The organism is Nocardia jiangsuensis, assembly GCF_042650385.1.
GTDB lineage: Bacteria > Actinomycetota > Actinomycetes > Mycobacteriales > Mycobacteriaceae > Nocardia > Nocardia jiangsuensis.
The window spans coordinates 1-56532 of sequence record NZ_JBHSAX010000016.1; the positions used below are offsets into that span (position 1 = coordinate 1).

The window sequence follows — 56532 nt, forward strand, 5'->3', positions numbered from 1 at the left end:
CACCGGCACCACCGTTACCCACTCGGTGCTCACCGCCGCATTCCCGACCCCGGAGCCGAAGAACCATGCGTGATGTCGTCATCTGCGAACCCGTCCGCACCCCCGTGGGCCGCTACGGCGGCGCGCTCGCCTCCCTCACCGCCACCGAGCTCGGCGTGGTCGCACTGCGCGGACTCCTCGATCGCACCGGTGTGGCGCCGGAGCTGATCGAGGACGTGATCCTGGGCAACTGCAATCCGAACAGCGAGGCACCCGCGCTCGGCCGGGTGGTCGCCCTGGACGCCGGGCTGCCGGTGACGGTCGGCGGCATGCAGCTGGACCGGCGCTGCGGTTCCGGGCTGCAGTCGGTGATCCAGGCGGTGCTGCAGGTGGGCAGCGGCGCCAACGAGGTGGTGGTCGCGGGCGGCGCGGAGAGCATGAGCAATGTCCCGTTCTACTCCACCGACATTCGGTGGGGCGCCGCCCGCAGCGGCGTCACCATGCACGACGGGCTGGTCCGGGCGCGGGAGACCGCGGGCGGCAAGCACCATCCGGTGCCCGGCGGGATGCTGGAGACCGCGGAGAACCTGCGCCGCAAGTACGCCATTCCACGTGCAGAGCAGGACGCGCTGGCGCTGCGCTCGCACCGCAATGCCGTCGCCGCCATCGAGTCCGGCGCAGCCGCCGAGCAGATCGTGCCGACCCCGATCCGCACTCGCTCCGGCGAGGCGTTCGTCGACACCGACGAGCATCCGCGCGCCGACACCACCCTGGAGGCGCTGGCGAAGCTGAAGCCGGTGCGGGCGAAGATCGACCCGGACTCCACGGTGACCGCGGGCAATTCGAGCGGCCAGAACGACGCCGCCGCGGTCTGCCTGGTCACCACCCGCGCCGCCGCCGACCGGCTGGGGCTGACCCCGCTGGTGCGGCTCGCCGCCTGGGCGGTGGCCGGGGTGGAGCCGAGCCTCATGGGCATCGGCCCGGTGCCTGCCACCGGCGCCGCGCTCGCGCAGCTGGGCCTCACCCTGACCGATATCGACCTGATCGAGCTGAACGAGGCCTTCGCCGCCCAGGCGCTGGCGGTGCTGCGCGAGTGGGAGTTCGGCGCGACCGACCTGGAGCGGGTCAACGTGCACGGCTCCGGCATCTCGCTCGGGCACCCGGTCGGCGCCACCGGCACCCGCATGCTGGCCACCCTGGCCCGCGAACTGCACCGCCGCGACCTGCGGTACGGGCTGGAGACCATGTGCATCGGCGGCGGGCAGGGGCTCGCCGCCGTCTTCGAGAAAGTGGCCTGACATGCGGGTTTTTCGTTCGCTCGACACGCTGCGCGGCGCCGTCGGGACGGTCATCGGCCCCGGCGAGTGGCTGACCGTCGACCAGGACCGGATCGACACCTTCGCCGCCGCCACCGGCGACGACCAGTGGATCCACGTCGACCCCGTCCGCGCGGCCACCGGCCCCTACGGCGGCACCATCGCGCACGGGTACCTCACGCTCTCGCTGCTGCCGCTGCTCGGGCGCGACCTGTTCTCGCTGCAATTCGGCAGTGCGCGCATCAATTACGGCAGCAACAGCGTCCGCTTCCCGGCGCCGGTGCGGGCGGGCACCCGCATCCGGGCGTCGGCGGTCGTCACCGAGGTCGAGGCCGGGGAGGGACGGGTGATGCTCACCCTCCGCTGGACGGTCGAGAACGAGGGCAACGCCAAACCGGCCTGCGTCGCGGAGACCCGAACCCTGGTGCTGCTGTGAGCGGTGGCGCACCACGGGACGGCGACGGGGTTGCCGCGGCCCCGCTGTCGGGGCTGCGGATCGTGGAGATCTCCAGCTTCGTCGCGGCCCCGCTGGCCGGGCTCACCCTGGCCCAGCTCGGTGCCGAGGTGATCCGGATCGACCCGCTCGGCGGCGGCCCCGACTACCGGCGCTGGCCGCGCACCGACGCAGGCGAGAGCCTGTACTGGACCGGGCTGAACAAGGGCAAGCGCTCGGTCACCGTCGACCTGCGCGCACCGGAGGGCCGGGCCGCGGTGCTCGGGCTGATCACCGCGGGCAGCGGCATCGTGCTCACCAACGCCGCCCGGCCCTGGCACGGCTACGACGCGCTCCGGGCGCAGCGCGCGGATCTGATCCACCTGGAGATCACCGGCCGGGCCGACGGTGGCACCGCCGTCGACTACACCGTCAATGCGGCCACCGGCTTCCCGCTCGTCACCGGTCCGGTGGAGCACAGCGGACCGGTCAACCACGTCCTGCCCGCCTGGGATGTCGCCTGCGGGCTCTACGCAGCGCTGGCCATCACCGCCGCAGTGCGCCACCGCGATGCCACCGGCGAAGGCAGCCGGATCGTGCTCCCCCTGGAGAACGTGGCGCTGGCGATCGCCGGACACCTCGGCTTCCTCGCCGAGGCGGCGGTGAACCGCACCGACCGCCCGCGCATCGGCAACGCCCTCTTCGGCCAGTACGGCGCCCCGTTCACCGCCGCCGACGGCACCACCTTCATGGTCGTCGCGCTCACCGCCAGGCACTTCACCGACCTCGTCACCCTCACCGGCACCGAAGCCCCCATCGACGCGCTGGCGAAAGCACTGGAAGCCGACTTCGCCGATGAAGGCGACCGCTACCGCCACCGAGCCGTACTGACCGGGCTCTTCACCCCCTGGTTCCGCGAGCGCACCGGTCCCGAGGTCGAGGCGGAGCTGAGCGGCACCTCGCTGCTGTGGGACCGCTATCGCAGCTTCCTCGAACTGGTGGACAGCCCGCGGGTCACCGGCAATCCGCTCTTCACCACCGTCCACCAGCCCGGCATCGGCGACCTGCCCGCCCCCGGCACGCCCATGCTCATCGACGGTGCCCACGCTCCGGCCCGCGCCGCACCGCTCCTCGGCGCCGACAACGGCGACCTGCTGCCCCGCGCCGCCCCGAGCACGGAACCGCGCGCCGAGTTCGCCCCCGACCATCGAACGGAATCCTCGTGAAACTCGCGCAGACCCACGGCCTGACCGATATCCAGACCGATATCCTCGCCACCGTCCGCACCTTCGTGGACAAGGAGATCATCCCGGTCGCCCAGGAACTCGAGCACACCGACACCTACCCGCAGGCCATCGTGGACCGCATGGCCGAGCTCGGGCTGTTCGGGCTCATGATCCCGGAGGAGTACGGCGGGCTCGGCGAATCGCTGCTCACCTACGCCCTGTGCGTGGAGGAGCTGGCCAGGGGCTGGATGAGCGTCTCCGGGGTGATCAATACCCACTTCATCGTCGCCTACCTGCTGCAGCGGCACGGGACGGAGGCGCAGAAGCAGCGCTTCCTGCCCCGGATGGCGACCGGCGAGGTGCGCGGCGCCTTCTCCATGTCCGAGCCCGAACTGGGCTCCGACGTGGCGGCAATCCGCACCAGGGCCGTGCGCGACGCCGACGGCGACTACACCCTGGACGGCCGCAAGATGTGGCTCACCAACGGCTCCACCGCCACCCTGGTCGCCGTGCTGGTGCGTACCGACGAGGGCGCCGAGCGCCCGCACGACAACCTCACCGCGTTCCTCATCGAGAAGCCGGCCGGGCTCGGCGAGATCGCGCCCGGGCTGACCATTCCCGGCCGCATCCACAAGATGGGCTACAAGGGCATCGACACCACCGAACTACTGCTCGACGGCTACCGCGCCGCCGCCGACACCGTACTCGGCGAGGCGCCGGGGTACGGCTTCCGGCAGATGATGGACGGTATCGAGGTGGGGCGGGTCAATGTGGCCGCCCGCGCCTGCGGGATCGCCATTCGCGCCTTCGAGCTCGGGGCGCGCTATGCGCAGCAGCGCTCGGCCTTCGGCAAGCCCATCGTGCAGCACCAGGCCATCGAGTTCTCCCTGGCCGAGATGGCGACCAAGGTGGAGGCCGCGCACCTGATGATGGTGAACGCGGCCCGGCTCAAGGACTCCGGGGAGCGCAGCGATGTGGCCGCCGGAATGGCGAAGTACCTCGCCAGCGAGTTCTGCAACGAGGTGACGCAGGCGGGGTTCCGCATTCACGGGGGGTACGGCTACTCCAGCGAGTACGAGATCGAGCGGCTCATGCGGGAGGCGCCGTTCCTGCTCATCGGTGAGGGGACGAGCGAGATCCAGAAGCGGATCATCGCCCGCGGGGTGCTCGCCGACTACCGGCTCTGAGCCGCGGGGAGCCGGCCGGGCAGCGCGGACGTCCGCCGCGAGGGCGCTTCCCGCGCCGCCGGATCAGCTACCGGTGGTGACGGGGTCCGGCCGGTCCTCCGTGGCGGCGGCCGGAGCGGGGCCTGCGGTTCCGCCGCCGGTGCCGGGGCGGCGGCGGCCACGCACGGCGAGGTAGGCGGCGAGCAGGACCAGCAGCCCGCCGACGACCGCGATGCCGATCGGTACGTAGACGAAGACCAGCCGGAGCGAGTCCCGCCCGTCCTGCGCGGAGCGCGCCAGCGCGGTCACCGTCTCCGGGGTGAACCGCAGCTCGCCCGCGTACACCACGACCTGGTTCGGGTCACCGGGGGCGGCGGCGAAGTACGAGGTGGGCTGGACGACGGTGTCCAGGACGCTGCCGGTCTCCGGCTCCACCCACATGTCCTGCACCAGCGTGTAGTACAGGTTCATGGTGAGCACCTCGTCGCCGGCCAGCCCCCACTTGGCGGCGGGCAGCGGGAGCCGGGCGGGCTGGCTGTTCGCGGGCGAGCCCGCCATGTCGTAGTCGCGCACCTCGAAGCGGAAGTGCAGCACCTGCTGCCCCTCGATCTCCCGGTCGGCATCGAGGTACCTGGCGGTCACCGGGGTCAGGGTGGCGGTGTCGAAGTACGGGAGGTCGGCGCGCGCGGTGTCGGCGGGGAAGGTCCAGTAGGTCCCGGTACGCGCGGGCGTCGGCTTGGCGGTGGCGGCCGCGGGGGCCTGCATGGTGGATTCCGGTGCGGCCACGGCGATCCGGGTGCCCGGGTCGACGGTCACGACATCGATGGCGCTGTGGAACTCGGTGCCCGCACCGGTGACGCCCTTGGCCTCGGTGCGCACCACCAGATCGTCGGCCTCGGTGCGCGATTCGGCCGCGGTGGTGGTATCGATCCGGATCTCGGTTCCCTGCTCCACCTTCAGCGGCCCCGGCACCATCACACTGGACCGGTCGAGCAGGCTGGCGGTTCCCGCCAAGACGGTCTCCTGCGTGAAATCACCGGGCACCCGGACGGCGGAGTCCCGTAGTTGCCCGGGCGCGAGCACGGCGGCGGCCACGAGTAGGACACCGAGAACGGCGAGAGCGGAAACGAGAATCTTGCGTGTCACAGAACGACACTCCCTATTTCGACAATGACGAGCGCTACGACCGTAGTCACATCTGTCGCGCTCCCGGCCGGAAACGAAGTACTTTCCGCCGCCGGTATTTTCGATTGCCGGATCAGGGCAGGTAGACGCGGCTGGCGAGCCGGCGGCCGTCGACCAGCTGCATCGTCATGGCCACCCGGCTGCGGTCCACCCTCGGATCCTGGGCGGCGGCATTGGTCACCGTCTGGTCGATGAAGAGCAGCACCTCGACCTCGGTGTCGGTCGCCGATTTCACCGCGGCGTCGAGCACGGTGCCCTGCCCGGTCGCCTTGTTGTCGACCAGCAGCTGGCGGAGCTGGCCGCTGGAGCGGGAGTACATGTCCTTGAACTCGCCGGTCGAGCCGTCCAGGACGGCGGCGAAGCCCTGGTCGAGGTTGTTGGAGTCCACGCTGGTCAGCGTGGTGCCGTAGGCGCGGGCGGCATCCAGGGCCGCGGCGGAGGCACTGTCGACGTCGCGCTGCTGCTGCAGCTGCCAGGCCAGGATCACGACCGCCACCAGCGCGGCGACGGCCACCGCCGCGACGATCGGCAGGGCGAAGCGGCGCACCGTCGCCACCAGCACGATCAGCACGAGCTTCGCCTTGCTCGGCAGTACGAACTCCGGTGTCGCGGGCTCGGGCGTCACACCGGGCTCAGGCGTCATACCGGTCTCGGGCGCGACCTCGGCCTCGGGCACCACCTTGGGCTCGGGCGCAACGCCGGTCTCGGGCACGACCTTGGGCTCGGGCATCACGCCGGTCCCGGCGGGGTCGGCGGCACTGGTGTTCTTCGACATCGGTACTCCTCGGTGGTCGGTACTCAGCGGGGCGGCTGCAGGGTGGTGCGGGTGTCGTCGATCGGCAGCGGGATCGTCCACGGCCCGATCGGGGCCGGACCGGTGGTGGCGTTCGGATCGGCGCCCGGTGGGGCGAGCCCGGGAATCGCCGCGCCCGGCGGGCGCGGGGCATTGTTCGCGCCGCGCACCAGGATCGAGGGGTCGTTCGCCGGGCACCCGGTGTAGAGGTAGGGCTCGGGGTAGTCGGGCACCGACGGCGCGTGCCGCGGCACCTGGTAGTCGCAGGAGTAGCGGGGATAGAGGTTCACCAAACCCCAGATCCCGCCGTCCCGGATCACCATCGACAGCGCGTCCAGCGCGGACCCCGCCCGCTGGGTCGGGAAGAAGAACTCCTGCAGCGCGGGCACCCGGGGGTTGGTCATCTCGGCGAGCGTGGACAACCCGGTGAGCAGCTCGACGATCGAGCCCCCGTTGTCGCTCAGCACCGAGTCCACCGCGGCCAGCGTGCCCGGCGCGGTGTCGAGCAACCGGACATAGCCGCCGGTCTTGGCCTCGACTCCGCGCAGCATCTGCGCGCTGTCGGCCGCGAGCGCGCGCAGCTCGTCGGTGCCGCCCGCCACCGTGGACGAGACAACGGCCGAGCGCACGGCAGTCACTATACAGTGACTCTTACCGTTGACATAACTATAACCTGTTTCAGCCGCTCGGGCGTCCCGATCGCCGATCCGGTCCGGGGCAGATCGCTCCACGGTAACCTGTACCGTTGCTGTTACAGTTTTGCCCTGGAGGATGACCATGACCGCACGAGAGCTCCGCACGGACGACCTCGCGATACCGCTCGGACCGGACGGGCTCACCCCGGAGTGGCTCGCCGCCGCGCTCTCCGGCCCGGTGCCCGCCGCCGTCGACAGCGTCGCCGTGACCCCGATCGGCACCGGTCAGACCGGTGCGACCTATCGGCTCACCGTCGGCTACGCGGCGCCGTGCGACCGGCCGCGCAGCTTCGTGGCGAAGCTGCCCGCCCAGGACGGGTCGGTGCGCGCCGGAGTCACGCTCGGCTACCTGGCCGAGGTCGAGTTCTACTCCGCCGTGGCGCACCGGACCAGCGTGCCGGTGCCGCGCTGTCACTACAGCGCGATCAACGAGGACGGCTCCGAGTACGTGTTGCTGCTCGACGACCTCGACCCCGCGATCCAGGGCGACCAGCTGGCCGGCTGCGACGAGGAGACCGCGCGCCGGGCCGTGACCGCCCTCGCCGGGCTGCACGCCCCGTCCTGGTGCGATTCGTCCTGGCTCGAACTGCCCGTCGGCTCCATGCCGAAGCCGGGCGACTCGGCGGCGGCGGGCGGGCTCGGGCAGGTCGTCGAGATGGTCGCCCCCGCGATCCTGGAGCGCTTCGGCCCCTTCCTGGACGACACCGACCGGGATACCCTGCGGCTCGCGCTCGAGCTCATGGGGCCGTGGCTGCTCACCGACACCGGCCGCTACGCGCTGATGCACGGCGACTACCGGCTGGACAACCTGCTGCTCGACGCCGACCGGCTCTTCGTCGTGGACTGGCAGACCCTCGGCGTCGGACTACCCGCGCGCGACCTCGCCTACTTCATCGGCACCTGCCTCGACCCCGAGCTGCGCGCCGACGCCGAGCAGCGCCTGGTCGCGGCCTACCATGCCGAGCTGCTCCGGCACGGCGTGCCCGGCTACGACCTGAAGACCTGCCTGGCCGACTACCGCCTCGGCATGCTGCAGGGGCCGTTGATCATCGCGCTCGGCGCCGCCTTCGCGACGACCACCGACCGCGGCGACGACCTGTTCCGGGTGATGCTGCGCCGCAGCTGCCGCGCGATCCGCGAACTCGGCACCCTCGAACTCATCCGAGCCGCCGCCGCTCCGGCCTGACCCCCGCGTAACCGATATTCTTACTGTTAGCCTTACGGTAATGGCCGCGCCCGGTTCGTCGGGCGGGCGGTACCGATCGGAGAAGCCGAGCGTGGACCTGGGATTCGAGAACGCGACCGCGGTCGTGGTCGGCGGCAGCCGCGGCATGGGGCTCGCCACCGCGCAGTGCCTGGCCGACGAGGGCGCCCGGGTCGCGGTGGTCGGCCGGACCGCCGCGGACGTGGCGGCTGCGGCACATGATCTGGCCGAGCGCGGCAGCCCGGACGCGGTCGGGATCGCCGCCGACGCCTGCGACCCCGCCGCCGTGCGCCGGGTCTTCGACGAGCTGGGCGAGCGGTGGGACGGCGGCCTCAACGCCCTGGTCAATACCGCGGGCCCGAATGTGCAGGGCCGCTTCGAAGCGCTGACCGTGCAGAGCTGGCGCGAGGCCGTCGACCACGGCGCGATGTCGATGGTGCACTGCGTGCAGGCCGCGCTGCCGCTGCTGCGCCGGGCCGAGTGGGCGCGCATCGTCAACTTCTCCGCGCACTCCACCCAGCGCCAGAGCGTGAACCTGGTGGCCTACACCGCCGCCAAGGCCATGGTCACCAGCATCTCCAAGAATCTCTCGCTGCTGCTGGCGCCGGAGGAGATCCTGGTCAACGTGGTCTCCCCCGGCACCTTCGTGACCCCGGCGCTGCTGGAGTGGGCGCGCTCGGCCGGTGTGCACACCGACGATCCGTACGAACTCATGCGGGCGATCGGCGAGCACTTCGGCCACCCCGCGCACATGCCGCGCGCCGGGCGGCCCGAGGAGATCGCCCCGGTCGCCACCTTCCTCGCCTCGCGGCGCAATTCCTACACCACCGGCGCCGACGTGAACGTCGACGGCGGTTCCGACTTCACCTGACCTTCCCGGAGTGCACCATGACCCGCATCCTCGACGAACTCGGCTACTACCTCCTGCCGGGGGCGGGCGGCGCCGGCCCCGCCGGTGTCCTCGACGAAGCGAAGCGCGGTGAGGAGCTCGGCTTCGGCACAGCGTTCGTCTCCGAGCGCTGGAACATCAAGGAGGCGGCCACGCTCAGCACCGCCGCCTGCGCGGCCACCACGCGACTCCGCGTCGCCACCGCCGCGACCAACCACAACACCAGGCACCCGCTGATCACCGCCTCCTGGGCGACCACCCTGCACCGGCTCTCCGGCGGGCGGTTCACGCTCGGGATCGGCCGCGGGGTGCCCGGGCTGTACGACCTGTTCGGCATTCCGTCGGTGACCACCGCGCAGATGGAGGAGTTCGCGCGGGTCATGCGCACGCTCTGGAGCGGCGGGGTGATCAGCGACTACGACGGTCCCCTCGGGCAATACCGGACGCTCTACCTGGACGGCAACTTCCGGGAGGAGATCCCGCTCGGGCTGGTCGCCTTCGGCCCGAAGAGCCTGGCGCTGGGCGGGCGGGCCTTCGATGATGTCGTGCTGCACACCTATTTCGGGCCCGGGACACTGCGCCGGTGTTCGGACACGGTGAAGCGCGCGGCCGTCGACGCCGACCGCGACCCCGACCAGGTCCGGGTGTGGTCGTGCCTGGCGACCATCGGCGACCACCTCCCCGAGGAGGTGCGGCGTGCGCGGCTGGTCGGGCGGCTCGCCACCTACCTGCAGGGCTACGGCGACCTCATGGTCCGCACCAACGACTGGGACCCGGCCGTCCTGAAGCGATTCCGCGAGGACTCGGTCGTGCAGTCGATTCCCGGCGCGATCGACCGCGTCGCCACCGACGAGCAGCTGCGGCACATCGAGGAGCTGTTCCCCGCGTCCTGGACCGAGAACGCCGCCACCGGCACCCCCGAGGAGTGCGCCGCCCGCATCCGCGCCGAGTTCGAGCACGGCGCGGACCGGGTCATCCTGCACGGTGCGACCGCCGACGAGCTCGCCCCGATCGTCGCGGCCTACCGGGCGGGTGACCCCGCCACGGTCGCCGGCGCCGAGACCGCTGCCGAAAGGACCGACGCCCCGTCGCGATAGCCGCGGACCCGTAGCCCGGTGCGGCGGATCCGGCCATGCCCCGGATCCGCCGCACCGGAGCCGGGCCGGTCGCCGCTCACCCCTCGGACTCGGGCCTGCGCACGTTCCACTCTCCGGTGAACACCGGATCCCGCTTCTCCCGGAAGGCCGCGTACGCCTCCGGCACGTCCGCGGTGGCGAAGGCGACGGACTGTGCCCGCGCCTCCCCGGCCAGCGCCTCCCGCATGCTCCGATCGGCCCCCTCGTTGAGCAGCCCCTTGATCTGCGCCAGCGCCACCGGCGGCCCGGCGGCCAGCCGCGCGGCCGTGGCGTCGGTGAAGTCGTCGATCTCGTCCTCCGGCGTGAGCCAGGTGACCAGCCCGAGGGCATGAGCCTCCGCGGCATCGACGGTATCCGCCAGTAGCGCCAGCCGCTTGGCCTGTTGCAGCCCGACGAGTTTGGGCAGCAGCCAGGAGCCACCGCAATCGAGGGAGAGCCCGCGCTTGGCGAAGATCTGCGCGAAGCGCGCCTCCGGGGTGGCGATGACGAAATCGCAGCCGAGCGCGAGATTCCAGCCCGCGCCGACCGCGGCGCCGCGCACCTTGGCGAGGGCCGGGATGGGCAGCTCGTGCAGGTGCTGGGCCACGTCGGTGATCGCCCGCAACTTCTCGAACGGCGCCGCGTACGGGTCGCTGTTCACCACATCGGCGCCCGCGCAGAAGGCGCCGCCGGACCCGGTCAGCACCAGCGCGCGCACCGTGCGGTCCCGCGCGACCTCCCGGAGCGCGTCGGCCAGCGCCGCCCACAGCTCCGGGTTCAGGGCATTGCGCCGCTCCGGCCGGTTCAGGGTGAGCGTGCGCACCCCGTCCCGGTCGGAGCGCAGCAGCACGCTCACAGGAACATGTCCGCGGTGAGCGGGCCGCCGCCGGGGGTGACCCGATAGCGATCCAGGTCGGTGACCCCGTGCGCGCGCAGCACCTCCTCGTCGAGGAAGAAGTTGCCGGTGGTGGTCGCCGGGGCGGTGAGCACCAGGTAGGCGGCGTCCGCGCAGATCTCGGGGGTGCGCGAGGCGGCGAACCGCTGCTCGCCCCCCGGCCGGTTGCGGATGGCCGCGGTGCCGATCGTGGTGCGCGGCCACAGCGAGTTCACCCCGATCCCGTCGCCGCGCAGCTCCTCCGCCAGGCCGAGCGTCGTCAGCGACATCCCGTACTTGGCGATGGTGTAGGCGAGACACGAACCCGCCCAGCGCGGATCGAGGTTCAGCGGCGGCGACAGCGTGAGTACCTGCGGATCACGCCCGGCGGCGGCGGACTTCCGCAGCGCCGGAATCGCGAGCTTGGACAGCAGGAAGGTGCCCCGGCAGTTGATGTCCTGCATGAGGTCGTACCGCTTCATCGGCACCTCCTCGGTCCCCGCGAGGTCGATGGCGGAGGCATTGTTCACCACCAGATCGATCCCGCCGAACCGCTCGACCGTCTGCTCGACCGCCACGGCAACGGTGTCGTCGTCGCGGATGTCACCGACGACCTTCAGCACCGCCCCACCCGCCCGCTCGATCTCGGCCCCCGCGGTGTGGATGGTGCCAGGCAGCTTGGGATGTGGCTCGTCGGTCTTGGCGATGAGCGTGATGTTCGCGCCGTCGGCAGCCGCACGCAGCGCGATCGCCAGCCCGATCCCGCGGCTGCCGCCGGACATGATCAATGTCCGGCCCGCGAGTGACCCCATCAGGTGGTGACGATCGTCGCGCCTGCGGTGCCCGGCGCACCGTAGAGCAGGGCGAACCCCGCCTTGGGCGCGCCGGCGACCTGCCGCTCCCCCGCCGTCCCGCGCAGTTGGTGCACCAGCTCGTGCAGCTGCCGCATCCCGGAGGCGCCGATCGGCTCGCCGTTGGCGATGAGCCCGCCGTCGGTGTTCACCGGCAGCGAGCCGGTGATCTCGGTGGCGCCCTCGGCGATGAGCTTCTCCTGGTCGCCGTGCGCGCAGAGCCCGGCCTCGGCCATGTGGATGACCTCCGCGCCCGCGTCGGTGTCCTGCAGCTGGGCGACGTCGATGTCGGCCGGGGAGATCCCGGCGGCCTCGAAGGCCGCGCGCGCGGCGTGCACCGACGGCGCGGCCTCCTCCTGGACCGGCGCGTAGGTGGTGTTCACCTCGTAGGCACCGTAGGCGCGGGTGCGGATCTCGACGGCGCGCACGTACACCGGCTTGCGCGCGGAGAAGCGGTGCGCGATGTCGGCCCGGCACATGATCACCGCGGCGGCGCCCTCGTCCGGGGCGCAGAACATGTAGTGCGTGAGCGGGTAGTTGAGCATGGGTGCCGCCAGGATGTCGTCCTCGGCGACCGGCTTGCGGCGGAACGCGTTCGGGTTCAGCGCGCCGTTGCGGTAGTTCTTCGCGGCCACCTTGGCCAGGGTGCGCTGCGAGATGCCGTGGTCGTGCAGGTAGCGGTTGGCCTTCATGCCGAAGAACTGGGTGGTCAGGTACTGGCCGTTCTCGCCGTACCACTTCGGCATCCCGACCAGGGTCGGGTCGACGGTGAAGGCGCCGCGCGGGTGCTTGTCCATGCCGATCGCGATGCCGACGTCGTACTTGCCGAGCCGGATGGCATCGGCAACGGCCTCGGTGGCGCTCGCGGAGGTCGCGCAGGCGTTGAAGACATTGGTGAACGGGAGGCCGGTGAGCCCCATCATGCCGACGATGGCGTCCGGGTTCGCGACCTCCCAGCTGCCGCCGACGGCGAACTGCATGTCCTTCCACTCCAGCCCGGCGTCGGCCAGCGCGGCCCGGATCGCGTCGGTGCCCATCTGCATGGCCGACTTGCCCTCGAAGCGGCCGAACGGGTGCATCCCGACGCCGATGATCGCTACCTCGTTGGTCATCAGGACTCCTTGCTCGACAGCGGCTCGAAGGCGAAGGTGAGCACCTCGTCACCGGCGGTGTCGGTGCCGAGGTGGACGGCGGTCAGCGCGACCGGCATCCCGAAGGTGAGCTTCTTCGGGTCGTTCTCGGTGAGCCTGCCCTCGACCCGGATGACGTCGCCGAGCTGGACCAGCCCGACGCCGAACGGGACGAAGGTCTGCTGCGTCTCGTCGCCGAGGTACGGGGCGCCCGGCAGGAAGCCCTGCGTGGTCCAGGCCACCAGGGTCCCGGTGCGCGGCAGGGTGATCCGCTCGACCGCGGGCTTGCTGCAGCGCGGGCACAGCTCCTGCAGTGGGAAGACGGTCGCCGCGCAGTCGGCGCAGGCCCCGCCGACGAGCTGGTAGTCCTCCTCCGGCCAGGTCGAGATATCCGGTGCGATCATTCTCGGCATCGTGTGATTCCTTTCAGGAGACTTTCTGCGGGGCGGCGGCGGCGCGCAGCACCGCGATGGCGGCGAGCGCGACGATGCTCACCCCGACGATCCACAGCACCGGACCGGCCACCGAACCGGTGGCGAGCAGCAGCGCGCCGCAGACCAGCGGCGCGGTGCCGCCGCCGAGCACGGTGCCGATGTTCTGGCCGAGATTGGCGCCGGTGTAGCGCACCGGCGCGGGGAAGAGCCCGGCGATCAGGCCGAAGCCGGGCGCCATCACCGCGTTGGTGAGGGTCAGGTAGACCGTCATCCCCGCGGCGAGCAGCACCGGGCTCTCGGTGCTCGACAGCAGCGCGAAGACCGGCCCGGCGAGCAGGATGAAGCCGCACAGGATCGCGGTCAGCAACTCGCGCTGGCCGACCCGGTCGGCGAGCCTGCCCCACAGCGGGGTCCAGAGCGCGCCGAGCACCATGGCCGTCGCGTACGCGGCCAGCACCGACTCCGCGGGCAGGTCGCGGTTGCCTGCCAGGTAGACGCCGAACCACTGGGCCACGCCCGCCGCGCCGTTCACCCCGATCGCGATCGCGCCCGCGATCAGCACCTCGCGCCGGTAGCCGGCCAGCACCACGCGCAGCGGAGACTTCACGATGCGGTCCTCGCGGACCAGGCGGGCGAACTCCGGCGAGTCCTCCACCCGGCGCCGGATGATCAGCGCCACCAGGGTCAGCGGCGCCGCGACCAGGAAGGGGATCCGCCAACCGTGGTCGGCCATGAAGTCGCCGGAGGCGAAGATCCCGAGCAGCGCGGCGAGCACCGCGCCGCTCGACCCGCCGAGCCCGGCGCCGTAGGGGGTGAGCGAGGCCAGGAAGGTGCGCCGCGAGGCGGGCGCCGACTCGAGCGCGAAGGTCACCGAGCCGAGCATCTCCGCACCGGCCGAGAGGCCCTGGCCGATGCGCAGGGCCACCAGCATGATCGGGGCGAGAATGCCGACGGTGGCGTAGGTCGGCAGCAGCCCGATCACGGTCGAGCAGGTGCCCATCAGCACGACGGTCGCCAGCAGCGCGGTGCGCCGACCGCGGCGGTCGCCGACCCGGCCGAACAGGATGCCGCCGATCGGGCGGGCGACGAAGCCCGCGCCGAAGACCGCGAGGCCGAGGAGCAGCGAGACCGCGTCGTTGTCGGCGGGGAAGAACAGCGGCGCGAAGTAGACGGCGAGCACGCCGTAGAGCGCGAAGTCGTAGTACTCCACGAAGGTTCCGACGAAGCCGGCCACGGCCGCGCGACGGGCGTGCGGCGGGATCCGTTCCGCGCGGATCTTCGTCATTTTCCCGACCTCCTCGCCCCTGCCGCCTTCCCGGTGATGGTACCTTACGGTAAGGTCAACGGTAATTGCTACGAGGTGGAGCCATGAACTCGAGAATTCCCTCCGGGCTGGAGGACCTTCTGCACCGCCCGATAGTCGGCGTCCTCGCCACCGTCGCCCCGGACGGGACGCCGGATCAATCGCCCATGCGGTTCACCTGGGACGGCGCGCACCTGCGCATGAGCCACACCATCCCGCGCCGCAAATTCACCAGCTTGCAGGCCAATCCGAACTATTCGTTCGTCATCACCGACCCGGAAGCGCCCGCCCGGGTGCTGGAGACCCGCGGGTGGCTCGTCACCGTCGAGGGCGACCAGGACGGCAAGTTCTACGCCGAACTGGCCGAGCGCTACGGCGACACCGGCGGCGGGCCGCCCGACGACATCGACGACCGGGTCGTACTGATCCTGGACACCACGCGCTTCGTCGCGAAATAGCCGCCCGAAGGAGGGCCTGTGACACATCCCGCGGAGATTCCGATCTTCGACGCCGACGCGCACATGTACGAGACCGCGGACGCGCTGACCAAATTTCTGCCCGAGCAGTACCGCCAAGCCGTGCAGTACGTGCAGATCGGACGGCACACCCGGCTCGCGATCAACGGCCGGATCACCGACTTCATCCCGAATCCGACCTTCGACCGGGTGGCCGCGCCCGGCGCGCACGAGAAGTTCTTCGCCGGCGAGAACACCGACGGCCTCACCCTGCGCGAGATGCAGGGCGCTGCCATCGACGCCCCCGCCGCCACCCGCAACCCCGAGGACCGGATCGCCGAGCTGGACCGCCAGGGGGTGCGCGAGACGCTGAACTACCCCACGCTGGCCAGCCTGGTCGAGCACTCCGCCGCCGACGATCCGCAGCTGACGCTGGCGATCATCCACGCGCTCAACCGCTGGATGCTCGAGCACTGGACCTACGCCTACCGGGACCGCGTCTTCAGCACGCCGATCATCAACTGCGCCGAGGTGGACGGCGCGCGCCGCGAGCTCGAGTACATCCTGGAGCACGGCGCGAAGGTGGCGCTGATCAAGCCCGCGCCGGTCAAGGGCGTCAACGGCTGGCGCTCGCCCGCGCTGCCGGAGTTCGACCCGTTCTGGCGCGACGTGGAGAGCGCGAACCTGCCGATCGTGCTGCACGCCAGCCAGCCCCCGCTCGACGAGTACGTCAACAAGTGGGAGCCGCCCGCCACCAAGAACTTCATGGCGATGAGCTCGTTCCGCTGGCTCGCCCTCGGGCACCGCGAGATCTCCGACATGATCGGCAGCCTGATCTGCCACGGCACGCTGACCCGGTTCCCGAAGCTGCGCATCGCCAGCGTGGAGAACGGCAGCTCCTGGATCCACCCGCTCTTCCACGACCTGCGCGATCTCACCAAGAAGATGCCGCAGAACTTCCCGGAGGACCCGCTCGAGGTGTTCCGCCGCAATATCTGGGTGAGCCCGTTCTGGGAGGGCTCGGTCGCCGACGTGGTCGAGACCGTCGGCTGGGACCGGGTGATGTTCGGCTCGGACTACCCGCACCCGGAGGGGCTGCCGGAGCCGAAGGGCTACTGGAAGTACGCCGAGGGCATGGACACCCGGCGGACCTGGGACTTCATGGGCGACAACGCCCGCAGGTTCATGGGGCTGCCGATCGAGAACCCCGATCCGACGGCGCGGCAGGCGCCCGCCGCCGCCACTGTGTGAAGGAGCAACCGTGGACAAGAACGACATGATCCTGGTCAGTGTCGACGACCACATCATCGAACCACCCGACATGTTCGCCAACCACCTGCCGGCGAAGTACGCCGACGACGCACCCCGGCTGGTGCACATGGACAACGGCGCGGACATGTGGAAGTTCCGCGATCGCGTCATCCCGAACGTGGCGCTCAACGCGGTGGCCGGCCGTCCCAAGGAGGAGTACGGCTTGGAGCCCGAGGGCCTCGACGAGATCCGCCCCGGCTGCTACAACGTGGACGAGCGGGTCAAGGACATGAACGCCGGCGGCGTGCTGGCGCAGATGAACTTCCCCTCCTTCCCCGGCTTCGCCGCGCGGCTCTTCGCCACCGAGGACTCCGACTTCTCGCTGGCCCTGGTCCAGGCGTACAACGACTGGCACATCGACGAGTGGTGCGGCGCCTACCCCGGCCGCTTCATCCCGATGGCGCTGCCGGTGATCTGGGACGCCGAGCTGTGCGCCGCCGAGGTGCGCCGGGTGGCGAAGAAGGGCGTGCACTCGCTCACCTTCACCGAGAACCCGGCGGCGCTGGGCTACCCGAGCTTCCACCACGAGCATTGGAAGCCGCTGTGGGAGGCGCTGGTCGACACCGACACGGTGCTCAATGTGCACATCGGCTCGTCGGGCAGGCTCTCCATCCCGGCCTCGGACTCCCCGCCGGACGTCATGATCACCCTGCAGCCGCTCAATATCGTCTCCGCGGCCGCCGATCTGCTGTGGTCGCGCCCGATCAAGGACTACAAGGACCTCAAGATCGGGCTCTCCGAGGGCGGCACCGGCTGGATTCCGTACTTCCTCGAGCGCATCGACCGCACCTACGACATGCACTCCACCTGGACCGAACAGAACTTCGGCGGCAAGCTGCCCAGCGAGGTCTTCCGTGACCACTTCCTGACCTGCTTCATCAGCGACCCGATCGGGGTCAGGCTGCGGCACGAGATCGGCATCGACAACATCGCGTGGGAGATGGACTACCCGCACAGCGACTCCATGTGGCCGGGCGCCCCGGAGGAGCTGAACGGAGTCTTCGCGGCGGAGAACGTCACCGACGACGAGATCGACAAGATGACGCACCTGAACGCCATGAAGTGGTACTCCTTCGACCCGTTCAAGCACGTCCCGCGGGAGAAGGCCACGGTCGGCGCGCTGCGCGCCGCCGCGGCCGGGCACGATGTCAGCATCAAGGCGCGCAGCCATCACCAGACCTCCTCGTCGGAGAAGCTGGCGGCCTTCCAGGCGCAGATCGCCGCCGCCACCGCGCACACCGCGAGCGAGTAGTCCCCGGACCGCGCGAGCCCGGACGCCGAGCGTGTCCGGGCTCGCGCGATCTCCGGCACCGCTGCGGCGGTTACCGGGCTCGCGCGATCTCCGGCACCGCTGCGGCGCCGCCGGGTTACCGCTCGGCACTCGCGGCGGCCGGCGCGAGCACTCGGCTCAGGAATAGCGCCTGGTGCTCGCGGATGGTGTCGTGGCGCTGCTTGCCGGGGTAGACGTCGAAGTGATCGCAGGGATAGTGCCGGACCTGTGCGCGGGCCCGCGACGCCGCCTTCGCCGCCGCCGACGGCGGCGCGTAGCGGTCATAGTCGGCGATCTGGACCAGCACCGGGCAGCGCACCTCGGCCGCGGCGCGCAGCGGCGCACGGCGAATCGCATCGAGCGCGATACTCGCGGCCACCTCGTTGCGCCAGGTGGGTCCCGCGATGGAGGCGTAGTCGGCGGTGGCGCCGGGCAGCGTGAGCAGCGCCAGCTCACCCGGCTCGCCCACCGCGGGCAGCGTGATCCGCTCGCGCCCGGCCGCGGCGGCACGGCGGTCGCGGGCGGCGGCGAGCAGCAGCCGCGCGGTCGTGCCCGCCCGGTGCCAGCCCGGCTCCGCAGCGGGGACCGGACCGGCGGCCAGCGGTGCCGGCCGCTCGACCGCGGCGCCGGACACCAGCGGCGTCAGCGCGATCACCGCGGCGATGTCGTCCCGTCCGGCCGCCGCCTCCAGCACGGTGCCACCGGCCATGGAGACACCCCACAGCACCAGCCGGTCCGGATCGACCTCGGGAAGCCGGGCGGCCGCGTCGAGCGCCGCGCGGTAGTCCGCCAGCTGCCCCGACGGCGAGATCACCTGTCGCGGTGCGCCTTCGCTGGCGCCGAAGCCGCGGTAGTCGAAGGCCAGTACCTCGGCGCCCGCGGCGGCCAGGTGCCGGGCGAACGATTCCAGACCGGAGTCCTTGGTACCGGCGAAGCCGTGCGCCATGACGACGGCCGGGCGCCCGGCCGGACCAGCCAGCCGCGCGTCGGCGGCCCGGAAATGCCAGGCGTGGCAGCGCACCCCGGCCGATTCGAAGGTCGTGTTCTCCATCAGGCCACCAGCTCCCGCGCCCGCGCGGCCGCCTGCGCGCGGCGCCTGCCCTCCGGCAGCTCCTCGAGACGCAGCTGCCGCTCGTAGGGGAAGAACTCGACCTGCTGGGTGTGGCGCGGCCGGTCCAGTACGTGCCCGAGGTAGCGCTGCTCGTCCGCGGTGATGATCCGCTCCATCTCGGGCGCGGGCGGTGGCAGGTACTCGCCGGCCGCGTAGGCGGCGATCAGCCGGGCCTGGCACTCCACGAAGGGGAACAGCGTCGGCACCGACTGCGCCAGCCCGGCGAAGGCCAGGTCAGGGGTGCCGGGCTGCAGGATCCGCTTGTAGAGCCGGATACGATTGCCCGGCGCGCTGAGGAACTCCGGGTCGAAGAACGGGAAGCTGATGTTGTACCCCGTGGCGTAGATGATCACGTCGATCTCGGCGCTGCTGCCGTCCTCGAAGCAGACCCGCGCGCCGTCCAGCCCGCTGATGTTCGGTTTCGGCGAGACATCGCCGGAGCCGAGCCGCAGCGGCAGCTCGACCGACTGGGTGCCGTGCGCGTCCAGGAACCGGTGCTCCGGGCGCGGCAGCCCCCAGCGCTCGGGGTTGCCGGAGATGAACTCCGCGAAGGCGTTCACCGCCGCGCGGTAGACCGGCCGGGGGACGAAGGGCAGCGCCGCGCCGTACTTGTCGACCGGCCGCCCTGCCATGTACTTGGGCACGATCCACGAGCCGGAGCGGGTGGAAAGGTGCACGGTATTACCCAGGGAGCGGGACGACAGCTCGACGGTGATGTCGGCGGCGCTGTTGCCGAGGCCGACCACCAGGATGCGCTTGTCGCGCAGGTCGAGCGGGTGCGCCGGGTCGATGTAGGCGTGTGAGTGGATCACCTCGCCGTCGAAGTGCCCGGGGAAGTCCGGGAAGCGCGGGTCCCAGTGGTGCCCGTTGGCGACGACCAGGAATTCGGCGTCGTGCCGTTCGCCGTTGCCGAGGTGCAGCGTCCAGCCGCCCTGGTCGTGGTGCTCGGCGCGGACCACCGCGGTGTCGAAGGCGATGCGGTCGAGCAGGTCGAACGATGTGGCGTAGTCGTCGAGGTACCGCTTGATCAGGCTGTGGTGCGGGAAGTCCGGATACGTTTCGGGGATCGGGAAGTCGCGAAACGACAACTGGTACTTCGAGGTGTCGATGTGCAGCGACCGATAGGCGCTGGAACTCCCGTTCGGATTCCCGAACGCCCAGTTGCCGCCGATGCGGTCGGAGGCCTCGAAGCAGGTGTACGGGACTCCGTAGTCACTCAGCATCTTTCCCGCGGTCAGCCCGGCGATGCCCGCGCCGATGATCGCCGTCGACGACGGCTGGAACAGTCCCATGTTGTCGAACTTTCTGTTGGTATTTCGGTAAGTCGCATAGTATGGCAATCCGCAGAAGCTGGACAGCAAATCGGAGGTACCGTGGGCAACAATCGGACTGCCGTCGTGATCGGCGGCGCATCGGGGCTCGGCGCCGCGACGGCGCGGGCGCTGGCGGCCACCGGCACCCGGATCGTCGTCGCCGACCGGGACGGCGCGGGCGCGGGTGCGGTGGCGAAGGAGATCGACGGCATCGCCAGGGAAGTCGAGATCACCGACGAGGCCGCGGTGCAGCGGCTCTTCACCGAGGCGGCGGCCGCCGGTGCCGTGCACACCGTCGTCAATACCGTTGGCACCAGCACCTGGGGCCCGATCGTCGACCACGACGCCGCCGAGTGGCGGCGGGTGCTCGACATCAACCTGGCCGGCGCCTTCCTGGTCCTCAAGCATGCCGCGCGGGTGCTCACCGACGGCGGCTCGATCACCTCGCTGACCTCGCTCAACGGTAGACAGCCCGGCGAGGGCCTCTCCGCCTACTGCGCGTCGAAGGCCGGGCTGTCGATGCTCACCCAGGTCGCGGCGCTGGAGCTGGCGCCGCGCGGCATCCGGGTCAATGCCATCGCACCGGGCCTGGTCATCACCCCGCTCACCGCCGGGATCGACGGTATTCCCGGCATCCGGGAGGACTACCTGGAGAACACCCCGCTGGGCCGACCGGGGAAGCCGGAGGAGGTGGCCGCCGCCGCGGTCTTCCTGAGCTCGGACGAGGCGAGCTGGATCACCGGCGAGGTGCTCGACATCAACGGCGGCGCACACCTCATGCGGTACCCGAACCTGCGCAAGCACCTGGCGGCGCTGACATGACCGAGCCGTACGGCGGCCGATTCACCGGGCGTTCCGCCCTCGTCACCGGCGGCGGCTCCGGCATCGGCGCCGCACTCACCCGTGCGCTCGTGGCGGCCGGTGCGCGAGTGCACTGCGCCGACATCGACGCGGCGGCCGCCGCCCGGGTGGCGGCCGCCGCCACCGGCCCGGGCAGTGCCGTCGGCGTCGAACTCGACGTCACCGACGCGGTCGCCGTTGCGGCGGCGGTCGCCGCGGCAACGGCTCCGACCGGCCGGCTCGACCTGCTCTTCAACAACGCCGGGATCGTCATCGGCGGCCCCACCGAGGAGCTGACCCTCGAGCAGTGGAACCGCATCATCGACATCAACCTGCGCGGTGTCGTGCACGGCGTCCAGGCCGCCTATCCGCGGATGATCGCGGCGGGCACCGGCCACATCGTCAATACCGCCTCGGCGGCGGGGCTGATGGCATCCGGGCTGCTGACCAGCTACTGCGCCACCAAGTTCGCGGTGGTCGGGCTGTCCGAGGCGCTGCGGACCGAAGCCGTGCACCACGGCGTCGGGGTGACGGTGGTGTGCCCGTCGGCGGTCGAGACACCCATTCTCGACAGCACCGACAGCAGCGGGTTCGCCGGTCGCGCGTTCTTCCTCGGCGCCGAGAACACCGAGCGGGCGTACTCCCCGGAGCGGCTGGCCGCCGATGTGCTGGCCGCGGTCGCCCGCGATCGCGCCCGGGTGGTGGTACCGGGGCGCACCCGGGTGGGGTGGCTGGTCGGCCGCGCCGCGCCCGGCTTCCTGGCCCGCCGGACCGCGCGCTACGTCGGCACCCGGCTGCCGCGAGCCGTCACCGGCCCGACGGCGAGCTGACCGAAACCCGGGCCCGCTTCACCGATCAGCGTCGGTGAACGTGATGACCCCTCGGATATTGCGGCCCTCCAGCATGTCCCGGTAGCCGTCGTTGACGTCCTCCAGCCGGTACCGACGCGTCACCATGTCGTCGAGGTTGAGCTTCCCCGCCCGGTAGAGCGCCAGCAGCCGGGGAATATCGTGCTGCGGGTTGCCCGCACCGAAGATCGTGCCCTGCACGTTCTTCTGGAACAGGGTCAGCATGGTGAGGTTCAGCGTCGTCTCGGCGTCGAGCACGCCGCCCATGGCCACGACGACGCAGGTGCCCGCCTTCGCCGTCAGCGCCAGGTACATGTCGAGGTCCCGGCCGTCCATGCGGCCGACGGTGACGATCACCTTCGCCGCCATTCCGCCCGCTGTCACCTCGGGAACGGCGGCCAGCGCGGCGGCGATGTCGGGGTAGACGTGGGTCGCGCCGAAGTGCACGGCCTGCTCGCGCTTCCAGGCGACCGGATCGATCGCGAAAACGTAGCGGGCCCCGGCCAGCACCGCGGCCTGCAGGGCTGCCGCCCCGAGCCCGCCGATCCCGATCACCGCGACATCCTCGCCCGGCCGCACATCCGCCGACCGCGCCACCGCGCCGAACCCGGTGGTGACCCCGCAGCTCAGCAGCGCCGCGACCGCGAAGGGGATCTCCGAATCGATCTTCACCACGGAGCTGCGGTGCACCACCAGGTACGGCGCGAAGGTGCCGAGCAGCGACATCGGATACACGTCCCGCCCGCGCGCCCGCACCCGGAACGACCCGTCGGAGACCGAGGCCCCCGCCAGCAGCCCGGCACCGAGATCACAGAGGTTCGTCCGGCCCGCCCGGCAGGACGGGCACCGGCCGCAGGCCGGGATGAACGACAGCGCGACGTGGTCACCGACCGCGATGTCGTCCACTCCCGCGCCGACCTCGACGACGACGCCGGCACCCTCGTGCCCGCCGAGGATCGGGAAGGACGCCATCGGAATGTCGCCGGTCACGAGGTGGTGATCGGAGTGGCAGAGCCCGGCGGCCTCCATCCGGATCTTCACCTCGCCGCCGCGCGGCTCCCCGATCTCGATCTCCTCGATCGACCACGGCTGGTGGAAATCCCAGATCAGCGCACCCTTGGTCTTCATCGAGCGCACGGCCGTTCGCCGCGCTCGAGCCGAGGCGGACGCCCCGTCACCACAGCAGCCCGTTGAGCACCGCCGTCTGCGGAATGTCCTCGACCGACACCAGCCCGGCGGGAGCGTCGCAGACCCAGTCGATCGCGTTGACCACCCGGGCCGCGGTGGAGATGCAGCCCGCGTCGGTCGGATCGAGGACCGGGTGGGAGACGTGGGTGTTGATCTCGATCCGCGGATCACCCTCGACCACGACCCGGTGCACACCGGAGTGCCCGTCCGGCGGGAAGTCCCAGTCCGGTGCCGCGGCCGAGGTGAGCCGGTTGACGTGCTCCATCGTGATGACCACCTTGCCGTTCAGCACCCCCTCGGTGGCGAACCGGACCGCCGCCATCTCCCCGGGCTGCACCGTCATCATGGTGCAGTCGATGCGCTCCGGGGTGAACCACCGTTCGGTGCGCTGCGTGACCTCGTCCAGGGTGATCCCGAGCGCCGCGGCCAGGCTGCGCACCTGCCCGCCCCACATGGAGGCCACCACGCCGGGCAGGTACAGCGGCGGCAGCTCCGCGTCCTCGGCCACCCCGAATCCCATGGCCGCGCCGGTGAATTCGGCGTCGTCGTAGTTGCCGTAGTCGAAGATCTCCTGCACCGCGACCGACTCCGCCCTGGTCACCAGCCCCAGTGCGGTGTGTACCAGCGTGTCGCCGGAGTAGCCCGGGTCGATGCCGTTGATGTACAGCGAGGAGCCGCCCGCCGCGCACGCCTTCTCCAGCGGTTCGCGCACCCAGTCCTCGGCGTGCCGGGGGGCGACCATCCACACCAGCGACGACCCCACCACATTGATGCCTGCCGCGAGGATCGCCGACAGCTGCTCGATCGCCTCCACCGGCCTGGTCTCGGCGAGCGCGGTGTACACCACGCAGTCCGGTTTCAGCGCGAGCAGCGCCTCGACGTCGTCGGTGGCGAGCACACCGGTGGGCTCGCCCCAGTCGCACAGCTCGGCGGCGTCGCGCCCGATCTTGGCCGGGCTCGCGGCGTGCACCCCGGCCAGCTCGAGGTCGGGGCGGCCGATGATCGCCCGCAGCGAATGCCGTCCGACATTGCCGGTGGAGAACTGAACTACTCTGCGCATGGTCTCGCCTGTCTCGTAGGTGGAGTGGATGGAACTGTTTCTCCCGCGGGGCGCACGCTGATCGGAACGCCGGTCAGCCGGGACATCCCCGCCAATGCCTCGATATCACCGGGCTCGCTCGACATCAGCAGGTTGACGTTCACCCCGCCGACCTGGTTGGCGAGCCGCCATCCCCCGGTACCCCGGTGCCCGTAGCCGTGTGGGATGGCGACCGCGCCCCGCACGATATCGCCGGTCAGCTCGACCGGGAGCTCGATCGAGCCGGTCGCCGAACTCACCCGCACCGCGGCGCCGTCGGCGATCCCGAGCCCGGCGGCGTCGTCATGGTGCATGAGCGCGCGGTGCGGCCGGTGCGCACCGCGCCGGAGCAGCGGCGAGTTGTGCATCCAGGAGTTCTCCGAGCGCGGCTCGCGCATGCCGATCAGCCGAAGCGGATAGCGGGCGGTGCCGGTCTCCCCGGCCAGCGCCGCGATCTCGGCGGCGATCTCCGGGTGCCGCAGGTGCACGCGCCGGTCGCCGTAGGCCAGCACCTCGCCGAGCACGCCGGTCGCGATCTCCGGAGCCACGACGACGCCGTGCGGGTGTGCGCCGGTGAGCCGGTCGAAGGTCAGCCCGGTGCGCCCGGCCCCGGCGCCGCCCGCGGACAACCGGATGATCAGATCGGCCAGCGGGCGCGGGTGGAAGCGGCGTCCGAGGCGCCGCAGGGCGGCCCGGAGGAGGGCGAGTGCCGCGAAGACCGGAGTGCGTTTCGACATCCGCCGCATCAGGTCGTCGATGATCTCCCACTCCGTACGCGCCCGGCCGGGTGGCCGCACGACGGCTTCGGTGGCCTGCCGGAACGGCGTCGCCTGGAACTGCTGGAAGGTGAGCGCGAAGTCGTCGCGCTCGTACATCGTGGTCACCGGCAGTAGATAATCGCAGTGCGCCGCGGTCTCGGTGCGGTAGAAGTCCAGCCCGACCATCAGGTCGAGGTGCTCGGTCGCCGCCTCCAGTTCGTCGCCGTTGGGGACCGAGAGCACCGGGTTGCCCGCGCTCACGAAGAGCGCGCGGATCCGGCGCGGCCCCGGCGTGGTGATCTGCTTGGCCATGAGTGCGGCGGGTTCCGCGCCGATGACCGGGCCGAAGCCGCCGATGCGGCCCCGATCGCGCCGGTAGGCCCGGCGCAGCAGCGCCCCCATGACCACCATCGCCCAGCGCTGCCCGCGGATGCCGAGGGTGCTGAAGACGCTGCCGCCCGGGATGTCGAGGTTGCCCGCCACCAGGTTCACGGCATCGATGAGGTAGTTCGTCAGGGTGCCGTGCCGCCCGACGCAGGTGCCGAACCGGCCGTAGACGGCGGCCCGCGGGGTCCCGGCGAGCGCGCGGGCCAGCTCGCGCACCTGCTCCGGGGCGATCCCCGTCGAGCCCGCCGTGGACTCGGGGGTGAACGGCGCGGCCTGCGCGCGCAGCCACCCCAGGTCGCGAACCCGCGCACCCGGCCTGGCGAGGTCCTCGGCGAAAAGCACTTGGAGCAGCGAGAGCAGCAGGAAGGCATCGGTGTCGGGAACGATCCCGAGCCATTCGTGCGCGGCGGCGGTCTCGGTCCGGCGGGGATCGATCACGACGACCCGGCCGCGGCCGCTGATCTCGCGCAGCCGGTCCTTGATCCGGGGCGCGGTGAGGAAACTGCCGTGCGAGACCAGCGGATTCGCGCCCATGACCACCAGCAGGTCCGTGCGGTTGAGGTCGGGGATGGGAACCGAGAGCGGGGAGCCGTAGAGGAACTGGCTCGCCAGCAGCCTGCTGCTGGTGTCCTGGGTGGAGGCGGTGAAGTAGTGCGAGTGCCTGCCGATGCCCTTGATGAAGGCGATGACCCCCATCAGGTGCGAGTAGCTGAACGCGGCCGGGTTGCCCATGTACCAGCCGACCGCCCCCGACCCGTGCGCGCGCAGCACCCGGGTGAGCCGCGCCGCGATATCGGCCATGGCCTCGTCCCAGCCGACCTCCTCGAAGCCGTCCGGGCCCCGGCGCAGTGGCGTGGTGACCCGGTCGGGGTCGTTGACGACCTCGGTGAAGGCGACGCCCTTCCGGCAGGCGAAGCCGCTGGACAGCGGCTGCTCGCGATCCGGGCGCAGCGAGGTCAGCCGCCCGTCCTCGACGGTCGCGATCATGCCGCAGAGCGGTTCGCAGATGCGGCAGAAGGTCACCACGGTCTCGGTCATCGCCTATCTCCCGGCGAGATTGGCCGTCATCGGCGGCAGGTCGGCGTAGGTGACGATGCCCGGCGCCGCCGCCACCACCGCCGGGATGGCGTTGATCGCGGGCGAGGCGGTGAGCACGGTGCCCATCATCGCCATGCCCTCGGCGGTGAGCTGCTCGAGATCCGCCGGGAGGAAGTCGACCCGCATGATCACCCGCGGATCGGCGTTCACCTCGACGGTGTAGCCCATGTCGGTGGTCCAGGCGGGCTCGATCTTCGTGCCGAGCGTCCAGCGGGCGACCAGTTCGATCACCGCGGCCCCGCCGACGATGCCGGACCAGGTGATCTCGATACCAGCCACGGTCCCGGCGGTGACGGTGCGCGCGGCGACCTTCAGATCCGCGGTGGCGTGCGCGAATTCGACGTCGTAGCGGATCTCGTCCAGCTCGACGCCGAGCACCCGGGCCGCCACCTCCACGGCATCACGGAATTCCGCGACGCCGACGGCGACGTCGTCGGCATGGCCGGGGTCGCCGGCAGGTCGGCCCCAGCCGAAATCGTCCTGGTTGCCGTCGGCGGAGAGGACCATCAGGTCGAACTGCTCGATCACGCGCAGCGACCGCAGATTGCGCGTCACCCCGGAGGCTGCCGCGGCCAGGTACTCGATCCACCCCGGATTCACGCCGCTGCCGAACAGGCTGGCGCCACCGGCCGCCGCGGCCCGCTCCAGCCGGGCCCTGGCCTCGGCGCCCAGCGCGGCGCCGGTCATGAACTCCGCGGTGGTGACGATATTGATCCCGGCCTCGAGCAGCCTGGACAGGTGCTCGACGTCGGGGAACAGCGGCATGTAGGAGACGCAGTCCGGCCGCAGCGCGATGATCGCGTCGATGTCGTCGGTGGCCGCGACGCCGAGGGTGCGGCCGAGCCGAGCCAGGTCACCGGCGTCCCGCCCCACCTTGTCGGCGCTGAAGGCGTACAACCCGACCAGCTCCATGTCGTCGCGTTCGACGATCGACCCCAGTGCCGCCCGCCCGACGTTTCCGGTGGTCCATTGCACGATCCGCAGTGTCACAGCGGGTTCCTCTCCTCGACGGACGGTGGATTCGCGGTGCGCCGACGCGATGTCACGCGCGAACCGCGTGCGAGCAGCGTCGTGTAGGAGACGCCGAGCAGGCGCGGGAGCGCGGCCGCGATGCGGCCGTCGGGGCCGACGAGAATCCGCGCCTTCCCCCGGTCGACGCCGCGCAGAATCGTGCGCGCGGTGCGCTCCGGCGTGGTCAGCGCGGCCTTGTCGAACAGCGTCCTGGCCACCTCGGCGTCCTCGGCGCTGGTGCGCATGTTCTTGCCGAAATTGGTCTTCACCACGCCGGGGTGCACACAGTGCACGGTCACCGGGCGGTCGTTCATGATCATCTCCTGGCGCAGCGTCTCGGTCAGCCCGCGCACCGCGAACTTCGAGGCGCAGTACGCGCCCTGCGCGGGGACGGCGATCAGTCCGAAGGCGCTGGACAGGTTGATCAGCCGGGCCGGGCGATCCGCGCTCCCGGCCTCGATGAGCTGCGGCAGGAAGGCCGTGGTGCCGTTCACCACGCCGCCGAAATTGATGCCGAACAGCCAGTCCAGATCCGCGGGCTCCATGCTCTCGATCTCGGCCATCAGGTCGACACCGGCATTGTTGAACAGCATCGACGCCGGCCCCAGGTCGGCGCGGACCTGCTCGGCGTGCGCGCGGACCGCGGCGCGGTCGGCGACGTCGAGGTGGTAGGTGGCGACACTGCCCGGCGCGCAGGCCGCGCTGGTCGCCGCGAGCCCGGCCGCGTCGATGTCCGAGGCCGCCACCCGGGCGCCATCGGCGGCCAGCGCGATGGTCAGCGCCCGCCCGATGCCGGAGCCCGCGCCGGTGACGACCGCGACCCGGTTGCGATATTTCACGGATGTTCCCCCGTTCGCCGGCGCGCGGCGCCGGATTCGATGATGGCTCCGATGCGCGCGACCGAGGTCTCCAGGTTCTGCCGCAGGTCGGCCCGGCGATCCCGGACCAGCAGGAACAGCCACTCGAAGGCGAGAATCGAGGTGGGCAGCGCCACGCACATCCGGAATTCCTCGGTCAGCCGCGTGCTGTCGCCGCCCGGCTCCAGCCGGTACGTCCACTGCGTCCAATCCCCGCCCATGGCCTGGACCACGAACGAGAATCGTTCGCCCGGAATCGATTCGACGATCGTCGCGTCCGTGCGCCAGACACCGAGCCGCCGCCGGTTCCAGGAGCGGAACCCGGCCGGGCCCAGCCGCCGCACGCGCACGGTCTCCGGGCTCCACTCGGGTATCCGGGTGACGTCGGAGACCAGCGCGTACACCGCGTCGGCCGGGGCGGCGATCTCGATCGAGGCGCTCAGGACCTCGCCCGCCTGGATTCGGCCCACGTCAATCCGCCGGCTTCGGATGGACGACCCCGGGCAACCGGAGCAGCCCGAGCTCGAGATGGCCGAGCGGCCCCGGCGCGGCCGCGCACACCGCGGGGATGGCGTTGACCGCGGCCATGGCGGTCCAGGTGTAGCCGAGGTAGACGGGGTTACCGTCCGGCCCGGCGCCCGCGCGCAGCACCAGCTCGGTCGGCGGGTCGCCGTCGATCACCAGCAGGTGGTGGCTGTGGCCGTAGTTCCACGCGGGCTCGATGTCGTCGTCGCCCATCGTGTACTTGGCATGGAAGGTGATCAGCGGAGTCCCGCCCGACCACGCCGTCCACCGGTGGTGCTGACCGGCGACCGTCCCGGCGGGCACGACACCGTGCACGCCGGGGATGTCGCTGGTCTCGGTCCCGGTGTAGTGGATGTCCGCGGTGGCGGTGGCGATCTCGATCTCGGCGACGGTGACCTCGTCGATGGTCCGGCCCAGTCCATCGGCGATCACCGCCATGGACTGCGCGAAGTACGGCACCGAGGCGCCGAGCAGCGCGGGCTCCGCCCGGAACTGCTCGGGCGTCTTGCCCATGCCGGTCCACTCGATGTACTTCGACGGTTCCTGCCGGAAGTTCACCACCTCGTGCACGTGGATGTGGTCCACCCGGCTGGCGAGCCGGGCCAGGGTCAGCGGCAGCAGGTCGCCGGCGTAGCCGGGGTGGATGCCGCCGCCGTGGAACGAGGTACCGCCCTCGGCGCAGGCCTGTTCGATGCGCGCGAAATCATCCCTGGCGATCTCGGTCGGGTAGTACGGCCCGGTCGAGGTGACGACGTTCTTGCCGCTGCGCAGCAGCCGGCAGACGGTGTCGGTGTCCGGCCACAGCGGCGAATAGAACACGCAGTCGGCGTCGAGCGCGAGAATCTGCTCCACGTCGTCGGTGGCGGCCAGCCCGATGGGGCCGATGCCGGCGATCTCGCCGGCGTCCCTTCCCGCCTTCTCCGCGGCGAAGACCAGCACGCCGACCAGCTCGTACACCGGGCTCTGCGCGAAGTGCCTGAGCGCCGCCTTGCCGACGCTGCCGGTGGCCCACTGCACGACCCGGTACGGCCGCTCCGCTTCGGTAGCCAATGTCCACACCCTTTCTAGCGGCCCGGCAGGGAGAAGATGCCGCTGGTGTCGATCGGCGCGACATCGGTCGGGTTGCCGTCTTCGTCCAGCGTGCCGAGCAAGGCCTCGTCCGAGCAGATATTGGCGACCACCGGAATGGGCTTGCTGCCGCACTGGAAGGTGCCGCCCGCGGAGAGCGTCAGCGGCGCGGGCTGCGGCATGGCGCCCAGCCGCGCGTTCACCGACTGCCTGCTGAGCTCATCGGGCATGCCGTCCAGCGCGGAGCGCAGGCCGAGCAGGGTACGGAACACCGAGGCGGCCTTCTTCGGATCCTTGGCACCCGAGCCGTCGACCACCGCGTCGAACAGTTTCGTGTCCGGCTGGGCGGGGTCGAAGACGGTATTGACGATGATCTTCACGCCCTCGTAGCCGCCGGGTATCTGCGCGGCGGTGTCGGCGTCGCCGACACACTGGGTCACCGCCATGACCGGCTGCGTGGTGTTCAGCGTCCGCATGGCCTTGATCGCCGCGGTGCAGAACGAGACGTCGCCGAGCAGGTGGAACATTTCGGGCTGCTCGGCCAGCGCGGCCTGGATCTGCGGGGTCATGTCCGCGGTGCCGAGCGGCACCGGCACCACGTCGACCTGCGCGCCCGCATTGCCGAAGGCGAAGGGGCCGAGCTGCTTCAGCGGGTCGATGGCGGTCGGCGAGTCGACCGCCAGGATGGCGACCTTCTTGAAGTTCTGCTGCTTGGCGTAGGCCGCGGGCACGCCCGCGAGCGAGTTGAGCGCGTTGATCAGCACGTAGGTGTTCGGCAGCAGCAGCGACTGCTGGCCGCCCGCGGCGGTGAGGTAGGGCATCGCCGATGGCGAGGTGATCGAGGCGACGGTGTCGGCGTTGTTGGCCTCGCCGCTGACCACCGCGACCGCGTCGGACTGGACGAACTTGTTGGCGCAGTTGCGCGCCAGGCTCACCTGGAGTTCGTCCTCGCAGGTGATCAGCTCGATCGGGCGGCCGTTGATGCCGCCGAGGTAGTCGTTGATGTAGGTGGCGGTCGCCTTGGCCACCTCCAGTTCCTCGGTGTACACCGGCGCCTTGGGGCCGGTGGTGATCAGGCCGATCCGCACCGGGGCGCCGGTCGCCTTGTTCTCCTGGCCGAGCACCGACTTGTCGGCCGGGCTCGACGCGGAGCCGTCGTCGCTGGAACAGCTGGTGGCGAGGAGCGCGGCCGAGACGGCGAGACACGGCAGCACCGCCCATCGGGTACGGGTGAAGAGGGACATGACGATCTCCTGGGGACGGTGGTCGGCGCCGTTGCGCGACCGGGGTGGATCAAACGGTGGCTGTGGGGGTTTCGCCACCGAGGTAGGCGGCTTCGAGACGCTCGGGCGCCCGCTGCAGTTCCGCGGCGGTGCCGCGCAGGGTCACGTCGCCGTGCACGAGCACGACGGCGTCGTCGGCGACCGCGAGGGCCAGCCGCACGTGTTGTTCGACCAGGACGACCGCCGCCCCGGCGTGGTCGGCGATGTGCCGGACGGCCGGGAGCAGGTCCTCCACGATGACCGGCGCCAGCCCCATGCTCATCTCGTCGATGAGCAGCACCTCGGGGCCCTGGATGAGCGCGCGCCCGACCGCGAGCATCTGCTGCTCGCCGCCGGAGAGTGCGCCCGCCGCCACCTTCCGGCGCGGCCGCAGCGCGGGCATCAGGTCGAAGATGTCGTCGAGCGGGCGGCCGGTGCGGCGCCGGGCGATCGCGAGGTTCTCGGTGACGGTCAGGCCGGTGAAGAGCGCACGATTGTCCGGGACCAGCACCACCCCGGCCCGGTTGGCGCGCGCGGGGCGGCCCGTCGGCAGCGGGGTGCCGCCGACGGCGATCTCCCCGCCGAGGGCCGGAAGCAGCCCGGCCACGGTCAGCATCAGGGTCGTCTTCCCGGCGCCGTTCGGCCCGAGCAGCGCGGTCACCGTCCCCGAGCGGACCTCGAGGTCCAGGTCGCGGACGATGGCGAGCTTGCCGTACCCGGCGGTGATTCCGTTCAGCCGCAGACTCATCCGACGACCTCCTCGGCGAACATGGTGCCGAGGTAGGCCTCGGCGACCTTGGGATCGGTGCGGATCTGCTCGGGTGTGCCCGAGGCGAGCGTGCGGCCGAAGTTCAGCACCTGAACTTGATCGCAGACGCTGAGCACCAGGCTCATGTCGTGCTCGATCAGCAGGATCGTCACCCCGCTGGCCCGGATCGCCAGCAGCCGCTCGCCGAGCCAGCGGCTCTCGGCGGTGTCGAGGCCGCCCGCGGGTTCGTCGAGCAGCAGCACCGCGGGCTTCCCCGCGAGCGCCCGCGCGATCGAGACCAGTTGCCGCTGCCCCTGGGACAGCTCGCCCGCCGGGGTGTCGCAGACCTCGACCAGTCCGAGCAGGGCGAATATCTCGTCGAGCTCGGCGGCGCTGCCCGCCTGTTCGGCCCGGCTCCGGCCGGAGAGCCCGACCAGCACGTTCTCCCGGACGCTGAGGTCCTCGTACAGCTCGATGGCCTGGAATGTCCGGCCGAGCCCGGCGTGGATCCGGCGGTGCACGCTCATCCCGCCGAGCTGCACGCCCGCCAGCGTCACGGTTCCGCCTGCGGGGACCGCCCCGCTGATCGCGTCGATCAGGGTGGTCTTGCCCGCCCCGTTGGGACCGATCAACCCGACGATCGCGGCCTCCGGCACCGCGAAGCTCACGTCGTCCACGGCGAGAACGCCGCCGTAGTGCACCGTCACCCCGTCCAGCTCCAGCAGCGGAGCGCCCGGCACCGAGTCCGGGCGCGGGAGGGGCACCTGTGCGGTACCCGGCACCGAACCCGCTCGCGGCGCCGTCTTCTTCCCGGTTCTGGCCAGGGCCCGCTGCGCCGGGGCGACGATGCCCTCCGGATTCGTCAGCACGGTGATCAGCAACCCGATTCCGACGAACACCTGGTACCAGGATCCCGCGGCGTCACCGAGGTTGCCGAGCAGCAGGAACGCCACTCCCCCCGCGCCGAGCACACCGCTGAGCAGGCCGCCCGCGATCGAGGTCGTCCCGGCGAGATAGACGATGGCGAACAGACTGAGCCCGGCCAGCGCGGTGAAGGACTGGAACGACACATTGGTCTGCTGGTAGGCGAGCAGGCTGCCGCCGATCCCGGCGATGAACGCGCCGATCGCGAACGCCGCCAGCTTGGTGCGGACCACGTCGACGCCGGATGCCGCCGCCGAGCGCTCGTTGGCGCGCACCGCGAGCATCCGGGTGCCGAGCCGGCTGCGGCGCAGGTAGGCAACGCCCGCCCCGACGACGGCCAGCACCGCCAGGCACAGCAGCCCGAATTCGAGGCGCGGGAAGTTCTCGCCGCGGCCGATGCCGAGGCTGTGGCCGAAGATCACCGGGTCCGGGATGTCGATGCCGCTCGACGGGACGAGGTCGAGATTGCGGAACCAGACCGCCTCCACCGCGTAGGCCAGGGCCAGGGTGACGACCGCGACCGTCAGGCCGCGGATGCGAAGCGCGGGCAGCCCGACGACGACACCGAGCACGGTCGCCAGCGCCGCGGCCAGCAGCGGCGCGAACGGGAACGGGATGCCCCAGTCCGCGGCGATCGGCCCGAGCAGGTGCGCCGCGGCGCCCGCCAGCGCGAGCTGCGCCAGCGATACCTGCCCCGCGTACCCGGTCACCACGACCTGGGAGAGGCCGATGATGGCAAGGATCAGCGTCGTGATGATCGCGACCCGCAGGTCGCCGCCGGACAGGATCAGCGCGGCACCCGCGGCCAGCACGCCGATTCCGGTACACAGCAGGACTTTTCGCGGATAGGGCGCGGTGCCGAGCTCGGTCACGATGACCGCGCCGCGCGAGGGAAGCGGCCTGGCCCTGATCACCAGCACGACCAGGATGACGATCAGCGGCACCAGCTCCACCAGCCCGCTCGAGGGCAGCCACTCGTAGGTGCGCGACAGGTAGGTGGCGTCGGATTGCAGCATGCCGATCACCAGCCCGGCCGCGACCGCGGCGACGACCGAGGAGAACCGGCCGATGATCGCCGCGGCCAGCGCGGGCACGATGAACAGCGAGTAGCCGGTCGGGCTGAGCGGGACGATCGGCGAGATGAGGATGCCCGCCGCGCCCGCGACCGCCGACCCGATCATCCAGTTGCCCGCGGCGATCCGATCCGGGGAGAGCCCGCTGACGTAGGCGCCCTCCTCGCTCTCGGCGGTGGCGCGGGTGGCCAGCCCGAAGCGGGTGAACCGGTACAGCGCCGCCAGCGCGAGCGCCAGCACCACGATGCTGATCCCGAAGTAGATCCGGTCCTGGGGGATGCGCAGCTCACCGACGGTCCAGATGTCGACCGGGAAGATCGCCTTGACGCCGACGGAGTTCGTTCCCACCTGCTTGGCGGCGACGGCCACCAGCAGGATCATCAGCGCCAGCGAGGCGACGGCGCGAGCGATCGGCGGCGCCTTGCGCAGCGGGCGGAAGACGACGACGTAGAGGAGCAGCCCGAAGAGCGCGGACAGCGTTACCGCGACCGCGGCCGCCACCGCGAAGCCGGGGTCGCCGCCGATGTCGACCGATTTCGGCAGGCCGGGCAGAAGGATCACGAACTCGCCCTTGCGTAGGAACGCGTAGATGTAGGCGCCGTTCAGCGCGATCGCTCCGGTCGCGAAGTTGAGGACCCCCGAACTCCGGTAGACCAGGACCAGCGCGATGGCGAGTGCGCCGAAGACTCCCCCGCTGCCGATCCCCAGCAGCAGGAACTGCAGATGCTCGGTCATGCCCGTCGCCCCGCTGCCGTGCGCGGCGCCCCCACACCGGTATCCCCCGCGACTGTGTTCCCGGTCGAATCCGAGATGGTCGAACGCATCGCGTACCTAACTGTCAGATGGGCCGCCGGTGTGGCGCAGGTAACACTACGGTAGCTACTACCGTAAGCACAATAGTCAACCATTCGGCAATTTCCGCGACGGAAAACCCCAGGCCATGGCGGTGAAAGGCGGCCGGCGCGCGGCCTGGATCAGGACATGAAAAAGCCCGGGTGCGAATCGATGTCGCACCCGGACCCGTCGGTGGCGCCGGTCAGCCCGGCAGCGCTTCGAGCGCTCGATCCGCGTGGATGTTCATGTTCAGTTCGCTGTGCACGGCCGCCAGCACCCGCAGGTCGGTGCCGATGACGAAGGTCGCCCGCTTGGCGGGCAGCCCCGGAAGCCTGCGCTTCAACCCGTAGGCCTTCGCCACCTCGCCGCCGTCGTCCGCGAGGAGGGGGTAGCCGAGCCGGTGCGCCTCGTCGAACCGCCGCTGCTTGGCGACGTCGTCGGCGCTGATACCGACGATCCGGGCGCCGCGGGCCGCGAACTCGGCGACGATGTCGCGGAAGTGGCAGGCCTCCCTCGTGCATCCGGGGCTCAGCGCGGCGGGGTAGAAGAACAGCACGACCGGCCCGGCGCTCGCGAGCGCGGAGAGCCGGACGGGTTCGCCGCGCTGGTCGGACAATTCGAAGTCGGGTGCTTGGTCGCCGACATTCGGCATGAGATCCTCCTCGACAGCTCGGTCGCCCGACCCTCGCGTCCGCCTCGTGCGAGTTGCCGACGCTGCGTGCGGGGCGATGACCTAAGCTGTTCTCCTCGTGAACACCGAGGTCGCCCCGGTCGGCGGCCAATTAATGCACCATCATGGTGCATCAAATGGGTGAGGTTGGCAATGGGTGCAGCGTCTCCGGCTCGGGGCCGCCGCCGCGACCCGTCGATCGACGCGCGCGTGCTCGCCGCCGCCGTCGACGAGCTCGCCGAACGCGGGATAGCCGGCTTCGCCACCAACAGCGTCGCCGCCCGCGCCGGTGTCGACAAACGCGGCATCTACAGCCGGTGGCCCGATCGCGACCGGCTGATCACCGACGCGCTCGGCACCCTCGCCGCGGGGCTCACGGTGCCGGGAACCGGGTCGCTGCGCACCGACCTCCTCGCGATCACGCCCGCCGTGGCCGCGGTGTTCACGAGCCCGCGGGTCGAGATCCTGCAGCGGTGCGTGCAGGAGGCCCAGCAGTTCCCGGCCATCTACGCCGCCTTCCGGCGCGACTCGATCGACCACTGCATGGCGGTCGTCGAGGAGGTCTTCCGCGCCGCGGCCAGGCGCGGCGAGATCGCCGGTGATCCGGTGCTCGCCGCCGAGGCCTTCACCGGCATCCTGCTCACCCGGACCAGCTTCGGCGGCCGGGCCGCCGCCCTCGGGCCCGAGCAGGAGCGCACCATCGTCGAGTTCATCGTGCGCACCTTCACCTCGGACGAGCCGAGGGAACAGCGCTGAGGTCGCGCCCGCTACCTCACCCGGCGGGCATACGTGTCGCATTCGGATCCGACGCCGGTCCCATCCTCGAACCGATCTCCGCCACCGCACGTCTGGCTGACCTGAGTAGACGAGCAAGGAGGGGTGATGGAATCCATCAAGGCAGGCATCGCGGCGCTGGGGCGCGCCAACACGCCGCTGTCGCTGCGGCTCACCGTCGCCGAGGTGCGCCCGCTCTCGCCCGGGTCGTGCTCGAAGGGGCCGCGCTCGCGCAGTACCGCGCGCCGCGCCCGGCGGACGCGTTCGAACTCGAGCTGTCCGCCGACGACACCGGGCGGCCGCTCCTGCGCGCCTGCACCGTGCGCGCGTTCGACGCGGACGCCGAGCGCCTGACGCTGGACATCGCCCGCCACGAGCGCGGGGTCGCCGTGAACCGGCTCGCCACCGTGAGCCGGGGCGACGCGGTGACGCTCGCCGGGATGCGCCCGGAATGGGTTGTCGCGGAGGGTTTTCGCGACCACATCCTGGTCGGCGACGACACCGCCGTCCCGGCGATCGCGGCGATCGTCGACAGCCTCGGGCCCGAGCATCGGATCCGGGTGTACGCGGCGCTCACCGACCCGGCCGACCGCGCCCCGCTCCCCGCGCACCCGAACCTCGAGCTGCGGCTCATCACCACCGTCACCGAGCTCGAAAGTCATGTCCCCGACGTGGTTTCCGAGCACCGCACCCAGGTGTGGGTGGCCCCCGAGGCCGCTGCCGTCCGACGCGTCCGCGCCCACGTGCTCGGCTCCTGGGGCATCGCCCGCGCCGACCTCCTCGCGCGGGCCTACTGGAAGCGCAGCCTGACCAACACCGACACCGACGCGGCCAGCCTGCTCGGCTACCGGGAAGCGGTGCTCGCCGGGGGTGACATCCACGATCCGGCGCTCGCCGAGCGCATCGATCTCGGCTCCGAGTAGCGCTGTCGCCACCGGCGCGCGATGGGCTCCCGTTTCCGGTCGACCTGCACCTCCGAGGTCGGGCAGAATGCCCGTCGCAGCGCATCGTCCGACAGGGAAGGCTGGAAATGATCTGGACCATCGACGCACCGGAGTACGACGAGACCGGGGGTGTCCGGATGGAATGGGAAGCCGGCTTCTCGATCCTCGTGCAGAACCACGGTCCGGAGATCCTGATCCAGGCGAACCGCGCCGGGCTGATCAGCCTCGCCCGGATCCTGCTGACCCTGGCAGGCACGACCACCCCGGCGGGTGCGCACGTGCACCTGACGGGCGGCCAGGAGATCGACACCGATCTCGGCCTTGTCGTGGACAGGCTCGAGGACTGACGCGACGGGCCTGGCGGGCGTTGCCCGCCATCTCGCCCACGATTCCCGAGCAGACGGCACCGAGCCGGGTGTGGTCCTCTTCGACGGCGCGACAGTAGCGAGTCCGCAACACAATGTCTACCCTCCGCACTACAGATTTTTCCCACGGTCACCCATCGACATAACCGGTGCCGAGCCGGGTATCGACCACTCGTAGCGCGGGGTGACGGGAGGCAGGGCAGGTGTCGGCGAAGGATTCGACGGGCGGCGGGCTGGGTGACACCACCGCGGCCGAGCAGATCGTGGCCGCGTTCGCCCGGATGGCGGGGATGTTCCTGACCCACCGGACGGTGGACGAGGCGCTGGCGACCATCACCGAGCTCGCGGTGCAGACGGTGCCGGGCACCGCGGGCGCGGGGCTCACGCTCTTCGACAGCGCGGGCGAGCGCGGAACCACGGCGGCGACCAGCGACCTGGTCGAGCGCGCCGACGCGCTGCAGTACGAGCTGGGCGACGGCCCGTGCCTCACCGCGTCGGTGGAGCGGATCGTGGTCCGCGTCGACGACGTCGGCACCGATCCCCGCTGGCCGCGCTGGGGTCCGCGCGCCGCTGCGCTCGGGCTGGTCTCGACGCTGAGCGCTCCCCTCGTCGCCGGTGAGCGCGGGCTCGGCGCGATGAAGGTCTACGGCACCGGCGCCTACGGCCCCCGCGAGGAGCACGTGCTCACGCTGTTCGCCGCGCAGGCATCGCTGCTGGTGGCGCAGGTGGTCGGCGCCGCAGAGGCGGAGACGGTGAGCGGCCGGATCACCGACAAGCTGCGCGGCCGGGAGGTGATCGCGCGGGCCACCGGCTTCCTCATGGGCCGGGACGGGGTCGGCGAGCACGCGGCGTTCCTGAGCCTCGCGCACACCGCGCGCGAGCAACGCACCTCGATGCGCCGGGTCGCCGAGCAGCTCACCGCCGCGCGGGAGGACGAGCAGTGGTGACCGGTTCCCGCGAATCCTCCGGCCGGGATCGCGCCGGGGAGCAGCAGCGCAGCTTCGCCGCGGCGTTCGAGAGCGCCGGGCTCGACGTCGAGGAGTTGTGGACCGAGTACTTCGGCATCGGCGGCGATGCCGGGTTCCTCGAGGTCGACGCCTACGTGCACGGCATGACGACGCTGTCCGCGCGGGACCGCGACATGCTCGCGCACGTCGTCAACGAATATCTCGACCAGCGCGCCGAGACCGGGCGCGCCACCTTCAGCCGCCCCTTCCGCAATCCGCGCCCGACCACCCCGCCGCTGTCCGCGCTGGTCGAACTGGTCGACGGCGTCCACCTCGCCGCACCGGACCGGCTGCCGGTGATCGCGCGCGCCGCGGGCACCGCGCTCGGCGTCGAGCTCACCGTGCACCTCGTCGACTACGAACAGCGCGCACTGCGCCCGGCCACCGGAACCGGCGCACCCCCGCTCGACCTCGACACCACCACCGCGGGCCGGGCCTTCCGCGAGCTGGAGGCCCAGACCTCGTCGACCGACCGGGCGCAGACCCTGTGGATGCCGCTGCTCGACGGCATCGAGCGGCTCGGCGTGCTCGAGATCGGCGTCCCCGATGCCGAGGACCTGCGCGACCCCGGCCTGCGCGCGCACTGCCGGTGGGTGGCGCGGCTGCTCGGCCACCTCGTCACCATCACCACCCACTACGGCGACGGACTCGACCGCGCCCGCCGCACCCGGACCCGCACCCCGGACGCCGAACTCCTCTGGTCGCTGCTGCCCCCGCGCACCGCCGGGGTGGGCGACATCGTGGTCAGCGCCGCCGTCGAGCCGCGCTACGACCTGCGCGGCGACGTCTTCGACTACGCCTTCTCCGAGACCACCGCGCAGCTGCTGATCCTCGACGCCTCCGGTGACCGCGCCGCGCTGATCGCCGCGACGGCGCTCGCCGCCTACCGCAGCGCCAGGCACGCGGGTGGCGGGCTGCTCGAGCAGGTTCGCTCGATCGAGGAGAGGCTCGTCGCCCGGTTCGGAGCGGGCTCGCTGGCCACCGCCGTGCTGGCCGAGCTGGACCTGGACAGCGGACGGCTGTGCTATCTCAACGCCGGTCACGCCGAGCCGCTGGTCATGCGCGGCGGCACCATCGCCGACCCGCTCGGCGGCGGGCAGGGTGTACCGCTCGGCCTCGGCGCGGCGACCGAGCCCGTCGCCGAGGAGAAGGTGCACCCCGAGGACTGGCTGGTCCTCTACACCGACGGCATCACCGGTGGTCCCAACGGTGATGAATTCGGCCTGCGGCGGCTGGCGGAGGTGCTGCGCCGGGAGGCGGGCACCGGCCATCCGCCGCCGGAGACGGTGCGGCAGGTGATCGCCGCGGTGCGGGAGCACCACCGGACCCCGCTGCGGGAGGACGCCACCGTCGTGCTGGTGCGCAAGCTGGGTCCGGCGATCGCGCCGCGACGTCCGGAGGACGAGAGGCGGGACTCGCTCGACCGGTGACGGGCTCCTACCGATCAGCCACCGGGAATTACCCTGTTCCGCATGACCTCTGCCCTGCGGCGCGCCCTGACCGATCCGGGCCTCGCGGCGCTGCCGGAGCACCGTGTCGTAGCCGGATAGAGAACGGTCACGGCGTGATCCTTCAGAAGACCTACCAAGTCACGAGAAGGAAGTTTCACGCGATGACCTCTGTCAACGATATCGACCTGCCGGCGATGCTGTCGGATCGACTCCCCGCCGCGAGCCCGGACCTGCTGCGCGAGATGCTCGTGACGTTCATCCAGGCGTTGATGAGCGCCGTAGCCGACGCGGTCTGCGGTGCCGGCTACCGGCAACGCTCCGACGAGCGGGTCAACCACCGCAAAGGCTACCGCCACCGCGACTTCGACACCGGCGTCGGCACGATCGACCTCGCGGTGCCGAAGCTGCGATCGGGGCCACCCGGCGGGTGCGTCCTGGCAACGCTGTCGGACCCATTACACGGTGAACCTCATGAGCATCACCCCGAAGAATTCGTGGCCGTGGGTACGGACCCTGTTGCATTCGGTGTTCGACCAGGCAGATGCTGAATCTGTTGCCACACAATATGATCAGATGCTCGACACGCTTTCCGAGAAACTGCCGAAGGTCGCCCATCACCTCGACGCCGCTCGCGCCGACCTGCTCGCCTCCACCGCGTTCCCCAAACAGATCTGGCGTCAGATCTGGTCCAACAACCCCCAGGAACGGTTGAACAGGGAGATCCGCCGCCGCACCGACGTGGTCGGGATCTTCCCGACCGAACCTCCATCATCCGCCTCGTCGGCGCGGTCCTGGCCGAACAACACGACGAATGGATCGAGGGACGCCGCCACCTGGGCCTCGACGTCCTCGCCCGCTCACGCGGGCGCGCCGAACGCACAGAACAGGAGCAAGCCCCCGCTGAACTGACCGCCTGACCCACCCCGATCACGCGCAGACCGTTCCCTACACCACGCAATTGGACTTGACCTTACAGCTGACCGGCACCGGATGGAGCAACACCACGAGTCCTGCTACTTCGGCCGGCCGCTGGCGAGCGACACCAGGCCGGCCGCGGATCCGCCGATACAACGGCCGCACCATCCCGCACAACGGAGCTCCGGAAGGCGCGCTGCCCTCCGACGAGCTACTGTGCCGGACATGGGACGTGTAGTAGGGGCCTACCTGTTCATCCTGACCATCGCCGCCGCCGCGTTCGGCACGAGCGGGTGCGATTCCTCCGACACCTCGACGGCACCGCCGTCCGCTACATCCGCGAACACCGGCACGACGACCACTGCGCGCAGCACCGTGGCCGCTTCGACCACCACCGTCGCGGCCGCACCGGTTCCGCCCGGTGACCTGACCGCTATGCCGTGCACCCAGTTCCTCGAGCTGGACGACGCCACGCAGAAATCGACCCTGCCCGCCCTTGCCGCGCAGCTCGGCTACCCGACCCGGGTCAACCCGAGCAACTTCCGGATCGTGCAGACCCTGTGCCGCAATGATCCGAGCAAGCTGGTCAAGGACTGGCTCGGCCGCGAATAGGCGATCGTCGGTTCCGGTGTCGATGCCGGTGGCGCCTGCTGCATCCGCACCGGCTTTTCCTCTGGGCGGGTCGAGATCTCGGGGTGGGGTCGGGGGTGCACCCGGAGGTGCCCGCAGCAGGGACGTTCGTAGAGTCCTTCTCGTGCGAACAAACGCTTTCACGGTGCGGACCGATGTCGTCTCGGCAGCCTTCGGTGTTGCCGCGGCCGCCGGCCTTGTGCACGCGCGCTCCCTCGTCGCGGCCGGTCACCGAACACCGTGGCATCACCACCCGCCACGACGAACCGAGCTGACTCGCGGTGAGCTCACCACCGTCCACGCTCCTCGACCCCAACCCCGCTGGTCAGCTGTAGCCTAGGAGCCACCCGCCGCAGCGAATGAGCAGCCCACCGGGGATGGTGAGCATTTCCGGACTGGGGACCAGGCCCCCTTCCGGGCAGCGTCCCCCGCGCACTTCCACAGGCACGACCGGCCCGGGTGAGCCGTCCGCGCGCCGCCAGGTTCTCAGCACCGTGCCCGGATCGGTCTGCTCGATGGCAGCCACGTACTCACCCAGCAAGCCGTAGTACCAATACAGGGCGGTGCGCACCTCGGCGTCTTCGGACACCCATCGTGCGTCCCGGGCGATGTATTCCACGCCCGCGCGTTGCCGCAGCAGTACGCCCTCGGCGTCGGCGGCGAGCACCCGTTGTGCCCCCGGCAGCGGCTGAGGGTCGTGGGCGCCGTCGAGCAACACTGTGTTCTCACCCCACTCGGCCGCCACCCGCTCGCCGGAGCGATGCGTCATCGGAATGTCTTTACCGACCGGCCGTGGTATCACGTAGGTGCGCGTGATCGAGCCGTCGCGACCGGATAGTGCCGAGACCCGCAGTTCGTCGGGGTCCAGGCATCGGAAGGCCTGATACACCGTCGAGGTGGTCGTGTCGAACCAGCTCCGGGCCCCAGGGCAGTCGGGATCTACCGCCCGCGCCGACCAGCGGCGAGCGCCGGTGCGGGAATCGTAGGAGACCAGCACGTCGTCCTCGGTCCGGAACAGCGGCTCCGGCAACCCGAAACCGCGTCCCCGACGCTCTGGGGACTGCGGGTCCGGGTGGTCACGGGTGAAATCCGAGACTTGCCACAGCAGTTCCCCGGTCAGCGCGTCGAGCGCGGTCCAGCCCCGGTACTCCCAGTAGGCCAGCACGACACCACCGTCGAGGGAACGCAGCGAACCCGGCTGCACCCCGATTCCGCCTTCGCGCTGGGTGCGCCGATAGTGCCAGAGCTCCTCCCCGCTGCCACCGTGATAGGCGGTGATCCCGCCCGAATTCGCCACCACGAACCCAGCACCCGCCACCACGACATCCGCGGGATATACGCGCCCCGGATTACCCAGCCAGACCTCATACCGCTCGATGCCCAGCCCGGCGGGAACGGGCGGGACCGCCACCGCGGCGACCGTGCGGAGATCGATACCGCGCGCATCGTCTCCGGCCCGCACCGCCAATCCCGCGGCCAGCACCGGCACCGACACCGCGGCCACCAACGGCACCACCAGCCCCCGCCCCCGCAACGGAGCCAGCGCCGCGGGCGCCAGCGCTGCGGGCAGCAACAGGATCGAACCGGCCACGATCAAGACACACCCCGCGACGATGACCGGGACCGTGATGGTCAGCGGCCGGACCGCCTGCAGCGTCTGCACGACCGCCGCCGCGTCCCGGATCAACGCCATCGCCGGAAGGACCACGATCCCGGCGAGCACCGCAAACAGGACCCCCCAGTCCCGCCGCGCGTACTCATCGCCCTCGTTCCAGCCACGCCGCGCCAGCGCCACCGCGACGACACCGACCCACAACCCGACCGCCAGCGCCACGACCCCGAAGTAGACGGGCTCAGCGTCTATTCGGGAGATGTCGAAACGCCCCATCCCGTAATCCCAGTCGGGCCGCACGGGCCGCGGGCCCACAAACCTGCCGTAGCAGGCCAGCACCGTCCCGCCCCACACCGAGACCGCCCCGACCACGGCCGCGAACCGAACCGCTCCCACCCCGATCATCCCCACCTCTTCTCCCCGTACGCCGAGATGCGCAACGCCCGCAAGGCTATCGGCCACACGTGACGACCGCCCGCTACACAGATCGTCACGACGGCGGCGCCGGTCCGCCCGACCTCGCCACTACAGGCTTCTGATCCGGTCCCCGGCAGGCGGACTGGCTCCATCCAACGGCGCGCTCGCCGCGTGCGTCACCACACCCACGCTGACCTTCCTCGATCGGCGCACCCTGCTGTCGTCCCGGCGCGACAGCGACGCGACGGTCACCGGCGACACCGAGTTCACCGCCCGCCTCTCGACACCGTCGACATCATGTGACCGCGGAGGCCTGCCTGACCATGTACAGCCTCATCCTGTTCAGCGCAGGTGGGAGGGTGTCTATTCGTACCTGCGGGTCAGCAGGTGAGCCAGCTGTGGTTTGCCCGACCCGCTCAGATCGTCGAGGGCTGTCGGCCGTCCGGCCATGGCCATCAATAGCGATTCCCCCGGACCGGTAACGATCGGTCCCCTCCCGCGCCGTCGCCCTGGATCGCGCCGCGGCGCTCCTCGCCGCAGGCTCACCGCGCGCGTCAGCACCGCATCGAGCTCGGCCACCGACGGCACCCACCGCCACAGGAGCAGACGCCGCCGGGGACGACGTCGTGCTCGGGCCGGATCCCGCGCAACCGGTGACGACCGACCCCGCCGCGAGAACGGCCGCCAGCACGACACCGGCGGCAGCATGCCCGCGACCGCTCACCGGCTGCTTCCTCCGGCCGGCCCAGGCTCAGGGCCGGGGATCCAGCCTGGCCCCTGCCCCTCGAAGTACCTCCACCCCGAACTCACAGCCTGCTGCTATCCGGGCCGCCGGGACCGCCACCCGCGGGCCACCGAGCGGGAGCAGCGCGCGGGCTCGTCCCCGGCCGCGACGAAGAGCGCGGTCAGCAGGGGCTCGCCGTGCGCGAGCGCGGCGTCCGGGAGCGGGCCGGTGGCGACGAGGCTCGCCAGCCCGTGCCCGATCACCCACATCCGCAGCGCGGTGGCCTCCGGGTCGGTATCGGCGGCGAACCGGCCCGCCTCCCTGGCTCGCGCGGCGGCGGCGATCAGCAGCCCGAGCGTGGCGCCGGCGGCCGGTGCGTCCTCCAGCTCGGCGGTGACGTCGAACATCGCGCGGTAGAGGTCCGGGTTCGCGACGGCGTTCGCGAGGTAGCCGGCGCCGAGCGCGGCCAGATCGCGCACCGGGTCGGGACCTGTTCGCACGGTGGCCAATTCGGCCGCCAGCCGGGTGAAGCCCTCTTGGCGCACCGCGCGCCACAGCCCGTCGATGCCGTCGAAGTAGGTGTAGACGGCCATGGTCGAGACCTCGGTGCCCGCCACCAGGGCGCGCAGCGTCACCGGCTCGCGCCGGGCCAGCATCTGCGCCGCTCGCTCCACCAGCAGTGCCCGGGTCCGGGGGTTCTTCGTCCGTGCCATGGACACAGAATACATAACAACGTTATTGTATGAGCATTGAACACCCATTTCGAAGGAGCCTGATATGACCGTGGAACTGCGCAACCCGGACGGCCTGCCCAAGCCGGAGATCTACCGGCAGTCCGCCATCGCGACCGGAAGCCGGTTCGTCTTCCTGGCCGGGCAGGTGGCAAGGGACGCCGACGGAAATCCGGTCGGCACCGGCGATTTGGCGGCACAGGTGGAGCAGGCGTACTTGAATGTGGCGACCGCGGTGGCGGACGCGGGCGGCACCTTCGACGATGTCGCCAAGCTGACCATCTACCTGGTCGACTGCTCACCGGAGAACCTGCCGCTGCTCGGCGAGGGCGCCGGGCGCGCCGCCGCGAAGCTGGGAGTCGACCCGACCAAGCCGGTCACAGTGCTGCAGGTGGCCGCGCTGGCCGAGCCGGACCTGCTCGTCGAGGTGGAGGCCATTGCAGTACTCGATTGACCCCGCGTGGATCAGCCCGACGACGGCGGTAGTCGCGGTCGCGGGGCGCCCCGCGCAGCCGGTACTCCAGCAGCGCGCCCGGCCAGTTGTGGGTGTCGCGGCCTGTGGTGTCGCGGTACCGGTTGCGGCAGCCGGAGTCCCAGGGCAGCGGGCGGGCGAAGCGGCGGGACCCACAGCCGCAGCACGTCGCGTCGCGGCGCCGGTACCGGGCGTCTCATTGTCGCGGCAGTGACGTCCAGGTCCGCGCGCTCGAGGAGCCCGGCGCCATCGGCGCAGCTGGCGTTCCAGCGCGAGAGCCGCCATCGCCCGCCGGCTCGACACCATCGCGATTCGCCTGCTCAGGCTGCAATACCTGCGAACACCTCGCTCAGGCGATCGCCGAACCGCATCACCAGCACCCGGCGCTCGCGCTGCGCAAGCTCGCGCGTCGCCGCTGCCGGCCCGGTCGAGTACGGCCCTCGGCCGGCCGGCCGATCTGTAGTGCTTCGGTCGTGACGGCGACGGGCGGTGCTGTCAGCCGAAGAAGTCGAATTCGAAGACGTGGCCGCCGATGGTCACGCTGTGGATATCGAAGAAGTAGTCGAGCGGGTAGGACCAGAAAAACAACCCCGAGACCATGAGGAACGGGAAGAAGATCACGCTTTTCATCCATGCTCAGGGGTCGAGCGCGGCGACGTGGTCGTTGTTGCCGGGCCGGTACAGCACCACGATGCGGTGGCCGGGACCATCGGTATCGATCGCATCAACCACCTCGGCTCGGCGCGGTTCCCCTGTGCGGGTGACGAACTCCACGGTCGGGTAGTACTCCGGCTTGTCGTCGCTGTCTTTGCTGTCGCGGACCGACACGATGACACCGCGGGCCCAGAACCCCAGTGTCAGCAGCATGATCCGTTCCACGGTTACCCACACGTTGTAGAACCCACCGAGTATCAGCAAGCCCCCGAGCCCGAACACCAGCGCCGCTCCGACGGGCTCCCAGTTTCCCTGCACGTCAACAGAGTATGGCGTCGGAAACACGCTGTCGCTGGGCGAGAACTGCACTCTGCATCCGGAGTTCCGGGTGTGGCCTGCGTGGAGCGGTACAGAGCGGCTCGGGAGATCCCGAAGGTACCGGCGGCTGGGGACCACTTCGCGTTCCGGGCACGCTCGCATCAGGGATCAGACCGCGCTCAGGGGGACCGGAACAGGTGTCGTCGTTCGGCGGGATGTCGGTGCATCGGTAGAGACGTTCATTTGATGCGGGCGGAGATCACGGTGACGACCTCGATGGCCGCCGCGCACAGCTCGGGGTCGTCGTCGGGCTGCTCGGTGGCGTATTCGAACTGGATCGCCCCGCTGGAGGGCACGCCGACCCAGATCTTGTACTTGCGGGAGCCGGTGCGGTTGCGCTCCACCGTCAGGAATCCCGGCCGTTGCCCGATGGTGAGATCGCGGGATTCTTCCATCCGATACTCGGCCACTATATCGGTGTACTTGTACCGATACTCCGGGGTGAAGAACATCTTGATCTTCTTCGGTGCTTCGGGGGCACTGCGCCAGTGGCAGAACCCGAGGGAGTCGTCGATCGGCTCCGGGGTCTGGAATCCGAATCGGTGCAGATCCTCGGGCCCGAGCACGGCGCACTGGTGATATGCGAGCTGGGTCAGGATCCATGGTGGCGGCGGTAGCGGGTCGTCGGGACCGAGGACGGCCGGCCGCCGTGCCGGCCCGGCATGGCCGGGAACGTCTCGATCGCTCACCAGGACCGCCACCGGCAACGCACCCAACACGACGGCCACGACGGCCATCGCACCCCGTATAAGGACAGCACTGATCATCGCTATTCCCCTCCTCCCCCACCCATCACTCCAGAACCGGCCGATTCGGGCACGGTGGGTGGCCCCGGCGACGCGCATCGTGCGGCGGTGTCTGATTCGGGTGGCCACGAGCCGGCGTCGGGGAGGACGCGGCGAGTGCTTCGGCGGTTACTCCAGGGACCCCGATGCGGACGAGTACGTGCCCAGAGCGGCAGACATCCAGAAGTGTTCAGCGGCTCGCAACCGCAGGACCGCGATATCGCGCTACGTTCGAGAGTTCCTGCAACGGAGTTCGAATCGGGGAGGATTCGCATGTTGTACTTCCGGGCTGTCGCCCTTGTGGGCGTCGCGATCTTCTTCTTCTCGAACAACGGCGGGCCGTTGGGGGTGGCGCTCACCGTCGTCGCGGTCGGAATGCTCGGCTTCGCGATCGCCAACTCGCTCGGCGTGGTGGAGGTACAGCGCGACGGTCGCTGGTCGGCCGGGAGCAGTGACAGCGGCGGCGGGTACGACGGGGGCGGTGGTGGTTGCGGGGGCGGTGGTTGCGGAGGTGGCGGAGGCGACTGAAGCCGCCGCAGACAATCGCGGCCGTAAGGGCGGTCGGTCACGGGTGGTCGACGCCGACAAGCGCCGCGCGATCCTGGCCCCGCTACGCCGAAGCAAGTCTCTGCGCGAGATCGCCTGTGGGGTCGGGGTCCGAGCGGGCGAAGAAGTCGTCGAACTCGCCCAGCCGGGTCGGTCGATCCGTGGTCGGCAGCGTGCACGCGGACAGGTTCATCATCGTCTCGCACAGGTCGTCATCGGTCATACCAGCACGGTAAGCCTGAACTCCGGTACAGGATGCAACCCGCAGCCGGCAGCGGACCCCGCGGCCCAGGTCGAAGGCGACCCGGATGCGCCCGAGTCGGGACGCCGATCGTAGGGGGCTTACACCAGCAGGACTGAAAGCGCACACTTTCGAAGGTGGCCGCTTTCGAAGGCGTGGATGTCACCGTGCTCGGTGGCCCGATGCGCAAGGGGATCATCGAGCGCCGGGCGCAGCGGCCGAGCTCGGTGCGCGAGCTCGCCGAGCAGCTGCCGATCACCCCGCAGGCGGTCTCCCAGCGATCGTGAGCGCGGGCGCCGACAACCTGCCACCCGGTGCGTTCCACCGGCCCGACACACCAACGCGAACACAGAACCGGACACCGAGCATTCGCCACGACCGGCACCCTGCCTCGGGCGCGACGCTCGTCGGCGGCCGAGAGCAACCCGCGATCATCTTGCCGCGTGTGATTCGTGATCACGCCGCGGTCAGGTGTAGGCAGCAAGGTAGCGAAGCCGGTGGTGCCCCGGGCTGGAGCCGGTAGTCGTCGCGTGCTATCCGGTCTGTTCACGGTTACGGCGGGACCTTCCCGGAACCGTCCGTCTGGCAGCAGAATGCTGGCCCCAGCTGGGACCCTCGGCGTCGCCGACGCGCTTACCTGCCCCCTCGAACCGGAGCGGACGCCTCCAGGGCTGCTTGTAGACGATTTGTCTGCGATCACTACTACAGAGTTGCGCCGAGGCGGGCCACCGGCCGAGCGCGGCACCACGACCTCGCCGAGCAACGGCGACAGCATCGGTGAACCGCTTGCCTGCTCAGACGTCACCGCAACGGCCAGGCCGCGCCCGGGGCCGGTGGCGCCGCGCCCACTGCTGCGGACAACGAGGCCGCGCTCGGTGCGCGAACCGAGGCGTCAGCGCTGAATTCGGCCAGGCGGCTGGGTGGCAAGAACCCGGCGTCCCGCACAAACGGGCGATGCTCAGGCGATAGGTCTGGTCGGAGGATACTATCTTTTGCCTCCCAGCCCGATATCCGCGATCAGCGCGCAAATTCGCGCAATGTGTGAGCGATTACCGAAACCACCCGCTTCGCATGTTTTTCCAGGTAGAAGTGGCCGCCGTCGAAGGTGTGCAGCGTGCCGCCGGCAGCGGTGTGCTCGTGCCACTGCTCGGCCTCCGCCACCGTGGTGCGCGGATCGTCGGTGGCGGTGAGAACGACGATGGGCGCGGTGATCCTGGCGCCGGCGTCGGCGTGGTACTTCTCCACGGCCTGGTAGTCGTTGCGGATGGCGGGGAGCACCATGTCGCGCATCTCCGGGTCGGTGAGTACGCGCGAGTCGGTGCCGCCGAGCTTGCGGATCTCCGCGAGGATGGTGGCGTCGTCGCGAAACCGCGCGCTCTCGTCGCGGATGACGCTCGGTGCCCGGCGTCCGGAGGCGAAGACGACCACGGGCCCGTTGCCGCTCCGCTCGCAGCGGCGCGCGACCTCGAACGCGAGCACGGCTCCCATGCTGTGGCCGAAGAAGGCGACGGGGCCGTCCAGCACGGAGATCAGCGCGCTGTGCACCCGGTCCGCGAGTTCCTCGATGGTCGGGACGAACTCTTCCCTGCGGCGGTCCTGTCTGCCGGGATACTGCACGGCGCGGACGTCGAACTCGGGCGTCAGCGCTGTCGAGACCGGGAAGTAGTAGCTGGCCGAGCCACCCGCGTGCGGGAAGCAGATCAGGCGGGCGCCTGCGTCCGGCGCGTCGTGGTAGCGGCGGAGCCACAGTTCTGTATCGACCGGTGTGGTCATGGACGATTCCTTTCGGGTCGGGGTCGAATGCGTGCGGCCGCCGTCAGCGGTCGATGATCGAAGACGATCGGAGGTGCTCGTCCAGGGCGGCGGCGGTGCGCGGCGCGTACTCCTCCATCATCGAGAAGTGGTTGCCGTGCACGTCGAGAACGGTATGGTCGTGCGGCCAGACCGGGCGCCACTCCCGTGCCGCGTCCTGCTCCGAGAGCGGGTCGGCGGCGCGGACGAAGATCGCGGGGGACGTGGTGGGCGCCGGTTCCCAGTCGCCGAATATCCGGAAGTACCTGCCCATCGCCAGCAGGGTCCGGTCCGTGATCGGGACGGCGCCGCCGTCGCGCGCGAGGAAGTTGTCCATCATCGGCGCGCCGACGGCGAGGATCTCACCGCGGCGGGGCAGGAAGACGTCCATCAGGAACAGGCACGCCGGTTCGAGCCCCATGGTCTCGAGCCGTTCGGCGGTCGCGTGCGCCACCATGCCGCCCGCCGAGTGCCCCAGGAGTGCGAAGGGCCGGTCGGCGAGGTGCTTGGCGATCGTGGCGGCCAGCACGTCGGCGAGTACCGCCACCGAGCGCGGCGTGCGCGGCTCGCCGGCGAAACCGGGGTACCGCACCGCGGCCACGTCGCGATTCCCGGCGAAATGCGCCGCGAATCGCGCGTATTCGTGCGGGCCGGACATCGCGCCGAAGGCCGGGAAGCAGATGAGCCGCGGGGTGTCGGCGCCGCGGGCCAGCCACACCGGCTCCTGTGGCTCGGCGTCGTCCGCGTCGTCGAGGCTCGGCAGCAGATCGCCGACGGTCATCAGCATGTCCAGGGCGCGGTCGTGCCTGCCGCGGGCGCAGGTCAGCGCGAAGAGCGACTTGATGTCGACACCGGCCGCGGTCGGCGCGGGCGCGGGCGCCGCGGTCTCGGCGAGCAGGGTGGTGAGCCGCGCCGCCAGTTCGGCCGGGGTCGCGAACTCGAAGACCACACTGGCCGGGAGCCGCAGCCCGGTGGCATGGCCGAGCCGATTGCGCAGATCGACCGCGGTGAGCGAATCGAAGCCGAGCTCCAGGAAGTTCCGGTCCGGGCCGACGGTCTCCGGGCCGCGGTGCCCGAGCACCGCGGCGGCGGTGGCGATCACGAATTCCTCGATCGCGCTCGCCCGTTCGGGTGCCGGAAGCGCCGCGAGCGCGCCCGCGGTGTCGATCTCGTTCACCGCGACGCGGCGAGACCGCAGCTCGACCAGGTCGCGCAGCAGCGGGTGGACGACGCCACCGGCGGCCTGCGCGCGCAGTGCGCGCGGGTCCAGCGGCACCGGAAGCACGCAGGCAGGCCCCGCGCCGGTGGCGATGTCGAACAGCGCAAGCCCGCTCTCGGTGGACAGCGCCGCCGACCCCGCGTCGTGCAGCCTGCCGCGGGCGCCCGCGGCCAGGCCACCGGTCATCTCGCTCCGCTCGGCCCACAGCCCCCAGCCCAGCGAGACGGCGGGCAGGCCGAGCGCCCTGCGATGCCCGGCCAGCCCGTCCAGGTAGGCGTTCGCCGCGGCGTAGTTGCCCTGCCCGGCGTTGCCGAAGGTCGCCGAGGCCGAGGAGAAGAGGACGAAATCGGTCAGCGGCAGCTCGGCGGTGAGTTCGTGCAGGTGCCAGGCGCCGTGCGCCTTGGGGCCGAAGACGGTGTCCACCCGTTCCGGGGTGAGCGATTCGATCACCCCGTCGTCCAGCGCTCCCGCGGCATGCACGACGGCGACGAGCGGATGGGTCGCCGGGATGTCGGCCACGACCCCGGCGAGTGCCGCCCGATCGGTGATGTCGCACGCGGTGATCTCGACCTCGGCGCCCGCGGCGCGCAGGTCGTCGCGCAGTTCGCGGGCCCCGGCCGCGTCGAGCCCGCGCCGGGAGAGCAGGACCAGCCGGGCCGCGCCCGCGGCCGCGGAGTGCCTCGCGACGGCGCTGCCGAGTACCCCGGTTCCGCCGGTGATCAGCACCGTTCCCGGAGCTGGCCGGCGCTCGCCCGACCGCGCGGCGAGCCGGTGCACGCGCGGGGCGTAGTGCCGGTCGCCGCGTACCGCGAGTTGCGGTTCGGTGCCGCGCACGACGTCGAGCAGGGCGCCGCTCTCGAGGGCGCCGGTGTCGAGGTCGGCGAGTACGAACCGGTCCGGGTTCTCCGATTGCGCGGTGCGCAGCAGGCCGAGCACGGCCGAGCCGGATACGTCGGTGACCGGGTCGTCCGCGCCGACCGATACCGCTCCCCCGGTCACCAGGACGAAGCGGGCCGACCCGAGCGCCGGTGCCGCGAGGTAGCGCTGTACCAGCGTGAGCACGGTGCGGACGGCGGCGGCGGCGCGGCCGGCGGCGCCGCCGGCGACGGCGACCGGGACGACGACGGTGTCCGGCCGTTGCCCGGCCTCGTCGATGTGCTCGAGGTCGGCCAGCACCTCGATATCGACACCCCGGAGTGTCGCTCCCCGGATCAGACTGCGGATCCCACGCTGGTCGCACAGCGTGCCGGTGTCGAGCAGCGCCCAGGTGGCCGGCTCCGCGGCGGCCGGGGCGGTGTCGACGGGTATCCAGTCGAGGGTGAACAGGTGCCGGTGGGCAGGCTGTTCGGCAGGCCCGATCCCCCCGGCCGGTGCGGGGCGCAGGGTCAGCGATGCGATGGTGATCACGGGTGCGCCGGTCAGGTCGACCGCCGTGAGCGCGAGCCCGTTGCCGCCGTCGGGGCGCAGCCGGACCCGGAGTGTGGTGGCTCCCGTCGCGTGCAGGGTGACGCCCGCCCAGGAGAAGGGCAGCATCCCCTGCGCCGGGGCGTCGTCGCGCCGGGCGACGGCGACCGCGTGCAGTGCGGCGTCCAGGAGCGCGGGGTGCAGCCCGAACCCCGCGCTCTCCGCGGTGCCGGGGAGCGTGACCTCGGCGTAGATGTCGTCGCCGTGCTGCCACACGGCGCGCAGCCCGCGGAAGGTGGGGCCGTAGCCGAAGCCGGATGCGGCGAGATCGTCGTAGTGCCCGTCGATCTCGACCGGCACCGCCGCGGCGGGGAGCCAGTCCCGCGACGGGGGCGGGGCCGGCGCCCCGGCGGTGAGCGTGCCGGTGGCGTGGCGGGTCCATGGCTGGTCGGTGTCGTGCGGGCGGGAGTAGATCTCGATCGTCCTGACCTCGCCGGTGCCCGACAGCACGACCTGCAGGCTCGCGACGGCCGCGCCGAGGACGAGCGGGGTGTGGACGATCAGCTCGTCCACCCGGCCGCACCCGGCCCGGTCCGCCGCGCAGACCGCCAGGTCGACGAAGGCGGTGCCGGGAAGCAGCACCGAGCCGAGTACCACGTGATCGGCCACCCACGGGTGGGTGGGGGTGCCGATGCGGCCGGTCAGCACCACCGTATCGGCGTCGGCCACGTCGAGCGCGGCGCCGAGCAGGGGGTGGTCGACCGGGTCGAGCCCGAGGCCGGTCACGTCGGCGGTGCCGATGACGCCGGGCTCGAGCCAGTACCGGTCGTGCCGGAACGCGTAGGTGGGCAGTGGGATCCGGCCGCCGGTTCGGGGCCAGTCGACGGGGGTGCCGGTGACGAAGAGTTCCGCCGCCGCGAGCAGGAGTTGCCGTCGCTCGGGCTGGTCGCGGCGCAAGGTGCCGACGGTGACCGTGCCGGGGAGTACCGGGTGCGGAGACACCTCCACGAGTCTCGTCAGGCCGTCCGCCTGTGCGGCGGTGACCGCGCCGTGGAGGTCGACGGTCGAGCGCAGGTTCTCGTACCAGTACGTCGCGTCCATCGCGGTGGTGTCCAGTACGGCGGCGGTGACCGTGGAGTACAGCGGCACCCGGCTCGGGCCGGGTCGTATGCCCGACAGTGTTCGCGTGAGCTCCTCGCGCAGGATCTCGACCGCGGGCGAGTGCGAGGCGTAGTCGACCGGGAGCCAGCGGGTCCGCACGTCGGCGTCCAGCTCGGCGGCGAACTCCCGGAGAGCTTCCGTGGTGCCCGAGAGAACCACCGAGTCGGGGCCGTTCACCGCCGCGATCGAAATCCCGGGACGCTCCTCGACCGGTGCGCCGACCGACAACATCGTTCCGCTTCCACTCAGCGAACGCAGCGCGGCACTGCGCAACGCCACCACACGGGCACCGTCCTCGAGGCTCAGCGCACCGGCCACCACGGCGGCCGCGATCTCGCCCTGCGAGTGACCGATCACCGCGGCGGGCTCGACGCCCAGCGACTCCCACACGGCAGCGAGGGAAACCATCACGGCCCAGAGCACCGGTTGCACCACATCCACGCGGGCCAGCGCCTCCTCGTCACCCAGCGCGTCGCGCACCGACCAGGACACGTGCGGGGACAGGGCCACCGCGCACTCGTCCAGCCGGTCCGCGAAGACCGGCGACGATGCCAGGAGCTCGCGGCCCATTCCGGCCCACTGCCCGCCCTGGCCGGGGAAGACGAACACCACGCCGGAGGGCGGGCGTGCCGTTCCCGTCACCACGTCCGGATGCGGAACCCCCCGAGCCAGAGCGTCCAGCCCCGCCAGCAGCTCGTCGCGCTCGTCGCCGACCACCACCGCCCGGTTCTCGAACAGGGCCCGCGTCGCTACCAGCGAACCGGCCACCTCGGCCGGTGTCCGCTCCGGGCGTTCGCGCAGCCACGCGGCCAACCGGCCCGCCTGGGCGGCGACGGCGTCCGCGCCACGGCCCGACACCACCCAGGCCACCGGCCCTCGGGTTTCGGCGGGCTCGGGTGCGGCGACCTCCGGCGCCTGCTCGAGAATCACGTGGGCATTCGTCCCGCTGATCCCGAACGAGGACACCGCGGCCCGTCGCGGGCGCTCGGCGTCCGGCCACTCCCGCGCGGTCGTCAGCAACTCCACCGCTCCGGCCGACCAGTCGACATGCGGCGTCGGCTCGTCCACGTGCAGGGTCGCGGGCAGCACCCCGTGCCGCAGCGCCATCACCATCTTGATGACGCCCGCGACCCCGGCCGCGGCCTGGGTGTGGCCGATATTCGACTTGATCGACCCCAGCCACAGCGGGGCGGCACGGTTCTGCCCGTAGGTCGCCAGCAGGGCCTGCGCCTCGATGGGATCGCCGAGCGAGGTGCCGGTGCCGTGCGCCTCGACCACGTCGATATCCGCGGTGGTGAGCCCGGAGTCCGCCAGTGCCTGCCGGATCACCCGCTGCTGGGCGGGGCCGTTCGGCGCGGTCAGGCCGTTGGAAGCGCCGTCCTGGTTCACCGCGCTGCCGCGCAGCACCGCCAGCACCCGATGCCCCTTCGCCTGCGCGTCCGAAAGCCGTTCCAGCACGACCACCCCGACGCCCTCGCCCCAGCCGGTGCCGTCCGCCGCGTTCGCGAAGGCCTTGCACCGGCCGTCGGCGGCCAGCCCGCGCTGCCGGGAGAACTCCACGAAACTGGTCGGCGTCGCCATCACCGTGACGCCGGCGGCCAGCGCCAGCGCACACTCGCCGCGGCGCAGCGCCTGCGCCGCCAGATGGATCGCCACCAGCGACGACGAGCACGCTGTGTCCAGGGTGACGGCGGGGCCCTCGAGCCCGAGCACGTAGGCCACCCGCCCGGACAGCACGCTGGCCGCGTTGCCGGTCAGCAGGTATCCGCCGGCGTCGTCGAGGGCGAACTGGGCGACGACGCCGTAATCCTGGCCGTTCGTTCCGGCGAAGACCCCGGTGTCGCTGCCCTTCAACGACCGCGGATCGATCCCGGCGTGCTCCAGCGCCTCCCAGCTGCTCTCCAGCAGCAACCGCTGCTGCGGATCCATCGCCAGCGCCTCCCGCGGCGAGATCCCGAAGAACCCCGCGTCGAAAAGCCCCGCGTCCCGCAGGAATCCGCCCGCGCGCGTGTAGGAGGTGCCGGGATTCTCCGGGTCGGGATCGTAGAGCGCCGTCGCGTCCCAGCCGCGATCGGCGGGGAATTCGGCGATCCCGTCGCCGCCATCGGCCACCAGCCGCCACAGCTCGTCCGGTGCGGCGACGCCGCCCGGGAACCGGCAGCCGATTCCCACCACGGCCAGTGGCTCCTTCGCGCGATCCTCGAGTTCGGTGATCCGGCGGCGCGCCTCGATCAGGTTGGTGGTGGCGCGCTTCAGATAGTCCCGGAGCCGGTCTTCGGTCATCGTTGCATTCCCCTCGTCGGCGCGATCATTCGAGTTCCAGGTCGAGGAGCTCGAAGATCTCGTCGTCCGATGCCTCCTCGATTCTCGCCGCGGTATCGGCCGCGGCGCCGCGGCCGGTCAGTTCGGCCCGCAGCCGGGTGACGACCTGCGCGAGCCGCTCCACCGCCGCCATGCCCGCGGTGGCGTCGAGCGCGGTATCGGTGATCCGGCCCTCGATCTGCTCGAGCAGGGCGAACAGCTCACCGGTGCGGTCGGTCAGCTGCTCGTGGATGTGGGCGGCCAGCTCCGCGAAGGTGGGGTAGTCGAAGATCAGGGTGGCGGGCAGCCGCAGCCCCGCTGACACCTGCAACCGGCGGCTCAGCTGCACCGCCGTCAGCGAATCGAACCCCAGATCGCGCGATGCCCTGGTGAGATCGACCTCGGCCGGATTGCCGTGCCCGAGCACCTCCGCGACCTCGGCGCGGACCAATTCGAGCACGGCCCGCTGTTGCTCGGCGCGGCCGAGCCCCGCGAGGCGCTCGGCGAATGCCGTCCGGTCCGGCTGCTGCCCGGCGGCCTCCCGCAGCGCGGCCCCGACCTCCGGGATGTCGTGCAGCAGCGGCCGCGGCCGGGAGAGCGCGAAGGAGGCGTGGAACCGCTCCCACTCCACATCGGCGACGGTGAGCGCGGTGTCGGCGTTCGCGATCGCCCGGTACAGCGCGTCCAGCGCCGATTCCGGCGCCATCGCGGGCAGGCCGCGGCGTTCCATCTGCTGCTGTGCGGTCGTGGTGATCCCGGCGCCGTCGGTCTGCGCCCACGGGCCCCAG

At 71.3% G+C, this 56532-nt stretch carries 51 protein-coding genes and 3 pseudogenes (1 of these 54 only partly in view); 23 read left to right on the forward strand and 31 right to left on the reverse strand.

Annotated features, from left to right (window positions below):
* Nucleotides 1-65 precede the first annotated feature (65 nt).
* Genes ACFO0B_RS19090 through ACFO0B_RS19105 form a run of 4 tightly spaced genes read left to right on the forward strand, consistent with a single transcriptional unit; the run spans nt 66 to nt 4141 of the window.
* Nucleotides 66-1277: an acetyl-CoA C-acetyltransferase gene (locus ACFO0B_RS19090; protein WP_378613874.1), complete on the forward strand. Its 1212-nt coding sequence runs from the start codon at nt 66-68 to the stop codon at nt 1275-1277.
* Between the two features lies 1 nt (nt 1278).
* Complete coding sequence (locus ACFO0B_RS19095; protein ID WP_378613875.1) at nt 1279-1731, forward strand: MaoC family dehydratase; 453 nt, start codon at nt 1279-1281, stop codon at nt 1729-1731.
* Nucleotides 1728-2954: a CoA transferase gene (locus ACFO0B_RS19100; protein ID WP_378613876.1), complete on the forward strand. Its 1227-nt coding sequence runs from the start codon at nt 1728-1730 to the stop codon at nt 2952-2954. The genes ACFO0B_RS19095 and ACFO0B_RS19100 overlap by 4 nt, the downstream gene beginning before the upstream one ends.
* Nucleotides 2945-4141 carry an acyl-CoA dehydrogenase family protein gene (locus ACFO0B_RS19105; protein WP_378613924.1) on the forward strand — a complete coding sequence of 399 codons (1197 nt, stop codon included), beginning with the start codon at nt 2945-2947 and terminating at the stop codon, nt 4139-4141. The genes ACFO0B_RS19100 and ACFO0B_RS19105 overlap by 10 nt, the downstream gene beginning before the upstream one ends.
* Nucleotides 4142-4204: 63 nt before the next feature.
* Here ACFO0B_RS19105 and ACFO0B_RS19110 read toward each other — a convergent pair whose 3' ends face one another.
* From ACFO0B_RS19110 to ACFO0B_RS19120, 3 genes are all read right to left on the reverse strand, one after another.
* Entirely contained in the window at nt 4205-5266 is a 1062-nt protein-coding gene (locus ACFO0B_RS19110) for a porin PorA family protein (protein WP_378613877.1), read from the reverse strand.
* A gap of 112 nt (nt 5267-5378) precedes the next feature.
* Nucleotides 5379-6080, reverse strand: coding sequence for a DUF3329 domain-containing protein (locus ACFO0B_RS19115; protein WP_378613878.1), 702 nt, complete (start codon nt 6078-6080; stop codon nt 5379-5381).
* 23 nt (nt 6081-6103) lie between these two features.
* Nucleotides 6104-6727: a hypothetical protein gene (locus ACFO0B_RS19120; protein ID WP_378613879.1), complete on the reverse strand. Its 624-nt coding sequence runs from the start codon at nt 6725-6727 to the stop codon at nt 6104-6106.
* A gap of 148 nt (nt 6728-6875) precedes the next feature.
* Here ACFO0B_RS19120 and ACFO0B_RS19125 point away from each other — a divergent pair, with 148 nt between their 5' ends.
* From ACFO0B_RS19125 to ACFO0B_RS19135, 3 genes are all read left to right on the forward strand, one after another.
* The gene (locus tag ACFO0B_RS19125) at nt 6876-7979 is read left to right on the forward strand and encodes a phosphotransferase family protein (RefSeq protein ID WP_378613880.1); all 1104 of its coding nucleotides are present in this window, start codon (nt 6876-6878) and stop codon (nt 7977-7979) included.
* A 91-nt stretch (nt 7980-8070) separates the two neighbouring features.
* Nucleotides 8071-8868: an SDR family NAD(P)-dependent oxidoreductase gene (locus ACFO0B_RS19130; RefSeq protein WP_378613881.1), complete on the forward strand. Its 798-nt coding sequence runs from the start codon at nt 8071-8073 to the stop codon at nt 8866-8868.
* Between the two features lie 17 nt (nt 8869-8885).
* Nucleotides 8886-9983, forward strand: a complete 1098-nt coding sequence (locus tag ACFO0B_RS19135) for a TIGR03857 family LLM class F420-dependent oxidoreductase (protein WP_378613882.1) — start codon at nt 8886-8888, stop codon at nt 9981-9983.
* 76 nt (nt 9984-10059) lie between these two features.
* On the opposite strand, the gene ACFO0B_RS19140 is transcribed toward ACFO0B_RS19135, so the two are convergent.
* Genes ACFO0B_RS19140 through ACFO0B_RS19160 form a run of 5 tightly spaced genes read right to left on the reverse strand, consistent with a single transcriptional unit; the run spans nt 10060 to nt 14575 of the window.
* On the reverse strand, nt 10060-10851 hold the full coding sequence (locus tag ACFO0B_RS19140) for an enoyl-CoA hydratase/isomerase family protein (protein ID WP_378613925.1): 792 nt from the start codon (nt 10849-10851) through the stop codon (nt 10060-10062).
* A 2-nt stretch (nt 10852-10853) separates the two neighbouring features.
* Nucleotides 10854-11687, reverse strand: coding sequence for an SDR family oxidoreductase (locus tag ACFO0B_RS19145; protein ID WP_378613883.1), 834 nt, complete (start codon nt 11685-11687; stop codon nt 10854-10856).
* A complete protein-coding gene (locus tag ACFO0B_RS19150; protein ID WP_378613884.1) occupies nt 11687-12838 on the reverse strand; it encodes a thiolase family protein in 1152 nt (383 codons plus the stop codon). Before ACFO0B_RS19150 ends, ACFO0B_RS19145 begins: the two co-directional genes overlap by 1 nt.
* On the reverse strand, nt 12838-13269 hold the full coding sequence (locus ACFO0B_RS19155) for a Zn-ribbon domain-containing OB-fold protein (protein ID WP_378613885.1): 432 nt from the start codon (nt 13267-13269) through the stop codon (nt 12838-12840). Before ACFO0B_RS19155 ends, ACFO0B_RS19150 begins: the two co-directional genes overlap by 1 nt.
* 13 nt (nt 13270-13282) lie before the next feature.
* Entirely contained in the window at nt 13283-14575 is a 1293-nt protein-coding gene (locus tag ACFO0B_RS19160; RefSeq protein WP_378613886.1) for an MFS transporter, read from the reverse strand.
* An 83-nt stretch (nt 14576-14658) separates the two neighbouring features.
* Here ACFO0B_RS19160 and ACFO0B_RS19165 point away from each other — a divergent pair, with 83 nt between their 5' ends.
* From ACFO0B_RS19165 to ACFO0B_RS19175, 3 genes are all read left to right on the forward strand, one after another.
* Complete coding sequence (locus ACFO0B_RS19165) at nt 14659-15051, forward strand: pyridoxamine 5'-phosphate oxidase family protein (protein WP_378613887.1); 393 nt, start codon at nt 14659-14661, stop codon at nt 15049-15051.
* Nucleotides 15052-15114: 63 nt separating this feature from the next.
* Nucleotides 15115-16299 (forward strand): amidohydrolase family protein, encoded by a 1185-nt coding sequence (locus ACFO0B_RS19170; RefSeq protein WP_378613926.1) that lies wholly within the window; start codon nt 15115-15117, stop codon nt 16297-16299.
* Nucleotides 16300-16309: 10 nt separating this feature from the next.
* Nucleotides 16310-17611 (forward strand): amidohydrolase family protein, encoded by a 1302-nt coding sequence (locus tag ACFO0B_RS19175; RefSeq protein ID WP_378613888.1) that lies wholly within the window; start codon nt 16310-16312, stop codon nt 17609-17611.
* Nucleotides 17612-17726: 115 nt separating this feature from the next.
* Here the strand turns inward: ACFO0B_RS19175 and ACFO0B_RS19180 are convergent, their stop codons facing one another.
* Both ACFO0B_RS19180 and ACFO0B_RS19185 read right to left on the reverse strand, forming a co-directional pair.
* A complete protein-coding gene (locus ACFO0B_RS19180; protein WP_378613889.1) occupies nt 17727-18680 on the reverse strand; it encodes an alpha/beta hydrolase in 954 nt (317 codons plus the stop codon).
* Nucleotides 18680-20032 (reverse strand): flavin-containing monooxygenase, encoded by a 1353-nt coding sequence (locus tag ACFO0B_RS19185; RefSeq protein WP_378613890.1) that lies wholly within the window; start codon nt 20030-20032, stop codon nt 18680-18682. The genes ACFO0B_RS19180 and ACFO0B_RS19185 overlap by 1 nt, the downstream gene beginning before the upstream one ends.
* An 81-nt stretch (nt 20033-20113) precedes the next feature.
* Here ACFO0B_RS19185 and ACFO0B_RS19190 point away from each other — a divergent pair, with 81 nt between their 5' ends.
* Together ACFO0B_RS19190 and ACFO0B_RS19195 are read left to right on the forward strand one after the other, a co-directional pair.
* Nucleotides 20114-20875, forward strand: coding sequence for an SDR family NAD(P)-dependent oxidoreductase (locus ACFO0B_RS19190; protein ID WP_378613891.1), 762 nt, complete (start codon nt 20114-20116; stop codon nt 20873-20875).
* Nucleotides 20872-21723 carry an SDR family NAD(P)-dependent oxidoreductase gene (locus tag ACFO0B_RS19195; protein ID WP_378613892.1) on the forward strand — a complete coding sequence of 284 codons (852 nt, stop codon included), beginning with the start codon at nt 20872-20874 and terminating at the stop codon, nt 21721-21723. The genes ACFO0B_RS19190 and ACFO0B_RS19195 overlap by 4 nt, the downstream gene beginning before the upstream one ends.
* 18 nt (nt 21724-21741) lie before the next feature.
* Here the strand turns inward: ACFO0B_RS19195 and ACFO0B_RS19200 are convergent, their stop codons facing one another.
* The 11 genes from ACFO0B_RS19200 to ACFO0B_RS19250 form a co-directional block, all read right to left on the reverse strand.
* Complete coding sequence (locus tag ACFO0B_RS19200; RefSeq protein ID WP_378613893.1) at nt 21742-22869, reverse strand: NDMA-dependent alcohol dehydrogenase; 1128 nt, start codon at nt 22867-22869, stop codon at nt 21742-21744.
* A 46-nt stretch (nt 22870-22915) separates the two neighbouring features.
* A complete protein-coding gene (locus ACFO0B_RS19205) occupies nt 22916-23989 on the reverse strand; it encodes an NAD(P)H-dependent amine dehydrogenase family protein (protein ID WP_378613894.1) in 1074 nt (357 codons plus the stop codon).
* Nucleotides 23977-26190: a molybdopterin-containing oxidoreductase family protein gene (locus tag ACFO0B_RS19210; protein ID WP_378613895.1), complete on the reverse strand. Its 2214-nt coding sequence runs from the start codon at nt 26188-26190 to the stop codon at nt 23977-23979. The genes ACFO0B_RS19205 and ACFO0B_RS19210 overlap by 13 nt, the downstream gene beginning before the upstream one ends.
* Before the next feature lie 3 nt (nt 26191-26193).
* Nucleotides 26194-27240: an NAD(P)H-dependent amine dehydrogenase family protein gene (locus ACFO0B_RS19215; RefSeq protein WP_378613896.1), complete on the reverse strand. Its 1047-nt coding sequence runs from the start codon at nt 27238-27240 to the stop codon at nt 26194-26196.
* A complete protein-coding gene (locus tag ACFO0B_RS19220; RefSeq protein WP_378613897.1) occupies nt 27237-28100 on the reverse strand; it encodes an SDR family NAD(P)-dependent oxidoreductase in 864 nt (287 codons plus the stop codon). Before ACFO0B_RS19220 ends, ACFO0B_RS19215 begins: the two co-directional genes overlap by 4 nt.
* Entirely contained in the window at nt 28097-28588 is a 492-nt protein-coding gene (locus tag ACFO0B_RS19225) for an SRPBCC family protein (protein WP_378613899.1), read from the reverse strand. The genes ACFO0B_RS19220 and ACFO0B_RS19225 overlap by 4 nt, the downstream gene beginning before the upstream one ends.
* A gap of 1 nt (nt 28589) precedes the next feature.
* Complete coding sequence (locus ACFO0B_RS19230) at nt 28590-29693, reverse strand: NAD(P)H-dependent amine dehydrogenase family protein (RefSeq protein WP_378613900.1); 1104 nt, start codon at nt 29691-29693, stop codon at nt 28590-28592.
* A gap of 14 nt (nt 29694-29707) precedes the next feature.
* Entirely contained in the window at nt 29708-30955 is a 1248-nt protein-coding gene (locus ACFO0B_RS19235; RefSeq protein WP_378613901.1) for an ABC transporter substrate-binding protein, read from the reverse strand.
* A gap of 49 nt (nt 30956-31004) precedes the next feature.
* Nucleotides 31005-31721: an ABC transporter ATP-binding protein gene (locus ACFO0B_RS19240; RefSeq protein ID WP_378613902.1), complete on the reverse strand. Its 717-nt coding sequence runs from the start codon at nt 31719-31721 to the stop codon at nt 31005-31007.
* Nucleotides 31718-34453 (reverse strand): ABC transporter permease subunit, encoded by a 2736-nt coding sequence (locus tag ACFO0B_RS19245; RefSeq protein WP_378613904.1) that lies wholly within the window; start codon nt 34451-34453, stop codon nt 31718-31720. The genes ACFO0B_RS19240 and ACFO0B_RS19245 overlap by 4 nt, the downstream gene beginning before the upstream one ends.
* 301 nt (nt 34454-34754) lie before the next feature.
* The gene (locus ACFO0B_RS19250) at nt 34755-35204 is read right to left on the reverse strand and encodes a peroxiredoxin (protein ID WP_378613905.1); all 450 of its coding nucleotides are present in this window, start codon (nt 35202-35204) and stop codon (nt 34755-34757) included.
* Between the two features lie 171 nt (nt 35205-35375).
* On the opposite strand from ACFO0B_RS19250, the gene ACFO0B_RS19255 reads away from it, so the two are divergent.
* The 8 genes and pseudogenes from ACFO0B_RS19255 (at nt 35376) to ACFO0B_RS19285 (ending at nt 41290) form a co-directional block, all read left to right on the forward strand.
* Entirely contained in the window at nt 35376-35978 is a 603-nt protein-coding gene (locus ACFO0B_RS19255) for a TetR/AcrR family transcriptional regulator (protein WP_378613906.1), read from the forward strand.
* A gap of 227 nt (nt 35979-36205) precedes the next feature.
* Nucleotides 36206-36919: a siderophore-interacting protein gene (locus ACFO0B_RS19260; RefSeq protein WP_378613907.1), complete on the forward strand. Its 714-nt coding sequence runs from the start codon at nt 36206-36208 to the stop codon at nt 36917-36919.
* Between the two features lie 107 nt (nt 36920-37026).
* Nucleotides 37027-37287, forward strand: coding sequence for an Imm32 family immunity protein (locus ACFO0B_RS19265; protein ID WP_378613908.1), 261 nt, complete (start codon nt 37027-37029; stop codon nt 37285-37287).
* A gap of 221 nt (nt 37288-37508) precedes the next feature.
* A complete protein-coding gene (locus tag ACFO0B_RS19270; RefSeq protein WP_378613909.1) occupies nt 37509-38252 on the forward strand; it encodes a GAF and ANTAR domain-containing protein in 744 nt (247 codons plus the stop codon).
* Nucleotides 38249-39742, forward strand: a complete 1494-nt coding sequence (locus ACFO0B_RS19275; RefSeq protein WP_378613910.1) for a PP2C family protein-serine/threonine phosphatase — start codon at nt 38249-38251, stop codon at nt 39740-39742. The genes ACFO0B_RS19270 and ACFO0B_RS19275 overlap by 4 nt, the downstream gene beginning before the upstream one ends.
* Before the next feature lie 263 nt (nt 39743-40005).
* Nucleotides 40006-40119, forward strand: a pseudogene (locus tag ACFO0B_RS31530) (transposase); the annotation flags it as partial.
* Between the two features lie 70 nt (nt 40120-40189).
* Nucleotides 40190-40626 (forward strand): annotated as a pseudogene (locus ACFO0B_RS31535) (transposase); the annotation flags it as partial.
* A gap of 277 nt (nt 40627-40903) precedes the next feature.
* Nucleotides 40904-41290 carry a hypothetical protein gene (locus tag ACFO0B_RS19285; RefSeq protein WP_378613911.1) on the forward strand — a complete coding sequence of 129 codons (387 nt, stop codon included), beginning with the start codon at nt 40904-40906 and terminating at the stop codon, nt 41288-41290.
* A 343-nt stretch (nt 41291-41633) separates the two neighbouring features.
* Here ACFO0B_RS19285 and ACFO0B_RS19290 read toward each other — a convergent pair whose 3' ends face one another.
* The 3 genes and pseudogenes from ACFO0B_RS19290 to ACFO0B_RS19300 all read right to left on the reverse strand — a co-directional run bounded on the left by ACFO0B_RS19290 (nt 41634) and on the right by ACFO0B_RS19300 (nt 44774).
* Nucleotides 41634-43325: an outer membrane protein assembly factor BamB family protein gene (locus tag ACFO0B_RS19290; RefSeq protein ID WP_378613912.1), complete on the reverse strand. Its 1692-nt coding sequence runs from the start codon at nt 43323-43325 to the stop codon at nt 41634-41636.
* A 375-nt stretch (nt 43326-43700) separates the two neighbouring features.
* Nucleotides 43701-43835 (reverse strand): annotated as a pseudogene (locus tag ACFO0B_RS19295) (maleylpyruvate isomerase family mycothiol-dependent enzyme); the annotation flags it as partial.
* Between the two features lie 321 nt (nt 43836-44156).
* On the reverse strand, nt 44157-44774 hold the full coding sequence (locus ACFO0B_RS19300) for a TetR/AcrR family transcriptional regulator (RefSeq protein ID WP_378613913.1): 618 nt from the start codon (nt 44772-44774) through the stop codon (nt 44157-44159).
* A gap of 64 nt (nt 44775-44838) precedes the next feature.
* On the opposite strand from ACFO0B_RS19300, the gene ACFO0B_RS19305 reads away from it, so the two are divergent.
* Entirely contained in the window at nt 44839-45246 is a 408-nt protein-coding gene (locus ACFO0B_RS19305; RefSeq protein ID WP_378613914.1) for a RidA family protein, read from the forward strand.
* Between the two features lie 513 nt (nt 45247-45759).
* Here the strand turns inward: ACFO0B_RS19305 and ACFO0B_RS19310 are convergent.
* The 3 genes from ACFO0B_RS19310 to ACFO0B_RS19320 form a co-directional block, all read right to left on the reverse strand.
* Nucleotides 45760-45894 carry a hypothetical protein gene (locus tag ACFO0B_RS19310; protein WP_378613915.1) on the reverse strand — a complete coding sequence of 45 codons (135 nt, stop codon included), beginning with the start codon at nt 45892-45894 and terminating at the stop codon, nt 45760-45762.
* Nucleotides 45895-45900: 6 nt separating this feature from the next.
* Nucleotides 45901-46236: a DUF3592 domain-containing protein gene (locus ACFO0B_RS19315; protein ID WP_378613916.1), complete on the reverse strand. Its 336-nt coding sequence runs from the start codon at nt 46234-46236 to the stop codon at nt 45901-45903.
* A gap of 239 nt (nt 46237-46475) precedes the next feature.
* Nucleotides 46476-47033 (reverse strand): hypothetical protein, encoded by a 558-nt coding sequence (locus ACFO0B_RS19320; protein WP_378613917.1) that lies wholly within the window; start codon nt 47031-47033, stop codon nt 46476-46478.
* Between the two features lie 321 nt (nt 47034-47354).
* Between ACFO0B_RS19320 and ACFO0B_RS19325 the strand changes: the two genes are divergently transcribed.
* Nucleotides 47355-47609 carry a hypothetical protein gene (locus ACFO0B_RS19325; RefSeq protein ID WP_378613918.1) on the forward strand — a complete coding sequence of 85 codons (255 nt, stop codon included), beginning with the start codon at nt 47355-47357 and terminating at the stop codon, nt 47607-47609.
* Between the two features lie 82 nt (nt 47610-47691).
* On the opposite strand, the gene ACFO0B_RS19330 is transcribed toward ACFO0B_RS19325, so the two are convergent.
* Nucleotides 47692-47850, reverse strand: coding sequence for a hypothetical protein (locus ACFO0B_RS19330; RefSeq protein WP_378613919.1), 159 nt, complete (start codon nt 47848-47850; stop codon nt 47692-47694).
* A gap of 155 nt (nt 47851-48005) precedes the next feature.
* Between ACFO0B_RS19330 and ACFO0B_RS19335 the strand changes: the two genes are divergently transcribed.
* Nucleotides 48006-48155 (forward strand): hypothetical protein, encoded by a 150-nt coding sequence (locus ACFO0B_RS19335; protein ID WP_378613920.1) that lies wholly within the window; start codon nt 48006-48008, stop codon nt 48153-48155.
* Between the two features lie 730 nt (nt 48156-48885).
* Here ACFO0B_RS19335 and ACFO0B_RS19340 read toward each other — a convergent pair.
* The 3 genes from ACFO0B_RS19340 to ACFO0B_RS19350 all read right to left on the reverse strand — a co-directional run.
* Nucleotides 48886-49641, reverse strand: coding sequence for a thioesterase II family protein (locus ACFO0B_RS19340; protein WP_378613921.1), 756 nt, complete (start codon nt 49639-49641; stop codon nt 48886-48888).
* Nucleotides 49642-49684: 43 nt separating this feature from the next.
* Nucleotides 49685-55726: a type I polyketide synthase gene (locus ACFO0B_RS19345; protein WP_378613922.1), complete on the reverse strand. Its 6042-nt coding sequence runs from the start codon at nt 55724-55726 to the stop codon at nt 49685-49687.
* A gap of 25 nt (nt 55727-55751) precedes the next feature.
* The coding region annotated (locus ACFO0B_RS19350; RefSeq protein WP_378613923.1) for a beta-ketoacyl reductase crosses the window boundary (this coding region is incomplete at its 5' end): on the reverse strand, nt 55752-56532 show 781 of its 2381 nt. The annotated region continues 1600 nt past the right edge of the window.

What these genes read in the sequence shown, in the direction of transcription:
- ACFO0B_RS19290 (WP_378613912.1), bottom strand. Translation starts at nt 43,325, where the DNA reads ATGATCGGGGTGGGAGCGGTTCGGTTCGCGGCCGTGGTCGGGGCGGTC.
- ACFO0B_RS19250 (WP_378613905.1), bottom strand. Translation starts at nt 35,204, where the DNA reads ATGCCGAATGTCGGCGACCAAGCACCCGACTTCGAATTGTCCGACCAG.
- ACFO0B_RS19165 (WP_378613887.1), top strand. Translation starts at nt 14,659, where the DNA reads ATGAACTCGAGAATTCCCTCCGGGCTGGAGGACCTTCTGCACCGCCCG.
- ACFO0B_RS19245 (WP_378613904.1), bottom strand. Translation starts at nt 34,453, where the DNA reads ATGACCGAGCATCTGCAGTTCCTGCTGCTGGGGATCGGCAGCGGGGGA.
- ACFO0B_RS19195 (WP_378613892.1), top strand. Translation starts at nt 20,872, where the DNA reads ATGACCGAGCCGTACGGCGGCCGATTCACCGGGCGTTCCGCCCTCGTC.
- ACFO0B_RS19255 (WP_378613906.1), top strand. Translation starts at nt 35,376, where the DNA reads ATGGGTGCAGCGTCTCCGGCTCGGGGCCGCCGCCGCGACCCGTCGATC.
- ACFO0B_RS19235 (WP_378613901.1), bottom strand. Translation starts at nt 30,955, where the DNA reads ATGTCCCTCTTCACCCGTACCCGATGGGCGGTGCTGCCGTGTCTCGCC.
- ACFO0B_RS19285 (WP_378613911.1), top strand. Translation starts at nt 40,904, where the DNA reads ATGGGACGTGTAGTAGGGGCCTACCTGTTCATCCTGACCATCGCCGCC.
- ACFO0B_RS19185 (WP_378613890.1), bottom strand. Translation starts at nt 20,032, where the DNA reads ATGGGACTGTTCCAGCCGTCGTCGACGGCGATCATCGGCGCGGGCATC.
- ACFO0B_RS19170 (WP_378613926.1), top strand. Translation starts at nt 15,115, where the DNA reads ATGTACGAGACCGCGGACGCGCTGACCAAATTTCTGCCCGAGCAGTAC.
- ACFO0B_RS19150 (WP_378613884.1), bottom strand. Translation starts at nt 12,838, where the DNA reads ATGACCAACGAGGTAGCGATCATCGGCGTCGGGATGCACCCGTTCGGC.
- ACFO0B_RS19265 (WP_378613908.1), top strand. Translation starts at nt 37,027, where the DNA reads ATGATCTGGACCATCGACGCACCGGAGTACGACGAGACCGGGGGTGTC.
- ACFO0B_RS19340 (WP_378613921.1), bottom strand. Translation starts at nt 49,641, where the DNA reads ATGACCACACCGGTCGATACAGAACTGTGGCTCCGCCGCTACCACGAC.
- ACFO0B_RS19210 (WP_378613895.1), bottom strand. Translation starts at nt 26,190, where the DNA reads ATGACCGAGACCGTGGTGACCTTCTGCCGCATCTGCGAACCGCTCTGC.
- ACFO0B_RS19320 (WP_378613917.1), bottom strand. Translation starts at nt 47,033, where the DNA reads ATGGCCGTCGTGGCCGTCGTGTTGGGTGCGTTGCCGGTGGCGGTCCTG.
- ACFO0B_RS19325 (WP_378613918.1), top strand. Translation starts at nt 47,355, where the DNA reads ATGTTGTACTTCCGGGCTGTCGCCCTTGTGGGCGTCGCGATCTTCTTC.
- ACFO0B_RS19095 (WP_378613875.1), top strand. Translation starts at nt 1,279, where the DNA reads ATGCGGGTTTTTCGTTCGCTCGACACGCTGCGCGGCGCCGTCGGGACG.
- ACFO0B_RS19310 (WP_378613915.1), bottom strand. Translation starts at nt 45,894, where the DNA reads ATGAAAAGCGTGATCTTCTTCCCGTTCCTCATGGTCTCGGGGTTGTTT.
- ACFO0B_RS19090 (WP_378613874.1), top strand. Translation starts at nt 66, where the DNA reads ATGCGTGATGTCGTCATCTGCGAACCCGTCCGCACCCCCGTGGGCCGC.
- ACFO0B_RS19240 (WP_378613902.1), bottom strand. Translation starts at nt 31,721, where the DNA reads ATGAGTCTGCGGCTGAACGGAATCACCGCCGGGTACGGCAAGCTCGCC.
- ACFO0B_RS19345 (WP_378613922.1), bottom strand. Translation starts at nt 55,726, where the DNA reads ATGACCGAAGACCGGCTCCGGGACTATCTGAAGCGCGCCACCACCAAC.
- ACFO0B_RS19160 (WP_378613886.1), bottom strand. Translation starts at nt 14,575, where the DNA reads ATGACGAAGATCCGCGCGGAACGGATCCCGCCGCACGCCCGTCGCGCG.
- ACFO0B_RS19205 (WP_378613894.1), bottom strand. Translation starts at nt 23,989, where the DNA reads ATGCGCAGAGTAGTTCAGTTCTCCACCGGCAATGTCGGACGGCATTCG.
- ACFO0B_RS19125 (WP_378613880.1), top strand. Translation starts at nt 6,876, where the DNA reads ATGACCGCACGAGAGCTCCGCACGGACGACCTCGCGATACCGCTCGGA.
- ACFO0B_RS19145 (WP_378613883.1), bottom strand. Translation starts at nt 11,687, where the DNA reads ATGGGGTCACTCGCGGGCCGGACATTGATCATGTCCGGCGGCAGCCGC.
- ACFO0B_RS19115 (WP_378613878.1), bottom strand. Translation starts at nt 6,080, where the DNA reads ATGTCGAAGAACACCAGTGCCGCCGACCCCGCCGGGACCGGCGTGATG.
- ACFO0B_RS19155 (WP_378613885.1), bottom strand. Translation starts at nt 13,269, where the DNA reads ATGCCGAGAATGATCGCACCGGATATCTCGACCTGGCCGGAGGAGGAC.
- ACFO0B_RS19300 (WP_378613913.1), bottom strand. Translation starts at nt 44,774, where the DNA reads ATGGCACGGACGAAGAACCCCCGGACCCGGGCACTGCTGGTGGAGCGA.
- ACFO0B_RS19330 (WP_378613919.1), bottom strand. Translation starts at nt 47,850, where the DNA reads ATGACCGATGACGACCTGTGCGAGACGATGATGAACCTGTCCGCGTGC.
- ACFO0B_RS19200 (WP_378613893.1), bottom strand. Translation starts at nt 22,869, where the DNA reads ATGAAGACCAAGGGTGCGCTGATCTGGGATTTCCACCAGCCGTGGTCG.
- ACFO0B_RS19135 (WP_378613882.1), top strand. Translation starts at nt 8,886, where the DNA reads ATGACCCGCATCCTCGACGAACTCGGCTACTACCTCCTGCCGGGGGCG.
- ACFO0B_RS19180 (WP_378613889.1), bottom strand. Translation starts at nt 18,680, where the DNA reads ATGGAGAACACGACCTTCGAATCGGCCGGGGTGCGCTGCCACGCCTGG.
- ACFO0B_RS19305 (WP_378613914.1), top strand. Translation starts at nt 44,839, where the DNA reads ATGACCGTGGAACTGCGCAACCCGGACGGCCTGCCCAAGCCGGAGATC.